General features: G+C 65.6%; 57 protein-coding genes, 3 tRNA genes and 4 pseudogenes (2 of these 64 cut by a window edge). 29 read left to right on the top strand and 35 right to left on the bottom strand.

Translation table 11 applies throughout. The features are described from left to right. From dcd to NP825_RS10005, 4 genes are all read right to left on the bottom strand, one after another. A protein-coding gene (gene dcd / locus NP825_RS10020) for a dCTP deaminase (RefSeq protein WP_257551071.1) crosses the window boundary here: on the bottom strand, positions 1–232 show its 5' portion. The gene continues 323 nt to the left of window position 1, outside the view; 232 of the gene's 555 nt are visible here — the first part of the coding sequence; the start codon lies at positions 230–232; the stop codon falls past the left edge of the window. A 163-nt stretch (positions 233–395) separates the two neighbouring features. Further along, positions 396–845: a cytidine deaminase gene (locus NP825_RS10015; RefSeq protein WP_257551069.1), complete on the bottom strand. Its 450-nt coding sequence runs from the start codon at positions 843–845 to the stop codon at positions 396–398. Then, on the bottom strand, positions 842–1597 hold the full coding sequence (locus NP825_RS10010; protein ID WP_257551067.1) for a glycoside hydrolase family 25 protein: 756 nt from the start codon (positions 1595–1597) through the stop codon (positions 842–844). The genes NP825_RS10015 and NP825_RS10010 overlap by 4 nt, the downstream gene beginning before the upstream one ends. Positions 1598–1599: 2 nt before the next feature. Further along, on the bottom strand, positions 1600–2097 hold the full coding sequence (locus tag NP825_RS10005; RefSeq protein ID WP_257551063.1) for a UPF0262 family protein: 498 nt from the start codon (positions 2095–2097) through the stop codon (positions 1600–1602). A gap of 245 nt (positions 2098–2342) precedes the next feature. Here NP825_RS10005 and NP825_RS10000 point away from each other — a divergent pair, with 245 nt between their 5' ends. Further along, complete coding sequence (locus NP825_RS10000; protein ID WP_257551061.1) at positions 2343–3854, top strand: replicative DNA helicase; 1512 nt, start codon at positions 2343–2345, stop codon at positions 3852–3854. A gap of 37 nt (positions 3855–3891) precedes the next feature. On the opposite strand, the gene NP825_RS09995 is transcribed toward NP825_RS10000, so the two are convergent. The 6 genes from NP825_RS09995 to astD form a co-directional block, all read right to left on the bottom strand. Then, positions 3892–4683 carry a phosphoadenylyl-sulfate reductase gene (locus tag NP825_RS09995; RefSeq protein WP_257551059.1) on the bottom strand — a complete coding sequence of 264 codons (792 nt, stop codon included), beginning with the start codon at positions 4681–4683 and terminating at the stop codon, positions 3892–3894. Then, on the bottom strand, positions 4676–5101 hold the full coding sequence (locus NP825_RS09990) for a DUF934 domain-containing protein (protein ID WP_257551056.1): 426 nt from the start codon (positions 5099–5101) through the stop codon (positions 4676–4678). The genes NP825_RS09995 and NP825_RS09990 overlap by 8 nt, the downstream gene beginning before the upstream one ends. Next, positions 5094–6728: a nitrite/sulfite reductase gene (locus tag NP825_RS09985; RefSeq protein WP_257551054.1), complete on the bottom strand. Its 1635-nt coding sequence runs from the start codon at positions 6726–6728 to the stop codon at positions 5094–5096. Before NP825_RS09985 ends, NP825_RS09990 begins: the two co-directional genes overlap by 8 nt. Position 6729: 1 nt before the next feature. Continuing rightward, positions 6730–7026, bottom strand: a complete 297-nt coding sequence (locus NP825_RS09980) for a DUF2849 domain-containing protein (protein ID WP_257551052.1) — start codon at positions 7024–7026, stop codon at positions 6730–6732. Continuing rightward, on the bottom strand, positions 7014–7811 hold the full coding sequence (cobA, locus tag NP825_RS09975; RefSeq protein ID WP_257551050.1) for a uroporphyrinogen-III C-methyltransferase: 798 nt from the start codon (positions 7809–7811) through the stop codon (positions 7014–7016). The genes NP825_RS09980 and cobA overlap by 13 nt, the downstream gene beginning before the upstream one ends. Positions 7812–7887: 76 nt before the next feature. Then, positions 7888–9333, bottom strand: a complete 1446-nt coding sequence (gene astD, locus NP825_RS09970; RefSeq protein WP_257551047.1) for a succinylglutamate-semialdehyde dehydrogenase — start codon at positions 9331–9333, stop codon at positions 7888–7890. Between the two features lie 176 nt (positions 9334–9509). On the opposite strand from astD, the gene NP825_RS09965 reads away from it, so the two are divergent. The 3 genes from NP825_RS09965 to NP825_RS09955 all read left to right on the top strand — a co-directional run bounded on the left by NP825_RS09965 (position 9510) and on the right by NP825_RS09955 (position 13063). Next, positions 9510–10406, top strand: coding sequence for an alpha/beta fold hydrolase (locus tag NP825_RS09965; RefSeq protein WP_257551373.1), 897 nt, complete (start codon positions 9510–9512; stop codon positions 10404–10406). Next, on the top strand, positions 10403–11575 hold the full coding sequence (locus NP825_RS09960; RefSeq protein WP_257551045.1) for a glycosyltransferase family 4 protein: 1173 nt from the start codon (positions 10403–10405) through the stop codon (positions 11573–11575). Before NP825_RS09965 ends, NP825_RS09960 begins: the two co-directional genes overlap by 4 nt. An 84-nt stretch (positions 11576–11659) precedes the next feature. After that, positions 11660–13063, top strand: coding sequence for a nitronate monooxygenase family protein (locus NP825_RS09955; protein ID WP_257551043.1), 1404 nt, complete (start codon positions 11660–11662; stop codon positions 13061–13063). Between the two features lie 115 nt (positions 13064–13178). Here the strand turns inward: NP825_RS09955 and NP825_RS09950 are convergent, their stop codons facing one another. Continuing rightward, positions 13179–14177, bottom strand: coding sequence for a D-glycerate dehydrogenase (locus NP825_RS09950; RefSeq protein WP_257551033.1), 999 nt, complete (start codon positions 14175–14177; stop codon positions 13179–13181). A gap of 124 nt (positions 14178–14301) precedes the next feature. Here NP825_RS09950 and NP825_RS09945 point away from each other — a divergent pair, with 124 nt between their 5' ends. Then, entirely contained in the window at positions 14302–14760 is a 459-nt protein-coding gene (locus NP825_RS09945; protein ID WP_257551032.1) for an SH3 domain-containing protein, read from the top strand. Positions 14761–14844: 84 nt separating this feature from the next. Next, positions 14845–15822 carry a phosphatase PAP2 family protein gene (locus NP825_RS09940; RefSeq protein WP_257551031.1) on the top strand — a complete coding sequence of 326 codons (978 nt, stop codon included), beginning with the start codon at positions 14845–14847 and terminating at the stop codon, positions 15820–15822. A gap of 73 nt (positions 15823–15895) precedes the next feature. On the opposite strand, the gene NP825_RS09935 is transcribed toward NP825_RS09940, so the two are convergent. Together NP825_RS09935 and NP825_RS09930 are read right to left on the bottom strand one after the other, a co-directional pair. Further along, positions 15896–16363, bottom strand: coding sequence for an RcnB family protein (locus tag NP825_RS09935; protein WP_257551029.1), 468 nt, complete (start codon positions 16361–16363; stop codon positions 15896–15898). A 194-nt stretch (positions 16364–16557) separates the two neighbouring features. Then, positions 16558–17745 (bottom strand): acetyl-CoA C-acyltransferase, encoded by a 1188-nt coding sequence (locus NP825_RS09930; RefSeq protein WP_257551027.1) that lies wholly within the window; start codon positions 17743–17745, stop codon positions 16558–16560. Between the two features lie 291 nt (positions 17746–18036). Here NP825_RS09930 and NP825_RS09925 point away from each other — a divergent pair, with 291 nt between their 5' ends. The 8 genes from NP825_RS09925 (at position 18037) to NP825_RS09890 (ending at position 24890) form a co-directional block, all read left to right on the top strand. After that, the gene (locus NP825_RS09925; RefSeq protein WP_257551025.1) at positions 18037–18738 is read left to right on the top strand and encodes an SHOCT domain-containing protein; all 702 of its coding nucleotides are present in this window, start codon (positions 18037–18039) and stop codon (positions 18736–18738) included. Between the two features lie 231 nt (positions 18739–18969). Further along, complete coding sequence (locus NP825_RS09920) at positions 18970–20424, top strand: coniferyl aldehyde dehydrogenase (RefSeq protein WP_257551023.1); 1455 nt, start codon at positions 18970–18972, stop codon at positions 20422–20424. 99 nt (positions 20425–20523) lie between these two features. Continuing rightward, positions 20524–20608, top strand: a tRNA-Leu gene (locus NP825_RS09915). 231 nt (positions 20609–20839) lie between these two features. After that, entirely contained in the window at positions 20840–21880 is a 1041-nt protein-coding gene (locus NP825_RS09910; RefSeq protein ID WP_257551021.1) for a rod shape-determining protein, read from the top strand. A 107-nt stretch (positions 21881–21987) separates the two neighbouring features. After that, a complete protein-coding gene (locus NP825_RS09905) occupies positions 21988–22836 on the top strand; it encodes a LysR family transcriptional regulator (protein WP_257551019.1) in 849 nt (282 codons plus the stop codon). Next, positions 22833–23336: a DUF6306 domain-containing protein gene (locus NP825_RS09900; protein ID WP_257551017.1), complete on the top strand. Its 504-nt coding sequence runs from the start codon at positions 22833–22835 to the stop codon at positions 23334–23336. The genes NP825_RS09905 and NP825_RS09900 overlap by 4 nt, the downstream gene beginning before the upstream one ends. A 102-nt stretch (positions 23337–23438) precedes the next feature. Continuing rightward, positions 23439–24602, top strand: a complete 1164-nt coding sequence (gene metB / locus NP825_RS09895; RefSeq protein ID WP_257551015.1) for a cystathionine gamma-synthase — start codon at positions 23439–23441, stop codon at positions 24600–24602. A 144-nt stretch (positions 24603–24746) separates the two neighbouring features. Next, complete coding sequence (locus NP825_RS09890; protein ID WP_257551013.1) at positions 24747–24890, top strand: hypothetical protein; 144 nt, start codon at positions 24747–24749, stop codon at positions 24888–24890. A 148-nt stretch (positions 24891–25038) separates the two neighbouring features. Here the strand turns inward: NP825_RS09890 and NP825_RS09885 are convergent, their stop codons facing one another. Both NP825_RS09885 and NP825_RS09880 read right to left on the bottom strand, forming a co-directional pair. After that, a complete protein-coding gene (locus NP825_RS09885; protein ID WP_257551011.1) occupies positions 25039–25416 on the bottom strand; it encodes a hypothetical protein in 378 nt (125 codons plus the stop codon). Positions 25417–25505: 89 nt separating this feature from the next. After that, a tRNA-Ser gene (locus NP825_RS09880) sits at positions 25506–25596 on the bottom strand. A gap of 125 nt (positions 25597–25721) precedes the next feature. Here NP825_RS09880 and NP825_RS09875 point away from each other — a divergent pair. Both NP825_RS09875 and NP825_RS09870 read left to right on the top strand, forming a co-directional pair. After that, positions 25722–26636 carry a peptidylprolyl isomerase gene (locus tag NP825_RS09875; protein ID WP_257551009.1) on the top strand — a complete coding sequence of 305 codons (915 nt, stop codon included), beginning with the start codon at positions 25722–25724 and terminating at the stop codon, positions 26634–26636. Positions 26637–26641: 5 nt separating this feature from the next. Further along, entirely contained in the window at positions 26642–26956 is a 315-nt protein-coding gene (locus tag NP825_RS09870) for a DUF1905 domain-containing protein (RefSeq protein ID WP_257551007.1), read from the top strand. On the opposite strand, the gene NP825_RS09865 is transcribed toward NP825_RS09870, so the two are convergent. Then, positions 26946–27110: a hypothetical protein gene (locus NP825_RS09865; RefSeq protein ID WP_257551004.1), complete on the bottom strand. Its 165-nt coding sequence runs from the start codon at positions 27108–27110 to the stop codon at positions 26946–26948. The genes NP825_RS09870 and NP825_RS09865 overlap by 11 nt on opposite strands. 81 nt (positions 27111–27191) lie before the next feature. Here NP825_RS09865 and NP825_RS09860 point away from each other — a divergent pair. Then, a tRNA-Thr gene (locus NP825_RS09860) sits at positions 27192–27266 on the top strand. A 55-nt stretch (positions 27267–27321) separates the two neighbouring features. Here the strand turns inward: NP825_RS09860 and NP825_RS09855 are convergent. Next, positions 27322–28200 carry a LysR substrate-binding domain-containing protein gene (locus NP825_RS09855; protein WP_257551002.1) on the bottom strand — a complete coding sequence of 293 codons (879 nt, stop codon included), beginning with the start codon at positions 28198–28200 and terminating at the stop codon, positions 27322–27324. A 161-nt stretch (positions 28201–28361) separates the two neighbouring features. Between NP825_RS09855 and NP825_RS09850 the strand changes: the two genes are divergently transcribed. Continuing rightward, positions 28362–30698 (top strand): CDC48 family AAA ATPase, encoded by a 2337-nt coding sequence (locus tag NP825_RS09850; RefSeq protein WP_257550999.1) that lies wholly within the window; start codon positions 28362–28364, stop codon positions 30696–30698. Beyond that, the gene (locus NP825_RS09845; protein WP_257550997.1) at positions 30695–30841 is read left to right on the top strand and encodes a hypothetical protein; all 147 of its coding nucleotides are present in this window, start codon (positions 30695–30697) and stop codon (positions 30839–30841) included. The genes NP825_RS09850 and NP825_RS09845 overlap by 4 nt, the downstream gene beginning before the upstream one ends. Positions 30842–30866: 25 nt before the next feature. Here the strand turns inward: NP825_RS09845 and NP825_RS09840 are convergent, their stop codons facing one another. Beyond that, a complete protein-coding gene (locus NP825_RS09840) occupies positions 30867–32141 on the bottom strand; it encodes an MFS transporter (RefSeq protein WP_257551371.1) in 1275 nt (424 codons plus the stop codon). A 178-nt stretch (positions 32142–32319) separates the two neighbouring features. Between NP825_RS09840 and NP825_RS09835 the strand changes: the two genes are divergently transcribed. Then, the gene (locus NP825_RS09835) at positions 32320–32955 is read left to right on the top strand and encodes a class I SAM-dependent methyltransferase (RefSeq protein WP_257550995.1); all 636 of its coding nucleotides are present in this window, start codon (positions 32320–32322) and stop codon (positions 32953–32955) included. On the opposite strand, the gene NP825_RS09830 is transcribed toward NP825_RS09835, so the two are convergent. Then, a complete protein-coding gene (locus tag NP825_RS09830; RefSeq protein WP_257550993.1) occupies positions 32952–34148 on the bottom strand; it encodes a phosphatidylserine/phosphatidylglycerophosphate/cardiolipin synthase family protein in 1197 nt (398 codons plus the stop codon). The genes NP825_RS09835 and NP825_RS09830 overlap by 4 nt on opposite strands. A gap of 132 nt (positions 34149–34280) precedes the next feature. Here NP825_RS09830 and rpoZ point away from each other — a divergent pair, with 132 nt between their 5' ends. Next, positions 34281–34625 carry a DNA-directed RNA polymerase subunit omega gene (rpoZ, locus tag NP825_RS09825; protein WP_257550991.1) on the top strand — a complete coding sequence of 115 codons (345 nt, stop codon included), beginning with the start codon at positions 34281–34283 and terminating at the stop codon, positions 34623–34625. Positions 34626–34681: 56 nt separating this feature from the next. Here the strand turns inward: rpoZ and NP825_RS09820 are convergent, their stop codons facing one another. The 6 genes from NP825_RS09820 to NP825_RS09795 all read right to left on the bottom strand — a co-directional run bounded on the left by NP825_RS09820 (position 34682) and on the right by NP825_RS09795 (position 40663). Then, positions 34682–35287: a DUF3800 domain-containing protein gene (locus NP825_RS09820; protein ID WP_257550989.1), complete on the bottom strand. Its 606-nt coding sequence runs from the start codon at positions 35285–35287 to the stop codon at positions 34682–34684. A gap of 32 nt (positions 35288–35319) precedes the next feature. Continuing rightward, positions 35320–35712 carry a hypothetical protein gene (locus tag NP825_RS09815; RefSeq protein WP_257550987.1) on the bottom strand — a complete coding sequence of 131 codons (393 nt, stop codon included), beginning with the start codon at positions 35710–35712 and terminating at the stop codon, positions 35320–35322. 40 nt (positions 35713–35752) lie between these two features. After that, positions 35753–37696, bottom strand: a complete 1944-nt coding sequence (ftsH, locus tag NP825_RS09810; RefSeq protein WP_257550985.1) for an ATP-dependent zinc metalloprotease FtsH — start codon at positions 37694–37696, stop codon at positions 35753–35755. 98 nt (positions 37697–37794) lie between these two features. Beyond that, the gene (gene tilS, locus NP825_RS09805; RefSeq protein ID WP_257550983.1) at positions 37795–38796 is read right to left on the bottom strand and encodes a tRNA lysidine(34) synthetase TilS; all 1002 of its coding nucleotides are present in this window, start codon (positions 38794–38796) and stop codon (positions 37795–37797) included. Beyond that, a complete protein-coding gene (locus tag NP825_RS09800) occupies positions 38750–39685 on the bottom strand; it encodes a tetratricopeptide repeat protein (protein ID WP_257550981.1) in 936 nt (311 codons plus the stop codon). The genes tilS and NP825_RS09800 overlap by 47 nt, the downstream gene beginning before the upstream one ends. A gap of 117 nt (positions 39686–39802) precedes the next feature. Further along, positions 39803–40663 (bottom strand): helix-turn-helix domain-containing protein, encoded by an 861-nt coding sequence (locus NP825_RS09795; RefSeq protein ID WP_257550979.1) that lies wholly within the window; start codon positions 40661–40663, stop codon positions 39803–39805. 329 nt (positions 40664–40992) lie between these two features. Here NP825_RS09795 and NP825_RS09790 point away from each other — a divergent pair, with 329 nt between their 5' ends. Beyond that, a complete protein-coding gene (locus NP825_RS09790) occupies positions 40993–41544 on the top strand; it encodes a hypothetical protein (RefSeq protein ID WP_257550977.1) in 552 nt (183 codons plus the stop codon). Between the two features lie 99 nt (positions 41545–41643). Here NP825_RS09790 and NP825_RS09785 read toward each other — a convergent pair whose 3' ends face one another. The 4 genes and pseudogenes from NP825_RS09785 to NP825_RS09770 all read right to left on the bottom strand — a co-directional run. Further along, on the bottom strand, positions 41644–42228 hold the full coding sequence (locus NP825_RS09785; protein WP_257550975.1) for a YdeI family protein: 585 nt from the start codon (positions 42226–42228) through the stop codon (positions 41644–41646). Positions 42229–42332: 104 nt separating this feature from the next. Beyond that, positions 42333–43634: an ATP-dependent protease ATPase subunit HslU gene (hslU, locus tag NP825_RS09780; protein WP_257550965.1), complete on the bottom strand. Its 1302-nt coding sequence runs from the start codon at positions 43632–43634 to the stop codon at positions 42333–42335. 2 nt (positions 43635–43636) lie between these two features. After that, positions 43637–44203 carry an ATP-dependent protease subunit HslV gene (gene hslV / locus NP825_RS09775; RefSeq protein ID WP_257550962.1) on the bottom strand — a complete coding sequence of 189 codons (567 nt, stop codon included), beginning with the start codon at positions 44201–44203 and terminating at the stop codon, positions 43637–43639. 72 nt (positions 44204–44275) lie between these two features. Then, positions 44276–44368, bottom strand: a pseudogene (locus NP825_RS09770) (transposase); the annotation flags it as partial. A 326-nt stretch (positions 44369–44694) separates the two neighbouring features. Between NP825_RS09770 and NP825_RS09765 the strand changes: the two are divergent. Together NP825_RS09765 and NP825_RS09760 are read left to right on the top strand one after the other, a co-directional pair. Then, positions 44695–45606, top strand: a pseudogene (locus tag NP825_RS09765) (type IV secretory system conjugative DNA transfer family protein); the annotation flags it as partial. Between the two features lie 171 nt (positions 45607–45777). Beyond that, positions 45778–46260, top strand: a pseudogene (locus tag NP825_RS09760) (TrbG/VirB9 family P-type conjugative transfer protein); the annotation flags it as partial. Between the two features lie 80 nt (positions 46261–46340). Here NP825_RS09760 and NP825_RS09755 read toward each other — a convergent pair. Continuing rightward, positions 46341–46496, bottom strand: coding sequence for a hypothetical protein (locus NP825_RS09755; protein ID WP_257550960.1), 156 nt, complete (start codon positions 46494–46496; stop codon positions 46341–46343). Between the two features lie 493 nt (positions 46497–46989). Here NP825_RS09755 and NP825_RS09750 point away from each other — a divergent pair, with 493 nt between their 5' ends. From NP825_RS09750 to NP825_RS09735, 4 genes and pseudogenes are all read left to right on the top strand, one after another. After that, entirely contained in the window at positions 46990–47229 is a 240-nt protein-coding gene (locus NP825_RS09750; protein ID WP_257550957.1) for a helix-turn-helix domain-containing protein, read from the top strand. A gap of 65 nt (positions 47230–47294) precedes the next feature. Continuing rightward, complete coding sequence (locus tag NP825_RS09745; protein WP_257550955.1) at positions 47295–47774, top strand: S26 family signal peptidase; 480 nt, start codon at positions 47295–47297, stop codon at positions 47772–47774. Then, positions 47771–48349, top strand: a complete 579-nt coding sequence (locus NP825_RS09740) for a lytic transglycosylase domain-containing protein (protein WP_257550953.1) — start codon at positions 47771–47773, stop codon at positions 48347–48349. Before NP825_RS09745 ends, NP825_RS09740 begins: the two co-directional genes overlap by 4 nt. Before the next feature lie 125 nt (positions 48350–48474). Further along, positions 48475–48699, top strand: a pseudogene (locus NP825_RS09735) (transposase domain-containing protein); the annotation flags it as partial. 670 nt (positions 48700–49369) lie between these two features. Here the strand turns inward: NP825_RS09735 and NP825_RS09730 are convergent. The 5 genes from NP825_RS09730 to NP825_RS09710 all read right to left on the bottom strand — a co-directional run bounded on the left by NP825_RS09730 (position 49370) and on the right by NP825_RS09710 (position 54180). Next, positions 49370–50422 carry a mannose-1-phosphate guanylyltransferase gene (locus tag NP825_RS09730; protein WP_257550950.1) on the bottom strand — a complete coding sequence of 351 codons (1053 nt, stop codon included), beginning with the start codon at positions 50420–50422 and terminating at the stop codon, positions 49370–49372. Continuing rightward, a complete protein-coding gene (locus NP825_RS09725; protein ID WP_257550948.1) occupies positions 50419–51222 on the bottom strand; it encodes a class I mannose-6-phosphate isomerase in 804 nt (267 codons plus the stop codon). The genes NP825_RS09730 and NP825_RS09725 overlap by 4 nt, the downstream gene beginning before the upstream one ends. A 46-nt stretch (positions 51223–51268) precedes the next feature. Beyond that, positions 51269–52567 carry a UDP-N-acetyl-D-mannosamine dehydrogenase gene (gene wecC, locus NP825_RS09720; protein WP_257550945.1) on the bottom strand — a complete coding sequence of 433 codons (1299 nt, stop codon included), beginning with the start codon at positions 52565–52567 and terminating at the stop codon, positions 51269–51271. Next, the gene (wecB, locus tag NP825_RS09715) at positions 52554–53672 is read right to left on the bottom strand and encodes a non-hydrolyzing UDP-N-acetylglucosamine 2-epimerase (RefSeq protein WP_257550943.1); all 1119 of its coding nucleotides are present in this window, start codon (positions 53670–53672) and stop codon (positions 52554–52556) included. Before wecB ends, wecC begins: the two co-directional genes overlap by 14 nt. 253 nt (positions 53673–53925) lie before the next feature. Beyond that, positions 53926–54180 carry a hypothetical protein gene (locus NP825_RS09710; protein ID WP_257551594.1) on the bottom strand — a complete coding sequence of 85 codons (255 nt, stop codon included), beginning with the start codon at positions 54178–54180 and terminating at the stop codon, positions 53926–53928. Here NP825_RS09710 and NP825_RS09705 point away from each other — a divergent pair. Continuing rightward, positions 54061–54524: the 5' portion of a metallophosphoesterase gene (locus tag NP825_RS09705; RefSeq protein ID WP_257551369.1), read on the top strand. 196 nt of this gene lie beyond the right edge of the window; only the first 464 of its 660 coding nucleotides appear in the window; its start codon is at positions 54061–54063; the stop codon falls past the right edge of the window. The genes NP825_RS09710 and NP825_RS09705 overlap by 120 nt on opposite strands.

Raw genomic sequence — 54524 nt, 5'->3', positions numbered from 1 at the left:
AGACGTCGGTTTCGCGGTCGACGAAGCTGTTCGACGCGAAATCCTTGGGGTCCACGACCGCGCTGTCGACGTTGGTGAAAATCTTGAATTCGGGCGCGACGCGGGCGTCATAGCCGTAGGAGGAGAGGCCGTAGCTGATGCAGCCGTCGCGGCGCTGGGCCTCGACGAATGGCTCGATCATCCCCTGCGTCTGGGCGGCTTCGCGAATCCATTTGTCGGAAAGAATGCTCATACGGCTGTCTTGTCGGGCCCGCGTGTTTTGCGCAAGCCGATGTTTCAAACCGCGCCCCTGCGAAGGCAGGGGCCCATCACCCGCCGCTGCGATACCAGGCAAGCGTTGGCAGGATGTCGATCGGCTCGGAGATGGGCCCCTGCCTTCGCAGGGGCACAGCCGCCTAATCGATCAACCCAAGATCCTTCGGCCCGAAGGACGCGGGGAGCAGTTCGCTGAGCCGATAGCTCTTCACCGCACCGCCGTCGCCCGAAGCGCAGTGGATGAGGATGTCGGTCTTCGACCGCTCGGCGGCTTCATTCAATATCTGGCGGCAGCGGCCGCAGGGATGCACGGGATCGCTGCCGATCAGCGCGTCGCCGTCGGGACGCCCGCCGACGATCGCGACTTCGGCGAGCTCGCCGATCCAGCCCTCGTTCGCGATCTTCGCGACCGCGCTCGTCTCGGCGCAGAGGGTGAGCCCATAGCTTGCATTCTCGACATTGGCTCCGGTGACGACGTCGCCATTTTTGAGCAAAAGCGCGGCGCCGACATGAAAGCCCGAATAAGGCGCATAGGCGCGCGTCGCGGCATCGCGCGCGGCGTCGATCAGGGCGGCTTTTCCATCGCTCATCGCATCTCTCCTTTGGGACGCAGCACATTCCATCCGACCGTCCCGTCGGCGCCCGACACTCGAAGATAATGGTTCGCCTGCCACATCGTCCAGGGATGCGCGCCATAATCGGGCTCGAAGAAGTCGCTGCGCATCGCCGCGGTGCGGAAAATCGCCCCCGTCACGCCATAGTCGGCTTCGAACCCCGCGCTGGGCGCGATCAGGCTTTCCTGCCCCATATGCGCTTCGATCTGCGCGAGGAAGGTTGCGAGTTCAGAGCGCAGCAGCGCGCGCGTCGGGCGGTCGGGGCAGTGGTCATCGAAATCGAGCCAGACGACCGACGGCATCATGTCGGCGCGGCGGGGCACGTGGCGGATGAAGTTCGCGGCCTGGTCGGTCGCGAGGCCGCAGAGGCTGTAGCGATGGATGACCCCGACCGGAATCCCCGCCGCGCGTGCGCCCGCCAGATTGCGCTGGAACATCGGATCGACGTCCTTGTCGCCTGCCGTCGCCACCACATAGGCAAAATCGGCGCCCGCGGCCTTGATCGAGCCCCAGCGCACCTCGCCGTTGCTCGCGTCGATCGTCACCCCCTGGGTCGGGAAGAGTTCGCGCGACGGTGTCCAGCGTGACGCCCACCAGAGCGCGAGACCGGCAAGCAGGAACACCAGGACCAGCGCGCCGCCGATCCGGCGGAGGACGCGCACCGCCGCGCTGCGCCAATCGCGGGGCGGCGTGGCTGCCTTGCCTCTGCTGCGTGCCCCCGTCGCCATCGTCAGCCCTTGATGTGGAGGACGCAGATCAGCGTGAACAATCGGCGAGCGGTGTCGAAATCGACCGCGATCTTGCCGTCGAGCCGGTCCATCAGCATCTCGGCCGCTTCGTTGTGCAGCCCGCGCCGCGCCATATCGACGGTCTCGATCTGCTGCGCGGTCGCGGTCTTGATGGCCTGATAATAAGAGTCGCAGATCGCGAAATAATCGCGGATCGGGCGGCGGAAACGGCCGAGGCCGAGGATGATCGCCTCCAGCGGCGAATGATCCTCGCGGCTGAGCTCGAAGATCAGCCGGCCGTCCTCGACGCGCAGCCGCAGCCGATAGGGACCGGCATAGCCGTCGGGGTGGCCGCGCTGCGGAACGAAGCGGTTTTCCTCGAGGATATCGAAAATCGCGACGCGCCGTTCCTGCTCGACGTCGGGGTTGCGCCAGATGATCGAGCCCTCGTCGAGGTCGATCGAGATGATGCGCTGTTGGGAGGGGGCGGCGTCGGACATGCTGTCCGTGCTTCTACCTGCCGCGCCGCGAAGGGCAAGGGGGGCGGATGTCACCATCCTCTTAGTCCGTTCGTGTCGAGCGAAGTCGAGACACCCATCGAGCTTGCCCCACCCCGAGGGGTGTCTCGACTTCGCTCGACACGAACGGGTTTTTTTAGACTTATGCACAGACCGCCCACAGCAATAATGCAGAATGCACGATCATCCGTTGCGCAGGCTCAAGCGGCGGCGCATGATACCGCCCCATGCCCGAACTCGCCCTCTTTCCCACCCCGGCCGCAACCGGGGAAGACCGCCAATTGCCCCGTAATATCGAGGCTGAGGCCGCGTTTCTCGGCGCGATCCTGATCGACAATCGAGTCGTCGAGGATCTGCCCGTCGCGCTGACCCCCGATCACTTCTTCGAGCCGCTCCACGGCCGCATCTTTCAGCAGACGATGGCGCTGATCGAGCGCAACAGCATCGCGACCCCGGTGACGCTCAAGCCTTTCTTCGAAGCCGACGAGGCGATGAAGGCGGTCGGCGGGGTCGGCTATCTCGCGCAGCTCACCGGCAGCGGCGCCGGGCTGATCGGCGCGCGCGATTTCGCGCGGCAGATTTTCGACCTCGCGCTGCTGCGCGAACTCGTCGGCGTCGGCCGCACCCTTGTCGATAGCGCGCTCGACACGAGCGAAAGCGTCGATCCGCAGGCGCAGATCGAGGAAGCCGAAACCGCGCTCTACCGCGTTGCGGGCGGCGAGGCCGAAATGGGGACGGTCAAGAGCTTCAACGCCGCGAGCCTCACCGCGCTGCAGGCGGCCGAGCGCGCGCTCAATTCGGGCGGGCACCTGTCGGGGATCACCACCGGCATCGGCAGCATGAACGCCAAGATCGGCGGCATGCATAACAGCGACTTGATGATCCTCGCGGGCCGTCCGGGCATGGGCAAGACCTCGCTCGCGACCAACATCGCCTATAATGCCGCCGAGCGTTTCCGCCGCGACGAAGAAGACGGCATCCCGCCCGAAAAGAATATGGGCGCGAAGGTTGCCTTCTTCAGCCTCGAAATGTCTGCCGACCAGCTCGCGACGCGTGTCCTCGCCGAGCAATCGGGGGTATCGGGCGAAGCGCTGCGCATGGGCAAGATCAGCAAGGAGCAGTTCCAGCAATTGAGCCGCGCCGCGCAGGCGCTCCAGACGCTGCCCCTGTTCATCGACGACACGCCGGGGCTGACGATCGCGGGCCTGCGCACCCGCGCGCGGCGGTTGCAGCGGCGCCACGGCATCGGCTTCATCATCGTCGATTATCTCCAGCTTCTTCAGGGCTCGTCGCGGAGCGGCGATAATCGCGTGCAGGAAATTTCCGAAATCTCGCGTGGATTGAAGACATTGGCGAAGGAACTTAATGTTCCGGTCATGGCGCTCTCGCAGCTCAGTCGTCAGGTCGAAAGCCGCGAGGACAAGCGGCCGCAGCTTTCCGACCTGCGCGAATCGGGCTCGATCGAGCAGGACGCCGACATGGTGCTCTTCGTGTTCCGTGAGGATTATTATGTCGCGGCGCGCGAGCCCAAGCGCCCGGTCGAGGGCGACGACGTCAAGATTCACGCCGCGCACGAGGAATGGGCGGCCGAGATGGAGCGCGTCTTCGGCTTGGCCGAAGTCATCGTCGCCAAATCGCGTCACGGCTCGACCGGCAAGGTGCGCCTGCACTTCGAGGCGAAGACGACGAAGTTCAGCGATCTCGCCGACGAGAGCCAGGCCTATGCGGATTATGAATAAATAACGTCGCCCCAGCGAAAGCTGGGGCGACGAATAGTCAGAACGCCGGATCGTTCGCCGGATCGTCGTCGATCGGCGTCACCGCGGTGTGGATACCGCATTCGGTCTTGTCCCAGCCGCGCCAGCGGCCCGCGCGGGGATCTTCGCCGGGCTTGACCTTCGAGGTGCAGGGCGAGCAGCCGATCGAGGGATAGCCCTCGGCCTCGAGCGGGTGGCGTGGCAGGTCGTGCGCCGCGAAATAGGCGTCGAGGTCTTCGCGCGTCCAGTTGGCGAGCGGGTTGAACTTCAGGCGTCCGGTGCCGCCGTCGAGCTCGAAGCGCGGCAGGCCGGTGCGGGTCGACGCCTGGAAACCCTTGCGGCCGGTGATCGACGTGTCGAAATCGGTCAGCGCCTTTTCGAGCGGCTTGACCTTGCGAATCTCGCAGCAGCCGTCGGGGTCGTAGGACCAGCGCAGCTCGGTCGCATCCTTCGCCGCGAGTTCGTCCGGATCGGGCGTGACAGTGACCAGATTGAGCCCGAGCTTCGCTGCCAGTTCGTCGCGATAGGCGAGCGTTTCGGGAAAATGCTTGCCGGTGTCGAGGAACAGCACCGGCATATCGGGGGCGGCGCGCGTCACGAGGTGCAGCAGCACCGCGCTCTCGGCGCCGAAGCTCGACACGATCGCGGTGTCGCCGAGCAGCCCCGCGCCGATCACGCTCGCGACCGCTTCCGCCGCATCCTGGCCGCGGAACAGATTGTTGAGGCGGATGACGTCGGCCTGCGTGAAGCGTGGCGCCACGTCGATCCGGTCGCGGGTGCGGTCTTCGGGCAGGGCCTTCACCTCAGCCATGCCTCAGCTTCCAGATCGGCACGGCGCCGTCGGCGGCGTGCTGATACACGTTCGCATAGCGGCTGAGCGATGCGTCGACGTCGGCGCGGTTCAGCCCCGCCTGCGGCGCGAAGCTGTCGAAGCCGCAGCGGCGCATGAAGAAGACGAGGTCGACGAGCACATCGCCCTCGGCGCGCAGTTCACCCTCATAGCCCGCCTCGCGCAGAATGCGCGCCGACGTGAAACAGCGGCCGTCGCGAAAGCGCGGGATGCCGATCTCGACCAGCTTGACGCGGGCGAGGTGCGGGATCAGCTGGCGCGGATCGTCGCCCGCCTCGATGCGGACGGCGCTGGCGCTATCCTGTTCGAGAAAGGCGTCGAGCGAGACCGCGGGCTCCTCGATCGGGTCGTCGTTCCGGAAACGCAGCGCATCAGCCATAAATAGCCTCCTTGAAGGCGTCGAAGCCGACGCGGCGATAGGTGTCGAGAAAGCGCTCGCCGGGATCGCGGAGCGTGCGATAACATTCGACCGCGCGCTCGACCGCGTCGACGACGCCGTCCTCGTCGAAGCCGGGGCCGGTGATCTTGGCCTGCGTCGTATCCTCCGCGCCCGAACCGCCGAGCAGGAGTTGGTAATTCTCGGTCCCCTTGCGGTCGACGCCGAGGATGCCGATGTGCCCGGCATGGTGGTGGCCGCAGGCGTTGATGCACCCCGAAATCTTGATCTTGAGCTCGCCGAGGTCGCGCTGACGGTCCATGTCCGCGAAACGCTGCTGAATCTTCTGTGCGACCGGGATCGAGCGCGCATTGGCGAGGGTGCAATAATCGAGACCGGGGCAGGCGATGACGTCGGTGACGAGGTCGAGGTTCGCGTCGGCGAGCTTCGCCTCGCGCAGCGCTTCCCATACCGCGTAGAGGTCGACCTTGCGGACATGCGGCAGGACGAGGTTCTGCGCGTGGGTCACACGGACGTCGTCGAAGCTGTAGCGCTCGGCAAGGTCGGCGACGACCTCCATCTGTTCGGCGGTGACGTCGCCTCCGATGCCGCCGATCGGCTTCAGGCTGATGTTGGCGATCGCATAGCCCGGCGCCTTGTGCGCGATGACCTGCTGATCGACCCACAGGGCGAAGTCGGGGTCCGACCGGTCGATCTCCTCGGACAGGCCCGTCTCGAACGGCGGCGGGGTGAAATAGGCCGCGATGCGGTCATATTCGGCCTGCGGGAAATCGGTGCCGAGGGTCAGGAAATGTTGGAACGCTTCCTCGACCTGGCGGCGGAATTCTTCTTCGCCCAGATCGTGGACGAGGATTTTCATCCGCTGCTTGTGGATATTGTCGCGCCGCGCATGGAGGTTCCATACACGCAGGATCGCCTGGATGTACGAGAAGATCTGCGCCGCCGGGCAGAAGTCGCGAATCTTGTAGGCGATGAAGGGGGTGCGCCCCATGCCGCCGCCGGCATAGACCTCAAAGCCTTCCTCGCCCGCTTCGTTGCGCACGATGCGCAGTGCGCAGTCGTGCCAGCGCAGCGCCGCGCGGTCGGCGGGCGACGAGATGACGCAGATCTTGAACTTGCGCGGCAAATAGCTGAATTCGGGGTGAAAGCTCGTCGCCTGCCGCAGCAACTCGGCCCAGGGACGCGGGTCGCAGATCTCGTCGGCGGCGGCGCCCGCATATTGGTCGGCGGAGATGTTGCGGATGCTCTCGCCGCTGGTCTGGATCGCGTGCATCTCGACCGTCGCCAGCTCGGCGAGGATGTCGGGTGCCTCCTCCAGCTTGATCCAGTGATATTGGAGATTCTGCCGCGTCGTGAAATGGCCGTAGCCGCGATCATATTTGCGCGCGATCTCGGCGAGCTTGCGAAGCTGGCGCGAATCGAGCGTGCCATAGGGAATGGCGACGCGCAGCATATAGGCGTGAAGCTGAAGATAGAGGCCGTTCTTGAGCCGCAGCGGCTTGAACTGGTCGTCGTTCATGTCGCCGGCGATGCGGCGGCGGACCTGGTCGCGGAAATCCTCGACGCGGGCATCGACCATCGCTTGGTCGTACTGGTCATATTTATACATGTCAGATCACCCATTCGCCGGACGCGGGGTCGGCGGGTTTCAGGGAAAGGTCGGGGCGCACGGTCGGGCCGAGCGCGCGGATGCGGTCCTTGATGTGCGCCGGGCGCGGGCCCTTCGGCGTTTCGTCGGCGTTGATGATATAACCACCGTTGACGCGGCGTGCGCCGTCCTCGGCGGTGAGGATCGCCTCGCCATGCTCGCCGACGTCGGCGGCGTCCTCGACATGGATCGACCAGCCGCGGCCGGTCCACCAGATGACGGCGCCTGTTTTCAGGTCGTTGCCGGTTATGATTCGCATGACATATCCTTCAGAGCAGTCGAAATTCCAGGGGCGCCGAGGCAGTCGAGCGCATCGGCGCGCGCCGCGACCTTGCCGACGATGATCAGCGCGGGGCTGGCCACCCGCTCGCGCGCGACGAGGTCGCCGAGGTCGGTGAGTAGGGTGCGCAGCACGCGCGCGTCGGCGCTGGTACCGCGCTCGACTACCGCCACGGGAAGCCCGGGCGAAACGCCGTCGGCGATCAGCTTGTCGGCGATGGCGGAGGCCGTCGCGAGCCCCATGTAGATGACGAGCGTGCGGCCGTGCCCCGCGAGTCCCGACCAGTCCTGATCGCTCAGATCCTTGCACTGGCCCGCGACGAAGCTCACCGCGCTCGCATCCTCGCGGTGGGTGAGGGGAAGGCCCGCCTGCGCGGCGCAGCCCGCGGCGGCGGTGATGCCGGGGACGACCTCGCAGTCGACGCCTGCGGCACGCGCCGCGTCGAGTTCCTCGCCGCCGCGCCCGAAGATAAAGGGATCGCCGCCCTTCAGCCGCACGACCTGCTTGCCGGCGCGCGCCTCGCGGACGATCAGTTCGTTGATAAGCTCCTGCTTCATCGTGTGGCGGCTGCGCTGCTTGGCGACGCTGATGCGCTCGACATGCGCCGGGATCAGCGCGAGCACGCCTTCGCCGACCAGCCCGTCATGAACGACCAGATCGGCGCTTTGGATAAGCCGCGCGGCGCGCAGCGTCAGCAGGTCGGGGTCGCCGGGACCGGCGCCGACGAGCCACAGCTTGCCCGCGGGAGGGAGAGTCTTTGCCATGCAGCGTAGATGCTGCCGCGCGGCCCGAATGGCAAAACAGGCTTTATTGACGGCGATGAAGCAAAATTTGCCGGGGTCAGAGAAAGTTTTTTCGCACCAACTGCGACCCTTCGGGATCGCGCAGGCCGACGCCGATCGAGGCGCGCATCGCGTCGCTTTCGCTGCTTGCGACCGGATAGGCGCAATAGTCGGCGGCGTAGAAGGCGCTCGGGCGGTGGTTGCCCGACAGGCCGATGCCGCCGAAGGGGGCGGCCGACGAGGCGCCGTTGGTCGGGCGGTTCCAGTTGATCACCCCGGCGCGGGCATTGGCCCAGAACTGGTCGTAAAGCTGCGGGGTGCCGCCGATCAGCGACGCGGAGAGGCCGAAGGCAGTATTATTCGCTTCGGCGATCGCGGCCTCGAAGCTGTCGACGCGGATGACCTGGAGCAGCGGGCCGAACAGCTCGATATCGGGGCGCTCGGGCATCGCGGTGACGTCGATGATGCCGGGGGTCAGGAAGGGCCGGCCGGCCACCGGGCGCGTCATGTGGCGGATTACCTGGCCGCCGTTCGACATCAGGACGAGGAAGCTCTCGGTCAGGCCGTCGGCCGCCTCATTGTCGATCACCGGCCCCATATAGGGCGCGGGGTCGGCGTGCGGATGGTCGACGATCAGCCGGTTCGCGAGCGTCTTCACTTCATCCAGCAGCCGGTCGGCCAGGCTGTCCTTGACGATCAGGCGGCGCGCATTGCTGCACCGCTGCCCGGCGCTGAGGAAGGCTGACTGGACCACCAAAATGGCGGCGGTGGCGATGTCGGCGGTGTCCCAGACGACGATCGGGTTGTTGCCGCCCATTTCGAGCGCGACGATCTTGCCCGGCTGGCTCGCGAACTGGCGGTTGATCGCGATGCCGGTGCGCGCCGAGCCGGTGAAGAGCAGGCCGTCGAGCCCGGCATGGCCCGCGAGCGCCTTGCCCGTATCGGGGCCGCCGACGACGAGCCGCAGCACCTCCTGCGGCACCCCCGCGCTGTGGAACAGCTCGACCAGCTTGGCGCCGGTCGCCGGGGTCTTTTCGGAGGGCTTGAACAGCACCGAATTGCCCGCGAGCAGCGCGGGGACGATATGGCCGTTCGGCAGGTGCGCCGGGAAATTATAGGGGCCGAGCACCGCGAGCGTGCCGTGCGGTTTGTGACGCACCGCGCTCCGCAGCCCCATCGCGCCCTCGATCCGGCGGTTGGGGGTGCGCTCGGCATAGGCCTTGATCGAGATGTCGACCTTGTTCGCGACCGATTCGACCTCGGTGCGCGCTTCCCACAGCGGCTTGCCCGTCTCGCGCGCGATGAGGTCGGCGAGGGTGTCGGCCTCGGCTTTGACCCGGTCGGAGAAGCGGCGGAGCGTTTCGGATCGGAAGGTGAGGGCCTTTGCCGCCCATTCGGGCCAGGCGCGCCGCGCGATTTCGACCTCCAGGTCGACGTCACTGACCGCGCCGCGCCACAGCTCGTTTCCGGTCGCGGGTTCAAAGGAAAGCAGCTCTTCGCTCATGGTCCTGCGCCTCTTATCGGCGAAAGCCGGTGGCGGCAACCGGCTGGCCCGCAACATCCTGATCCATTTGGGTTCGAGCGGGCAGGGAGAATGAGGGAGACGATCGAGCGCGATGGCTTGCGCCCCCGCGCCGGTTGGCGATAGACGGGGCGGACACGGAGCCAAGGGGACGGTCGATTACGGTCAGACAGGATAGCGGGCGCGAATGGGACGACCATTATTGGTGGTCGCACGACGGCGTCCGGCTGCACGCGCGCATCTATCCGGGGCCCGAAGCGGCCGCCGCTGCGCCGCCGATCCTGTGCCTGCCCGGCCTCGCCCGCAATGCCCGCGATTTCGAGGCGCTGGCGCCGCATATGGCGGCGCGGCGGCGCGTGATCGTCATCGAGTTCCGTGGTCGCGGCGAAAGCGCTTTTGCCAAGGACCCGATGACCTATGTGCCACTGACCTATGTGCAAGACGTCGTCGCGCTGCTCGACGAGCTGGCGATCGGACGCTGCGTCACCGTCGGCACTTCGCTCGGCGGGCTCGTCTCGATGCTGCTCGCGGCGACGCAGCCGGGGTGCGTCACCGGCGCGCTGCTCAACGATGTCGGGCCCGAACTCGAACAGGCTGGGCTTGAGCGCATCCGCGACTATATCGGCACCGGCGGCAGCCAGCCGACCTGGGTTCATGCGGCGCGCGCGGTGGCGGAGCTCAATGCGGCGGTCTATCCGGGCTACAGCATCCACGACTGGCTGCGCTTCACCAAGCGCACCCACCGGCTGACGCCCGAAGGGCGGATCGTCGCCGATTACGACAAGCAGATCGCGGCGCCGCTGCGCGTGCCGAACGGCGGCGATGCCGGGGTCGATCTGTGGCCCGCCTATCGCGCGTTCGGCGATGCGCCCGTGCTGGTTCTGCGCGGGCAATTGTCCGACATATTGTCGGCGGCTGCGGCGCAAAAGATGGCGAAGGACCTGCCGCACGCGCGGCTCGTCGAGGTTCGCGGGGTCGGCCATGCGCCGACGATGGACGAGGCCGAGGCGCGTGCCGCGATCGACGCGTGGATCGCCGAGCTTCCGGCGGCGTGAGCGACCCGCCGCCGCCCCAACGCGACCGGCCGGTCCGCATCCTGCACCTTCATTCGAGCTTTTCGCTCGGCGGCAAGGAAGCGCGCGCGGTGCGGCTGATGAACCTGATGGGCGGGCGGGCGCATCACACGATCCTGTCGGCCGTGCCCGAAGCGCTCGGCGCGCGCGATGCGATCGATGCCGATATCGTCGTCGATTTCCCGCAGGATGCTCCGCCGCTGCATGGCAAGCCGTCGCCGGGGCGCTACCGCGATCTGGTGCGCTATATGCGGAATTTCGATCTGGTGCTGAGCTATAATTGGGGCGCCATGGACGGGGTGATGGCGCGCCGCCTCTTGGCCTCGCGCGACATGCCCGCACTGATTCATCACGAGGATGGCTTCAACGAGGATGAAAGCGTCCGGCGCAATTGGAAACGCAATCTTTTCCGGCGCGTCGGGCTGCGCACCGCGGCGGCGGTCGTCGTGCCGTCGATGCTGCTTCAGCGGATCGCGACCGACGAATGGCACGCGGGATCGCGCGCCCGGCTGATCCGCAACGGCATCGACGTCGCCGCCTATGCCGCCGGACCGTCGATCCCGATTCCGGGCTTCGAGCGCCGCGACGGCGAGGTGGTGATCGGCACCGTCGCGGGGCTGCGCAGGGTCAAGGACCTGCCGCGGCTGGTGCGCGCGGTGGCGGCGCTGCCGCCGACCGTCCGGCTCGTGATCGTCGGCGAGGGGCCGGAACGGGGCGCGATCGCCGCCGAAGCGGCCGCCTGCGGGTTGGCCGACCGGCTGGTGATGCCGGGCTTCATGGCCGAACCCGCGCGCTGGATCGGGCAATTCGACCTGCTCGCGCTGTCGTCGCGCAGCGAACAGGCGCCGATCGCGGTGATCGAGGCGATGGCGGCGGGGCTTCCCGTCGTCAGCCCCGATGTCGGCGATGTCGCGGCGATGGTTGCGGAGGCGAACCGGCCGTACATCGCCACAGGCGAGCAGGCGTTCCGCGCGGCGCTGGCAAGGATGACGGCGGATGCGGCGCTTCGCGCGCGGGTCGGGCGGGAAAACCGCGATGTCGCGGCCGAACGCTTCGACGAATCAAGGATGGTCGGCGCCTATGAAAAGCTCTATGCTCGCGCGCTTGACGGATATGGCCTGTTCAGCGGTCGCTGGATCGGCGTCGATTGACAAAAGTCGCCGTTTTCCGCTTACGGAAACGGCATATGGGGGCCGCGGCGTGGGTGCGCCGCGGTGGAGAGAAAGAGGTTTATAGTGTTCAAAGGTTTGAAGCCCATTCTTTACGGGGGGCGTGAAGTGTGGCCGCTGGTCGAGGGGGGCAAGGGCGTCTCGGCAACCAACCATATGTCGAGCGGCGCCTGGGCGGCGGCGGGCGGGATCGGCACCGTGTCCGCGGTCAACGCCGACAGCTACGATGCCGACGGCAAGATCATTCCGCAAATCTATCGCGCGCTGACCCGCAAGGAACGCCACGAGGAACTGGTCCAATATGCGATCGACGGCGCGGTCGAGCAGGTGCGGCGCGCCTATGACATCGCGAGCGGCAAGGGCGCGATCAATATCAACGTCCTGTGGGAAATGGGCGGCGCGCAGCAGGTGCTTGAAGGCGTGCTCGAAAAGACGAAGGGGCTCGTCACCGGCGTCACCTGCGGCGCGGGGATGCCCTACAAGCTCAGCGAGATCGCGGCGCGGCACAATGTGAACTATCTGCCGATCATCTCGTCGGCGCGTGCCTTTCGCGCGCTGTGGAAGCGCGCCTATCATAAGGTCGCCGACCTGATGGCGGCGGTGGTTTACGAGGATCCCTGGCTCGCGGGCGGGCACAACGGCCTGTCGAACGCCGAAGATCCGCTGAAGCCCGAGGATCCCTATCCGCGCGTCAAGGCGCTGCGCGATACGATGCGCGCCGAGGGAATTTCCGACGATGTGCCGATCGTGATGGCGGGCGGCGTCTGGTATCTGCGCGACTGGGAGCATTGGATCGACAATCCCGAACTCGGCCAGATCGTCTTTCAATACGGCACCCGCCCGCTGCTGACCGAGGAAAGCCCGATCCCGCAGGGTTGGAAGGACCGCCTCCGCACCCTCGACGAGGGCGACGTGCTGCTCCACCGCTTTTCGCCCACCGGCTTTTATTCCAGCGCGGTGCGTAACCCCTTCCTGCGCGACCTCGAAGCGCGATCCGAACGCCAGATTCCATACTCGAAGCAGGAAGCGGGCGACCATGTCGTCCAGCTCGACGTCGGGGTGAAGGGCAAGAATTTCTGGGTTACCCCGCACGATCGCGACCGCGCGCGCGACTGGGTGGCCGAAGGCTATACCGAAGCGCTCAAGACCCCCGACAACACCGTCGTTTTCGTCACCGAGGCCGACAAGGGCATAATCCGCAAGGACCAGGCCGATTGCATGGGCTGCCTGTCGCACTGCGGTTTCTCGTCGTGGAAAGACCATGACGATTATTCGACCGGCTATCTCGCCGACCCGCGCAGCTTCTGCATCCAGAAGACGCTGCAGGACATTGCGCACGATGGGGACGTCGAACAGAATTTGATGTTCGCCGGCCACGCCGCGTTCAACTTCAAGACCGATCCCTTTTATTCGAACAACTTCACCCCGACGGTGAAGCAGCTCGTCGACCGGATTCTGACGGGGGATTAAATACACGCCGTCATTGCTTCGCTGCGCTCGCAATGACGGTGCCTCATGAAGCTTCGTCATTGCGAGGAGCGCAGCGACGAAGCAATCCAGAGCGGCCGAGCGCAACGCTGGCGATTCAGACCCACCCCTCCAGCACCTGATCGGGCGGCCTGTGCCCGTCGCACCATGCGCGGATGTTGGCGATCACCTTCTCGCCCGATGCTTCGCGTCCCTCGATGGTCGCCGAGGCGAGGTGCGGGAGGAGCACGGCATTGTCGAGCGCGAGCAGGTCGGGATCGACCACGGGTTCCTGCGCATACACGTCGAGCCCGGCGCCCGCGATACGGCGGGTTTTGAGCGCCGCGATCAGCGCCTTTTCGTCGATGATCTCGCCGCGCGCGGTGTTGATGAGGTAAGCGGTCGGCTTCATCGCCGCGATGCGCGCGGCGTTGATCATCTCGTGTGTCTCGCTCGTGTGCGGGCAATGGATTGTCACCACGTCGCTGATCCGGAGCAGCGTGTCGACGCTCGCATGATAGCTCGCGCCCAGTTCCTCCTCGATCGCTTGCGGAAGGCGGCGGCGGTTGTGGTAGTGGATCGACAGGCCGAAGGCGCGCGCGCGCTGCGCCACGGCAAGTCCGATACGCCCCATGCCGATGATGCCGAGGAGCTTGCCGCCGACGCGGTGGCCCAGCATCGTGCTTGGCGCCCAGCCCTCCCATTTGCCCGATCGCATCAATTTCTCGCCCTCGGCGAGGCGTCGCGGAACCGACAGGATCAGCGCCATCGTCATGTCGGCGGTATCCTCGGTGAACACGCCCGGCGTGTTCGCGACCATGATCCCCTTCGCGCGCGCGGCTGACAGGTCGATATGATCGACCCCGGCGCCGAAATTGGCGATCAGCTTCAGCCGCTCGCCCGCCGCGGCCAGGATTTCGGCGTCGATCTCGTCGGTCACCGTCGGTACCAGCACGTCGCAATCGGCGACCGCGGCCTTCAATTCCTCGCGGGTGAAGGCACGGTCGAACGCCGACAGCGCGACGTCGAAAAGCTCGGCCATGCGCGCCTCGACATGCGGCATCAACTGGCGGGTGACGATGACGCGCGGGCGTTTCGGACGGGATGAATCGGGCATGGCGCCGATAGAGCGCGGCGCGGCTGCGGGGTCAAGGGGCGCGGCGCGGGGAGGCTGTGGACGAACGCTGCTCCGATCGCGGCGAGCGGTTGAAATGATGCGCCGATTTTGACAAGGCTGAAGCATGACCATCCGCCAGATTCTCGCCGCAGCCGCGCTGCTTGCCGTCGTGGGACCGGCAACCGCGCAATCCGATGTCGAACTGCCCTATTGGGCCTCGATCAGCGTCGACGAGGCGCGGATGCGCAAGGGGCCGTCGCCCGACGTTCCGGTGCTCTGGGAATATCGGCGCAAGGATCTGCCGGTGCGGGTGATCGCGCGCTTCGAGACCTGGCGCAAGATCGAGGATCCCGACGGCACGCAGGGCTGGATGGCGGCGCGATTGCTCAGCCGGACGCGCACCGCGATCGTCACCGGCGGCATCCGCCCGATGCGCGATGAGCCCAATGTTTCGGCCGCGGTCGCCTATCGCGCCGAGCCGGGCGTCGTCGGCCGCATCACCGATTGCAAGAACGGCTGGTGCCGGTTCGACGTCGGCGGCCGCAAGGGCTGGATCGAAACCGACCATATCTGGGGCGACTGAATTCCAGAGCGATTGAACAGTCGGCGGCTCATGGTCACCGGTCATTAATCAAATTTTATGGGCGTCGGGCTATGGGCTCGAAACATGGCTGACGCGGCGTCCCAGGAAACGGTATCGCAAGGTTTCGATGACGCCTCCTGGCTGCTTATCGGCCTTTGCTTCGCGCTCGTGGTCGGCTTCCAGATACGTGCTCCCTTCGCCTTTTCCATGAACGGGGTCGCCAGTTCGGCGGCAATGATCGCGATGCTGGGGGCGGCTAATCTTTTCTACACACGCTATCGCGTTCGCCCGGCGTTCGCGGCGCTCATCACCTGCGTCCTGCAAATCATTCTCTTTTCCATGGCGGGCGCAGTCCTCAGCTACATGGTCGCGGCGCATGGCGGGCCGTTGTGGGACGAAAGCTTTCGGCGCTGGGATCTGTCGTTGGGGCTCGACTGGTTGGCCTATGTGCGCTGGGTGAACGATCATCCGTCGATCGGCGGGCTCTATCGCTACGCTTATATGACCATGGTGCCGCAATTGCTGGTTCTGGTCCTGGCACTTTCCATTGCCGGCAGATGGCGGGCCATGCGGATCGTGATCTGCGCCGCGATCCTGTCGGGGGCCTGTGCGGTACTGATTTCGGGGCTGACGCCGGCGATCAGCAATTATGTCCACCTTGGTCTTACTCCCGACGATCTGCCGAACCTCCACCCCGCGGCGGCCTATCTGCACCAGGCCGATTTCATCGGGCTGCGCGACGGCAGCCTGCGCCGGATCGATATCGCCACCCTTCAGGGCATCATCACCTTTCCCAGCTATCATGCCGCACTCGGTACGATCTTTATCTGGGGTTTTACGCGCCTCGGGCCTGTCGGCTGGATAGGGGCGGGGTGGGCCGGATTGATGCTGCTTGCGACGCCGGTCGACGGGGCTCATTATTTCGTCGACGTGTTCGCGGGGATTGCTCTGGCGGCGGCGGCCATGGCATTGGCCCGCATATTGGTGAGTCGGCCGTGGATATCGTCGATCGCCCGGGCGCTGCGCCGGCCTGCCGCCATGCCTTCGGCGCTGCCGGCCTGAGGGACGTCATTCCGGCACGCGAAAAGGCCGGACGGTCGCCCATCCGGCCTTTCCCTCGATTTCCGGTCGGGATTTACCGCCAGCGGAACTCGTTGCGATAGACCTTCACCACCTTGCCGGTCCGCACGTTGACGAGCAGCAGGTCGTTATAGTGGCGGACATAGGTCAGCCCGCGACCCGCACGCGGCACGCCCCAGCGGCTGTCCCAGGTCGGGCGATAGGCCGGCGCATAGTAGGTAGAGCGGAGCGTCTGACCGACGCGGAACTGCTGATATTTGAACGGCGCGCGATAATTCTGGTAGCGTGCGTCGCGGCGCCAGTCACGGGCGTCCTGGCGATATTCGCGCTTGGAATCGCGCACGTCCTTGCGCGCGTCGCGCACATCGCGGTGGTCGCCGTAACGCTGCGCGTTGCGGAGGTCGCGCTGGTCCTGACGGATGTCCTGCCGGTCGCGGCGGAGTTCGCCGGTCTGGGCCTGCGCGGCGGCCGGAATCATCATCGCGGCGATCAGGCCGGCGGTGAGAAAGTTCATCTTCTTCATGGTGCCATTCCTTTGCATCGTCAGGGGGAGGGGGATCTGCCCGATGACTGGGAACGGTCTATGCGATTCGATTTGAACCGAAGCGGAATGCGGCGTTTATTTTGAGGTCATGAGTGTCGCAATCTGTCGCGCCCATAACGACGAAAGGGCGCCGTCTTGCGACGGCGCCCCGGAACTTTTGTCGGTAAGCGGATTTAGACCAGCTCGACCGCGACCGCCGTCGCTTCGCCGCCGCCGATGCACAGGCTCGCGATGCCGCGCGTCTTGCCGTGGCGCTGGAGCGCGGCGATCAGCGTCGTGATGATGCGCGTGCCGCTGGCACCGATCGGGTGGCCGAGCGCGGTCGCGCCGCCGTGAACGTTGATCCTGTCGTGCGGGATGCCGAGGTCGTGCATCGCGAACATCGCGACGCAGGCGAAGGCTTCGTTGACCTCGAACAGGTCGACGTCGCCGATCGACCAGCCGGCCTTCGCCAGCACCTTGTTGATCGCGCCGACCGGGGCGATGGTGAAATCCTTGGGCTCCTGCGCGTGCGCGGCGTGGGCGACGAGCTTCGCGACCGGCTTTGCCCCTTTCGCTTCCGCGACCGACTGACGCGTCAGCACCACGGCGGCGGCGCCGTCGGAGATCGACGAGCTGGTCGCGGCAGTGATTGTGCCGTCCTTGGCGAAGGCGGGGCGCAGCGTCGGGATCTTGTCGGGGTTGCCCTTGCCGGGCTGTTCGTCGGTGTCGATGACGACCTCGCCCTTGCGCGTGGTCAGCGTCACCGGCGTGATCTCCGCGGCAAAGGCGCCGTCGGCGATCGCCGCCTGCGCGCGCTTCAGCGATTCGATCGCATAATCGTCCTGTGCCTCGCGGCCGAGCTGGTAGGCGTCGGCGGTATCCTGCGCGAAGGTGCCCATCGCGCGGCCCGCCTCATAGGCGTCCTCCAGCCCGTCGAGGAACATATGGTCATAGGCGGTGTCGTGCCCGATGCGAGCGCCGGACCGGTGCTTCTTGAGCAGATAGGGCGCATTGGTCATCGATTCCATGCCGCCCGCGACGGCCAGATCGATGCTGCCCGCGGCGAGCGCTTCGGCGGTCATGATGACGGTCTGCATCCCCGAACCGCACACCTTGTTGACGGTCGTCGCCTGCACCGATTTGGGCAGCCCGGCCTTGATCGCGGCCTGCCGCGCCGGCGCCTGACCGAGCCCCGCGGGCAGCACGCAGCCCATATAGATACGCTCGATATCGTCGCCCTTGACGCCCGCGCGTTCGACCGCGGCCTTGACCGCGGTGGCGCCGAGATCGGTCGCGCTCGCGTCCGACAGCACGCCCTGCATACCGCCCATCGGGGTGCGGGCATAGGACAGGAAAACGACGGGATCGGTGGCGGTCATGGCGGGAGACTCCGTAAGGGAAAGAGAGGTCGGGAGTCGGATTAGCCGAAATGCTGCACCTGCGAAAGGGGGCAGCGGCTTTCGTTGCAGGCCCCTGGGCTACGGGAAGGAGATTATGTCGTCAGCTGGGCTCTGCGCCCGTTTCAACCATAACCTCCGCCAAAATCCGCAGCCCGATGCATATCCTCCAATATACCGGGGTATCGGACTTGTTGCCAATGGACCGCATTTAACAGGTCTTAACTATCCTATGCTTACGGGAACTGAACGCAATATTCTGAAAGAGCCATGATGCTGGACGATCTCGAGCGTATTACGAAGCTGTGGAAAGACGGTGCGCTTACCGACGCCGAGTTTGACGCTCAGAAAGCCAGGCTATTGGCTTCCTCGTCGGCGCCGGCCGTCGCAAGCGACGATGCCGACTGGGATCAGGGGGGCGAGCCCAAGGCGAGCAGGATGATGTCGTACGCCGCCTATGCCCTCATCGTGGCGGCTGCCGGTGGCGCTGCGGTTCTGGCCTATGACTACACTAGTAACGACAAGCAGATGATCGCGTCGATCGCGAAGGACGGTGCGGCGGCAGACAGCGAAAAGGCCGCAACGGGCGCCGAAGAGATTTCGGACGAACCACCGGCGGACGAGGTCGAGCAGGCGAAGCCCGAGGCTCCCGCCAAACCGTTCGTCGGCCATCTTACCTGCACGATGAATGGTCAGAGGTATCTCGTCTACACCTGCCTGGTCGGGAAAAACGGGATGCCGGGTGGATCGCTGAAGATCAGAACGCGAAATGGGGTCAAGCAATATACCGAGAACGACATAATCTCGACCATGCAGAGGGACGAGATGATCTTCGACCTGACGAATATGTTCGAAGTCAACATACAGGCAGGCGGCGATGAATATATGACCCTCAGGTTCGACGTGAAGCAAGGCGGGAACGCGGTATATTCGGATGAAACCACGGGATATGGTGTTATCAACATATCGGGTTGATGCGGGGGGCTTCGATCCCGCCCACGCCGGGCTTTCGCGCCCCTGATCGTCTCCGCGCGCCCCAAAGGTCCGCGTGTCCCAAAGGAAAGCGCTCACGGTCGCCATTCTGGTAGGGAGGCGCCCGCTTTTCTGCCCGTTCTTTTGCTGATGCGCGCGCGAAGCGGGTTTCATCTTGCAACGTGCTCACGGCCATGATCAAACAGCGCCCGCAAACCATAGGGGAGACGGGTCATGGCCACCGCCATCAAGCAGGACATCGCCGGCGAAACGGCGCGCATGGATGAAGTGCTCGCGGCGCAGAGGGCGAGCTTCACCGCCGCCATGCCCGAAAGCCTGGGGGTGCGGACCGACCGGCTCGACCGCGCGATTGCGCTGCTTGTCGATCATGCCGAGGATTTCGCCAAGGCGGTGAGCGAGGATTTCGGGCATCGCAGCCGCGACCAGACGCTGATGACCGACATCATGCCTTCGGTCAGCGCGCTCAAACATGCGAAGAAGCATCTGGCGGCCTGGTCGCGGGGCGAGAAGCGCAAGCCCACCTTTCCGCTCGGCCTGCTCGGGGCGAAGGCCGAGGTCGTCTATCAGCCGAAGGGCGTCGTCGGGGTCGTCGCGCCGTGGAACTTCCCCGTCGGCATGGTCTTCGTGCCGATGGCGGGCATTCTCGCCGCGGGTAACCGCGCGATGATCAAGCCCAGCGAGTTCACCGAAAATGTGTCGGCGCTGATGGCGCGCCTCGTCCCCGACTATTTCGACGAGAGCGAAATGGCGGTGTTCACCGGCGACGCCGAGGTCGGAATTGCCTTCTCGAAGCTCGCCTTCGACCATCTGATCTTCACCGGCGCGACGGGCGTCGGTCGGCATATCATGCGCGCCGCCGCCGATAATCTCGTTCCGGTGACGCTGGAGCTGGGGGGCAAGTCGCCGACCTTCATCGGGCGCAGCGCGAACAAGGATCTCGTCGGCCAGCGCGTCGCGCTCGGCAAGATGATGAATGCGGGGCAGATCTGCCTCGCGCCCGATTACCTTCTCGTTGCCGAGGATCAGGAAGGCGAGGTGATCGACAGCGTCAGCAAGGGCGTCGCGGCGCTCTATCCGACGCTGCTCAAGAACGACGATTATACGTCGGTCGTGAACGGGCGGAATTTCGACCGGCTGCAGGGCTATCTCGCCGACGCGCGCGAAAAGGGCGCCGAGGTGATCGAGGTCAATCCGGCGGGCGAGGATTTCGCGAGCGCCAACGGTCACAAGATGCCGCTCCATATTGTCCGCGGCGCCACCGACGAGATGAAGGTGATGCAGGAGGAGATTTTCGGCCCGATCCTGCCGGTGAAGACCTACAAGTCGATCGACGAGGCGATCGACTATGTGAACGGCCACGACCGCCCGCTCGGCCTCTATTATTTCGGGCAGGACAAGAGCGAGGAGGAGCGCGTGCTGACGCGCACCATCTCGGGCGGCGTGACCGTCAACGACGTGCTGTTTCACAACGCGATGGAGGATTTGCCCTTCGGCGGAGTCGGGCCGTCGGGGATGGGCAATTACCATGGGATCGACGGCTTCCGCACCTTCAGCCACGCACGCGCCGTCTATCGCCAGCCCAAGATCGACGTCGCGGGGCTCGCGGGTTTCAAGCCGCCCTATGGCAAGGCGACGGCGAAGACGCTGGCGAAGGAACTCAAGAAATAGCTTGGCAAGGGCAGGGGCGGCGCATTAGGGCACGCTCCGTCTTGATTGCGACCACCGGTCGCATAAAGATGCCTAGCGCCTGATGGATCAGGCGCGGGGGCCCCTGTGGTGAAATTGGTAGACGCGCTCGACTCAAAATCGAGTTCCGCAAGGAGTGCTGGTTCGAGTCCGGCCAGGGGCACCATTTCCCTTATATTTCGGTCGCCCCGGCGGCCTTTTGGGTAAAGCGCGCGCCGTGTGGCGTCAGCGGGCTGCGCAAACATCGGTCAGGCGCGGGAAACCCACGGCCTGCCTCACGGCGCGATTGACGCTGCGCCCGGCTTTCCACATGCCCGGCGGATGGAGAGGGCGGGAGGCCGGGGGGCGGGACCGTTGGCTCCAGGTCCATATTCTTTTCCAAGGTGCCGCCCCTTCAATGAATTTTCTCCAGCGCTTTTCGCCCCACGCCCATGATGTCGCCATCGACCTCGGGACCGTGAACACCGTCATCTATGTTCGCGGGCAGGGGATCGTCCTCAACGAACCGTCGGTCATCGCGCTCGAAACGCGCGACGGCGTCCGCAGCGTCAAGGTCGTCGGCAACGACGCCAAGCTGATGATGGGCAAGACGCCCTCGAACATCGAGGCGCTGCGCCCGCTGCGCGACGGCGTCATCGCCGACATCGAAGTCGCCGAGCAGATGATCAAGCATTTCATCGACAAGGCGCTCGGCGGGCCGAGCCGGCTGCGCCGCCGCAGCAACGTCGTCGTCTGCGTGCCGACCGCCTCGACGATCGTCGAGCGCCGCGCGATCCGCGACGCGGCGTCGAACGCGGGGGCGGTGAGCGTGCAACTGCTCGAGGAGCCGCTCGCCGCCGCGATCGGCGCCGGGCTGCCCGTCACCGAGCCGCTTGGCACGATGGTGGTCGACATCGGCGGCGGCACGACCGAGGTCGCGGTGCTGTCGCTTGGAGGGGTCGCCTACAGCAATTCGGTGCGCGTCGGCGGCGACAAGATGGACGACATGATCGCCTCGTCGATCCGCCGGAAGCATAATATGATGATCGGCGAAATGACCGCCGAACGGGTCAAGCTCACCATCGGATCGGCGGTCGCGCCCGGCGGCGCGGGGCTGTCGATGGCGGTCAAGGGGCGCGACCTGGTCAACGGCCGTCCGTCCGAGGTGACGGTGACCGAGGCCGAGATCGCCGACGCGCTCGCCGAACCCGTGTCGCAGATCGTCAGCGCGGTGCGCGCCGCGCTCGAGGGAACGCCGCCCGAACTCGCCGCCGACATCATCGACGAAGGCATCACGCTGACCGGCGGCGGCGCGCTGCTGCGGCGGCTGGACCAGGCGATCGCCGAGTCCACTGGGCTGCCCGTCCGCGTCGCCGACAATGCGCTGACCTGCGTCGCGACGGGCGCGGGCCATGCATTCGAGGAAAGCGCCTATCGCCATGTGTTGCTCGCCGCCTGATCGGCCTCGTCATTGCAGGGCGCCAAGCCGCCTTGCCAGACGGTCGTGGCGCGCTTAGGATGTAGCAAGAAATTGATTGCTATGGGCGGTTCAGAAACAAAATCGATATGGATGTCGCTGTCGCGCGCACCTTTCTGGAAATCGTGAAAACCGGCAGCTTCGTCGGCGCGGCCGCCAATCTGAACCTCACCCAGACCGCGGTCAGCGCGCGCATTCGCGGGCTGGAGGCGCAGCTCGACCGCCCGCTTTTCGTCCGCAACAAGGCGGGGGCGCGGCTCACCCCGGCGGGCGAGCAATTCCTGCGCTTCGCGACGACGATGGTCCAGGTATGGGATCGCGCGCGGCGCGCGATCGCGCTGCCGCCCGGACGCGACACGGTGGTGACGATCGGCGCCGAGCTCAGCCTGTGGAGCCCGCTGCTGCGCCACTGGCTGCTCTGGATGCGCCGCGAATGCCCCGACATCGCGGTCAGCACGTCGATCGACACGTCGGACCGGCTGATGGAGCGCGTGCAGGAGGGGTCGCTCGACGTGGCGGTCGTCTATGCGGCGCCGCCCCTGCCGGGGGGCGTCGCCGAACTGCTGTTCGAGGAGAAGCTGGTGCTCGTCCGCACGACCCCGACCGACCGGCCGCTGACGGCGGAGGATCATGTCGCGATCGACTGGGGCGCGGATTTCGCCGCGGGCTATCGCTCGGCGTTCCCGGAGCAGCCCAATGCCGTGGTTTCGATCGATTATGGGCCGCTCGCGCTCGACTATATCCTCGCCACCGGCGGCAGCGGCTATTTCCGCGAAGGCTTCATCCGGCCGCATCTCGCCGAGGGGCGGCTGGCGATCGTCGCCGACAGCCCCGCCTTTTCCTATTCGGCGCATGTCGTCCATTCGGCGACGGCGGACGCGGGGGTGATGGAGCGCATCCGGCGCGGGCTGCGCGCGGCGGCGACGGGGGCGGCATGACGGGCGACCGCGCCTCGCCGGTCTGTTACGGCGCCGAAGCCGACGACGTCTATATGGGCTATGCGCCGCGCGACGAGATATTGGCCGCGCTCAACGAACTGCTCGAGGCCGAGCGCGCCGGCGCGCGCGTCGCGCTGGCGAGCGTCGGCGATGCGGTGAGCGCCGACCATGCCGCGATGATGCGCCTCGTCCGCGCCGACGAAGCGCGCTGGTGCGCGATGCTGTCGCGCCAGATCCGGCGGCTCGGCGGCACCCCGTCGCGCAAGTGCGGCGCGTTTCGCGGCAAGGCGATGGCGATTGCCGACCCGATCGAGCGCCTCGCTTTCCTCAATCGCGGCCAGGCGTGGGTGGTGCGGAGGCTCGCCGAACTGATGCGCCGGGTGCGCGACGATGCGCTCCACGCCGACCTGCGCGATATGCTGGAAAGCCACCGGGTCAATATCGACAGCGCCGCCGCCTTTCTGGACGCGAACGGGCCTTCGCCGGACGGGGCGGCTTGACGGCAAAATTTCGCGCCTCAGCCATGAAGAATATGCATTTGTCGAACCCCGGCGGGCTGCGCAACAGGCCCGCGACACCCCATCGAGACAGGAAAGACGCCCATGGACAAGCCGAACCCTTCGCCGCGGCCCGAGACGATCGCGGCGGCGCACGGCGTCGCGGGCGACACGGCCTTCGGCGCCGTCGCGCCGCCGCTCTATCTGTCGAGCACTTATGAATTTGCGGGGTTCGAGGCGCCGCGCGCTTATGATTACGGCCGCGCCGGCAATCCGACCCGCGACCTGCTGGCGAGCGCGCTCGCGAAGCTGGAGGGGGGCGCCGGGGCGGTCGTCACGTCGAGCGGGATGGCGGCGCTCGACCTGATCGTGTCGCAGCTTCCTGCCGGCGCGCGCGTGGTCGCGCCGCACGATTGCTATGGCGGGTCGATGCGGCTGCTCAAGGCGCGCGAGGCGCTGGGGCAGGTGTCGCCGCGTTTCGTCGACCAGCGCGACGACGCTGCGGTCGCGGCGGCGCTGGCGGAAGCGCCCGCGCTGCTGCTGATCGAGACGCCGAGCAATCCGCTGCTCCGCGTCGTCGACATCGCTTCGCTCGCGGCGCGCGCGAAGGCGGCGGGGGCCATGGTCGCGGTCGACAATACCTTTCTGTCGCCGGCCTTGCAGCGGCCGATCGCGCTCGGTGCCGACTATGTCGTCCATTCGACGACCAAATATCTGAACGGCCATTCCGACGTGATCGGGGGCGCAGTGATCGCCGCTGACGCCGGAGGGCTGGAGCGTATTGCGCATTGGGCCAATGTCGTCGGCTGCGGCGGGTCGCCGTTCGACGCCTGGCTGACGCTGCGCGGTCTGCGCACCCTGTTCGCGCGAATGCGCGGGCAGCAGAGCAATGCGATGGCGATCGCCGAGATGCTGAGCCGTCATCCCGCGGTCGCGGCGGTCCATTATCCGGGCCTGCCGGGCCATCCCGATCATGCGCTTGCGGCGCGCCAGCAATCGGGTTTCGGCGCGATGCTGAGCTTCGAACTCGCGGGCGGCGTCGAAGCGGCGAAGCGGCTGATCGGCGCACTCGGCGTCTTCACTTTCGCCGAATCGCTGGGCGGGGTCGAAAGCCTGATCGTCCATCCGGCCACGATGACTCATGCCGACATGGGCGACGAAGCACGGGCGCTGGCGGGGATCGGCCCCGGCCTGCTCCGGGTCTCGGTCGGTCTCGAGGCCGAGGAGGATCTGCTGGGCGATCTGGAGGCGGCGCTGGCGGCCTGCTGACACGGCCGCGCTTCATCCGCTCGGGGACATAGCCCGGTTATTCCGCCAGCCCGGTATAGGAATCGGGCCGACAGATTCGCGATCCTGAAACATAATTGATATAGGCGTTCGCGCACGGGGGGGAAAGTTCGTGGAGCTTACCCGGTGGAACACAGATATCTTTATGCAGCGATCGTGGCCGCGTTTCTGATCGCGCTGATCGCTTATGGCGTGATGGGCGCCGTCAAAAAGGCGCGCCACCGCCGTCGTCTGCGAGGCGAATATTGGCGGCACGGCCCCGCCGAATGACGGCGATCCGGAACATGATCGTTTCGGACAGAATCGTCATCCCGGCGAAGACCGGGATCTCACCCTGTCGTTCTGGTGCGCCGGCGAGATCCCGGCTTTCGGGGGGATGACGGGATAGCTGGTGTTTCGCCCCTAGCCCGATCACGCTCTAGATTTCCGCCGCCGCTTCGGCCGGGCCGTCTGCCCTCGCGCTTCGCTTCAGGACCGATCGGATGATCCGGTGAAGATGGGCGGTTGCATAGATGGCGAGCGGCCATGCAATCGTGTTGATCAGGTCGGATTTCGTGTCCGGCCAATTCCAATTGCCGAGATGGATGCGATCCAGGCACTCATTTCCCCCGGCCAGCAGAATGACCGTCAGCAACGGAAGGAGGCGATCGAAGGATCGCCCCGTCAGCAGGCTTGCCGCCAGAAAAATGAACATCCCGGCATGGATGTGCAGGATGGCGTCGGGCAATCCGGTGGTCGTGCCGATCCAGATGATCCGCTCGTGATATTGTGCCGCAGCTTCCTGGAGGAATAGCATGGCAGGTTCCTTCTGGGGGAGAATGAAGGGGGAGGGACTTCGATCGTTCGGGCAGGGCACCGATCGATACGATACGGACATCAAAATCTTGGCGGAGCGGGAGGGATTCGAACCCTCGATACGGTTTTGCCGTATACTCACTTTCCAGGCGAGCGCCTTCGACCACTCGGCCACCGCTCCGCTGCACCCGGTCGTTTCGTGCGGAGCACGAAGCGTGAATCGGATGCTCCAATTCGCTCTGGAAGGGGCGCCCTAATCGCTTGCCGGGTCTTTCGCAAGTCGGATGGGCGTGGCAGACAGGCGCGATGAGACATCTGCTCCTGGCCGCCGCCCTGCTCGCTCTTCCGGTTCATGCCGGAGAGCCTGCCCCGATCCCGTCGCCCGGCGAGATTGCCGCCGCGGCACCCGCGAGCGACTGGATTGCGATCGCGCCGTCCGACCTGCTCGTCATGGACCTCGCGCCCGATGCGAAGGGCAAGCCGCGCCGCGTTGTCATCCAGTTGATGCCGCCGCCTTTCAGCCAGGGCTGGATCGGCAACATCCGCAAGCTCGCCGCCGCGCATTGGTGGGACGGCACTGCCGTCACCCGCGTGCAGGACAATTATGTCGCGCAATGGGGCGATCCGACCGAGAAGAAGCCGTTACCCGAGGGGTTGGCGACGGTGCCGGAGAGTGAGTATGTCCAGCGCGTGCCTGCCGCCGAAGAGGAACAGCTCGGCCGGCTTGAACTGGTCGATTCCTATGCCGAGGCGGCCGATATCAGGGATGGCTGGCCGCTTGCCCAGAGCGGTGATTATTGGTGGCCGGTCCATTGCTACGGCGCGGTCGGCGTCGGTCGCAACATGTCGCCCGATACGGGCTCGGGCGCCGAACTCTATGCCGTGATCGGCCACGCGCCGCGCCATCTCGACCGCAATATCGCGGTCGTCGGCCGCGTGATCAGCGGGATCGAGCATCTGTCGAGCCTGCCGCGCGGCACGGGCGACCTCGGTGTCTATGAGCGCGCGGAGGAGCAGGTGCCGATCCTTGCGATCCGGCTCGCGACCGACTTGCCCGCGGCCGAGCAGCCGAAATTCGAATATCTGTCGACCGACAGTGCGAGCTTTGCGCGCTACGCCGACGCGCGGAAGAACCGCCGCGATCCCTTTTTCATCACGCCCGCGGGTGGCGCCGACATCTGCAATATCGCGGTGCCGATCCGGCCCGTCGCCGCGAAATAGGCGCGGTGGAGGATTTTACCGTCACGACACCGCTCTGGCGCTGGCAGTCGGCGACCGCGCCCGCGGCGTGGTTCTTCCTGACCATCGCGGGCGAGGCCGCCGACGGGATTCGTCTCGCCGCGATCGGCGGCCAGTGGCTCGACGGCCGCAAGGGATTCGGCTCGGCCCGTGTGCGCGCGACGATCGGCGACACGCGCTGGAACACCTCGGTCTTTCCGCACCGCGAAAGCGGCGGCTGGCTGCTTCCGGTCAAGGCCGCGGTCCGCAAGGCCGAAGACCTTGCCGAGGGTGACGCGGTGACGGTGACCGTCAGTCTTTAGGCGGGTTTTCCGCTTTCGCCTCGCGCGCCTGCGTCTTGCGCTTGCGCAGGTTGGCGCGCAGCGCCTCGGCCAGGCGGCGCTCGCGTTCGAGGTCGGCGGGGGAGGGCGGTTTGCTCACAAGGGGGGCGATGCGGCGAAATCGGCGCAGCGTCAAGCCTCGCACCTTGACAGCGGCAAGGCGCCCCGCCATAGGCCGCGCCTGCCCAGCGAGCATCTGTTCGCGGGCGTCCCGGATGCTGCTGTAGCTCAGTGGTAGAGCGCACCCTTGGTAAGGGTGAGGTCGAGAGTTCAATCCTCTCCAGCAGCACCATTTTCCGGATTATTCGGCCAATGGCTCGGCCTAACCCGGCAAGACGGGGCCGGCCCTAGATACGCGCCGACAGCAGCCAGTCGTGGAACAGCTTGACCGACGGCTGGCGCAGCGCGCGCGGGCGGCAGACGAACCAGTAGCTGTAGGGACTGTCGACATCGAAATCGAACAGGCGGACGAGCCGCGGATCTTGCGCGTCGTCGAAATGATGCCCGTGCATGAAGGCGACCCCGATACCCTGCGCCGCCGCTTCGAGCATCAGCGGACCCGAATCGAAGAAATCGATCCCTGCCGGCTCAAGATAGGGCATACCGACCGCCTTCCGCCACTCCGCGAAGGTCTCGGGCATTTCGCGGTGGAGCAGGACGGTCAGGCGCTGCAATTGTTCGGGGACGGTGATCGCGCGGCCGTCGTCGGTCAGTGTCTTGGCCGCGATGGGGAACACCTTGTCCTGGTCCAGCCGTGCCGCATAAAGCGCCGGATCGATCGTTCGTGCGAGCGCGATCGCGGCGTCGATCCCTTCGCCGAGCCGCGCCTCGGCGTGCGACAGCGTGTCGAGATCGATATGCAGTTCGGGGTGCAGGCGGCGCAATTCGGGAAGGCGCGGAAAGAGCCGCTGCTGCGCAAAGAGCGGCAGGACATTGAGGTGCAGGCGCAGCGATGCGTCGGGACTGCCGACACGGCCGAGCACCCCGCGCAGATCGTCGATGATCGGCGACAATTGTTCCTGAAGCTCGCGCCCCGTCTCGGTCAGGCTGAGGCCGTGGTGGTGACGGTTGAAGAGCGGCCGTCCGACCGCGTGTTCGAGCGTCTGGATGCGCCGCGACAGCGCCGGCATCGACAGGCCAAGCTCGCTCGCGGCCGCCTTTACCGTGCCGTGGCGCGCGACCTCGAGAAAGGCTTCCATGCTGCTGAGGGGGGGAAGGCGTTGCATGATCGTCTCGGCGGCGGTGATGGCATGGCGCTTACTGACATGCCAGAAAATTTGTGCGGTGCGGCGTAATTGGCGTCTGCTCGTTCCGAGCGAACGGGGGTCGAAAATCGGGAACGACCATCCTATCTTCCGCATATTGACCTCTTTGCGGGAGAAAGAATTTGGCCGACGCCGCGGTAAAAGAGAAAAGCGTCAAACTGCAAGTCGCCAATGCGCGCGCCGAGGAAAGCGGGGGCGGCATTGCCCGTATCCCGCGATCGGCGATGGCTCAGCTTGGCGTGACCGAAGGCGACGTCATCCAGATCAGCGGCAAGCGCGAGACCGCTTCGCGCGTCGTCGCACCCTATGCCGAGGACGAGGGGCTGGAGGTCATCCGCCTCGACGGCCTGCAGCGCGCCAACGCGGGGGCCGGGGCCGGGGACATGGTGCAGTTGAGCCGCGCCGAAACGCGCCCCGCGACGCGCGTCGTCTTTGCGCCCGCGCAGGAAAATCTGCGGCTTCAGGGTTCGGCGAATGCCTTGAAGCGCAGCTTCTTCGGCCGCCCGCTCGTCGCGGGCGACACCGTTGCGACCGCTGGGCAGCAGCGGCTGCCGTCGGGCGACATGCCGCCACAATTGCGCCAGATGCTCAACGCACCGGCCTATGCGCTCGCCGAAGTGCGCCTGCTCGTCGTCTCCGCGAGCCCCAAGGGGATCGTGACGATCGACGAGAATACCGAAGTCGAACTGCTTCCCGAATATCAGGAGCCGCAGGATACGCGGCGCACCGACGTCACCTACGACGATCTCGGCGGGCTTGGCGATACGATCGACCAGCTTCGCGAGATGGTCGAGCTGCCGCTCCGCTATCCCGAACTGTTCCGCCGGTTGGGCGTCGATCCGCCGCGCGGCGTGCTGCTCCACGGCCCGCCGGGAACGGGCAAGACGCGTCTCGCACGCGCGGTCGCAAACGAGAGCGAGGCGCAATTCTTCCTGATCAACGGACCCGAGATCATGGGCAGCGCCTATGGCGAATCCGAAAAGCGGCTGCGCGATGTGTTCGAGGCCGCGACGAAGGCCGCGCCGTCGATCCTGTTCATCGACGAGATCGATTCGATCGCGCCGAAGCGCGGGCAGGTGACGGGCGAGGCGGAGAAGCGCATCGTCGCGCAGCTCCTGACCCTGATGGACGGGCTGGAACCGCGGACGAACCTGGTGGTCATCGCGGCAACCAACCGTCCCGATGCGATCGACGAGGCGCTGCGCCGTCCGGGCCGGTTCGACCGCGAGATCGTGATCGGCGTTCCCGACGAGAGCGGGCGGCGCGAGATATTGGGCATCCACACGCGCGGTATGCCGCTTGGTGAGGATGTCGACCTGGCCGAACTCGCACGCACGACTTTCGGCTTCGTCGGCGCCGATATGGCGGCGCTGACGCGCGAGGCCGCAATCGAGGCGGTGCGGCGGATCATGCCGAAGCTCGACCTGGCGGCTGGGACGATCCCGCCCGAGGTGCTGGAGGAATTGCGCGTCACGCGCGATGACTTCAACAACGCGCTGAAACGCGTGCAGCCCTCGGCGATGCGCGAGGTGATGGTGCAGGCGCCGAAGACGCGCTGGAGCGACATCGGCGGCCTCGATGCCGCGCGCGACAAATTGATCGAAGGGATCGAACTGCCGCTCAAAAATCCCGAAGCGTTCCGCCGTCTCGGCATTCGCCCGGCGAAAGGCTTCCTGCTCTATGGCCCGCCCGGAACCGGCAAGACGCTGCTGGCGAAGGCGGCGGCGCGCGAATCCGACGCGAACTTCATCTCGATCAAATCGTCGGACCTGCTGTCCAAATGGTATGGCGAGAGCGAGCAGCAGATCGCGCGGCTGTTCGCGCGAGCCCGGGCGGTCGCGCCGACGATCGTCTTCATCGATGAGCTCGACAGCCTCGTCCCCGCGCGCGGTAGCGGGACATCCGGCGAGCCGCAGGTGACCGAGCGCGTCGTCAACACGATCCTCGCCGAGATGGACGGGATCGAGGAGATGCAGTCGGTTGTGGTTATTGGCGCCACCAATCGCCCGAACCTGATCGATCCGGCGCTGCTGCGTCCGGGGCGGCTCGACGAGCTCATCTATGTGTCGGTGCCGAATGCCGAGGGGCGGAAGCGCATCCTCGAGATTCACACCGGCAGGATGCCGCTTGCGGAGGATGTGTCGCTCGACACGTTGGCCGAGCGCAGCGAGCGCTTCACGGGCGCCGATCTGGAAGATCTCGTCCGCCGCGCAGGTCTTGCGGCGCTCAAGCGGTCGCTGAGCAGCGATGTCGTCACCATGGCGGATTTCGAGGCGGCGCTGAAGGATACGCGGGCGTCGGTGACCGAAGCCATGGAAAGGGATTATGAAAAGATCCAGGGCGAGATCAAGCAGGCGGCGATGAGCGTCGATCCGATCGGCTTCTTCGCGCCGGGGATGCTCAAGCCGATGCGCGAGCGGAAGCATCCCGACGATCCGCCCGAAGAGACGAAGGATTGAACCTGCTCGTCCCGGCGAAGGCCGGAATGGCGCGGGAGCTTGATGACTTTGGTTTCCTCGCTCGTCATTGCGAGCGAAGCGAAGCAATCCAGGGCGGTTTACGCACGCTCTGGATTGCCGCGTCGCTTCGCTCCTCGCAATGACGAGTGAAGGCAATGCGATCTTGCTCTAAATATGTATGTCCGGAACAGTCTGGTCCTGCCGTAGCGCGGACCAGCCCCACACCACCAGCCAGACACAGAAGGCGGCCATCAGGCCATAGGCGGCCATCGCGTGCCAGTTGTAGAGCAGCACACCGATCGCGGGCGAGATGATATAGGCGGACCCATTGATCGACGCGGTCATGCCCGCGACGCTGCCTTGATCACGGCGCGGGACCGATAGCGACGCACCCGCGGTGAAACCGGGACGAAAGAGACCGAAGCCGAGCGACGCGAACGCAAAGCCGATGACGATGGCGTGCATATCCTGCGCCAGTCCCGTCATGATGATTCCCGTCCCGCCAAAGGCGGCGCCATAGAGCACGGTCGTGCGCGGCGTCATCTTGAGTAGCGGGATCAGCCCCCATTGTGCGAGCAGCGTCGCGAAGGCGCCGCCCATCAGCACGATGCCGGTGATCGCGGCGCCCTCGTCGGGTTTCAGCCGCAGATGCAGCCGGTCGAGGATCAGAAAGCCGATGACGCCGAGCATCATTGCTTGCGCCTGGCCACCGAAAAAGCCCGCGTAGAGCCAGGGACGAACGCGCTCGTCGCGCCAGCCGAGCGACTCCTGCGTCGCAGGGTCGCGGTCATTCTCGTCCTCGGCGGTCGGCTCGGCAGGGCCGGCGGAAAGCGGATAGGAGGCGATCGCGCCGCGGGCGGCAAAGCGCGGCGTGTCGTTCGGAAGCCGCCAGCGCAACATCACCAGCACGATCATGCCGATGATCGCGAAGACGAGAAGCGGGCCGGCGAGGCCGAAGATCGGCAGGATGAAGAAGGGGGCGACGGCGGGGCCGATGACGGTGCCGAGGCCGAAGGATGAGGAGACGAGCGACAGGGCCTGGGTGCGCTCCTCTGCGTCGGTGCGCGCCGCGACATAGGCCTGCACCGCCGGCGGCGATGCCGACCCGAAACCGCCGTAGAGGCTGCGGAACAGCGCGAAGAGGATGAAGGTCGTGCTGGCCGCGAGCCAGCCCGACAGGCCCGCCCACAGCGCGAGGCCGCATAGCGCCATCGACAGGAAAAAGCCGATGATCCCGCGCGCCATCAGCACCTTGCGGCCGCGCTTGTCGGACTGGCGCGCCCAGTAGGGCGCGGTCAGCACCCAGAGCAGCGCCGACCAGCTGAACGCCAGGCTGACCCAGACGTCCGGAATGCGAAGTTTGGCGCCGATCGCGGGCAGGATCGACTGCATCGCGGTGTTGCCGGCGGCGGCAACGAGCATGACCGCGAACAGCACCGCCATGCGGTCGGCAGGAATCGATTTGGCCGTCACCTCGTCCCCTTTCGGTCGCCCTGCGCCGCGGTCAGCGTCTTCCTACACGCGAAAGGGGGGCTGTCCAGTGTCAAGACCGACTCTTTCCTTGCGCTGGCGGGCCGATTTTGCCACGCACTTATTCAGCCGCAACAATGCGAAAGCCGTCATGACCAATCCTCGGGCGCAGGCCCAATCGACCGTCTCGCCGATCCGCCGGGTCCGCGAGAAGCTGAAGCGCTTTTTCGGACCGTGGGGGATGTTCGTGAAGGGCTTTATCAAGCATCCGGTCATGGTCGGATCGATCGTCCCGTCCTCGCCGACCCTGATCCGCCACATGCTGCGCCCGGTCGACTGGAAGAATACGAAATTGTTCGTCGAATATGGCCCCGGCGTCGGCACCTTCTGCCGCCCGGTGCTCGAACGCATGGCGGGCGATGCGACGCTGATCGCGATCGATACCAACCCCGATTTCATCGAATATCTGCGGGGGGACATCCGCGACAGCCGCTTCATCGCGGTCCACGGCTCGGCCGCCGATGTCGAGGAGATCGTCCGCGCGCACGGCTTCGAGCAGGCCGATTATGTGCTGTCGGGCCTGCCTTTCTCGACGCTGCCGGCGGGGGTCGGCCCCGCGATCGCCGCGGCGACGCACCGCGTGCTGCGTCCGGGCGGCGCCTTCCTCGTCTATCAGTTTCGCGCCCGCGCCCGCGATTTCCTCGCCGCCCATTTCCGGCGCATCGACAATGCGTTCGAATGGGTGAACGTCCCGCCCTGCTTCCTCTTCTGGGGCTGGAAGGACTAGATTTCGCTCTCGGGATCGATCTCCCCCAGCCCGAAATTCAGCCGCCGCGTCACCGTATAATCGGCGACGCCGACGACGAACCAGGCGAGCGTCCAGCGCAGCCGCGTCAGCCAGCTCGCCCGTGCCTTGTGGCTCGCGGCCGTGACGATCTCGCAATCGCCTTTCAGCCCGTCCAGAAAGTCGCGCATCTGCTGCGCGAAGCCCGCATCCTCGATGCGCAGCATCCCCTCGACGTTCAGGAACAGGCTGCGCATGTCGAAATTGGCCGTGCCGACGTGGACGATGTCGTCGATCACGATCAGCTTCATGTGCAGCCGGCACGGCTGATACTCCCATATCGCCGCTTTCTGGCGGAGCAGATAGCCGTAGAGCAGCCGCGATGCGCCGATCGTGGCGGGGTTGTCCGACTTCGCCGCCATCACGAAGCGCGCTTTCCCCGCCCGCGCGACCCGGCCGAGCCGCCGGAGCATCCCCTGACCGGGCGAGAAATAGGCCATCGCCATGTCGAGCCGCCGTGCCCCGACCAGATCGCCGCGCACCATTCGCGCCCAGGGCGACAGGCGCTGGGTCGGACCGCCGACCAGCCAGGACAGCGGCTTGCCATCGACCGGCCATTCGCGGATCAGCCGGCGCAGCACCAGCAGCTTGCCGTCGTCGTGGACGGTATAATTGTGCAGCGCCTCGAACCAAGCGGTCATGTCCGCGACGACGGGGCCGCGGATGACGATGCCGAGGTCGAACCAGCAATGCGTCCGCCGGTCGCTGAGATAGGGATTCGCGATGTTGAAACCGCCGGTTACGCCGGCTTCGCCGTCGATCAGCAGCAATTTCTGGTGGTTGCGGACGAGATAGCTCGACCGCCAGCGTCGTGAGAAGAAGATGACGCTGCCCCCCGCGGCGCGGAGCGGCGCGAAGAGGCTGTCGGATATGTCGCCCGACCCGAAGCTGTCGATCACCGCGCGCACACGCACGCCGCGCCGCGCCGCCGCGGTCATCGCGCCGAGAATTTGCTGCCCGGCATCATCGTCCTCGAAAATATACATGATCAGGTCGACGCTGCGGATCGCGCCACCGATCAGCGCGAGCAGCCGTTCGAGCCTCCGTTGGCCGTCGAAGATGACCTCCAGCCGATGGCCCGCCACGTCTGCCTTCAACGTATCAAGGGGGCCGGCGGCGGCATCGGGCTCGGTCATGTCTTGCTCATAGGCTTGGGGGCGTGGAGCCCGCAAGGGCAGGGGTTTTATTGACATCGGCGGCGCTCGCTGCTAGCGCGCAGCGCTTGCCGCCATGCCTTTGGCTGGCCTCTCCGCTTCTAAGGAAACACAATGGCCCGCGTTACCGTCGAAGATTGCGTCGACAAGGTTCCCAACCGCTTTGATCTGGTGCTGCTTTCCGCGCATCGCGCCCGCGAAATTTCGGGCGGCTCCGAACTGACGGTCGATCGCGACCGCGACAAGAATCCGGTCGTCGCGCTGCGCGAAATCGCCGAGCAGACGGTGCGTCCCACCGACCTCGGCGATGCGCTCGTCGGTTCGCTCCAGAAGGTGGTCGTTGACGATGACGATACGCCCGACGAAATCAGCTCGATCGCGCGTTCGGCCGAAGCGCTTCGCCTGACCGCGGCGGCGCCGCCGCGCAGCCCGGCCGGTGGTGGCGGCGACTTCGAATAAGCGCCGACGACAGTCGATAACCAAGGGGGCCGCGGGAAACTGCGGCCCTTTTTGATTCAGAGGAGCTTCGTGAGTTCGGCGATGCGGATCGCGCGCGAGGCGAGCATGGGTTCGAGGATGACGCCGATGCGGTGCGCGCGCGGCGAGGCGATTTCGACGTTGAACAGGCTGTTCGCGATCACGTCGGCGATCTGCACGCCGTCCGAGCGCCGGCTGTCGGCGAGCGACGCCTGACCCCAGCCCGCGAGCCCCGCCTGGATCGTTTCGCGCACCCCGGCCAGGATCACCGGGTCGTAGCGGCCGTCGTCGATCACGACGTCGGTGCAGACGCCGCCGGTTTCGGGAAGCCAGTTGCTCACCGCGAGATCGAGCAGCGCGGTATAGAGCGCAAGATCGGTCGCGAGCCGGCCATCGGCGGGCGGCGCAAGATTGTCGCGCTTCGCCACCGCGACCCACGCCCGTCCGCCCGCGCGATCGAAGAGTTCGAGCAGATAGGCGCGCTCGGTCAGGCTGATCCGGCTGCCCTTGAGCTCGCCGCGCAGCCCGGTGACGGCGCGGAAGCGGGCATGGATTGCGGCAGCGGCATCGGGGGAGAGCATCACGGCCGCGAAGGTCATCGCGCCCGTATTGAGTCCGCCCGATTCATCGCAATAGATCGTCATGCCGCACCCTTCTTCGCCTCATGCACGCCGCATCAGGCGGGGCAGGGATAGCGTTTCCGCATCAGTCCGTCGAACGCCGAGTAGATGGAAATCGATTTGCGCGACTGCGGCGGATAGCTGCGCAGATGGGCCAGCCATTGTTCGGGGGTGAGCGTGCCGCTTTCGGGCGGGCAACTCGTGGTCCGGCGCCCGGCCTTGCGTTCGGCGTCGATCCGCGCCTTGTAGCGCTTGCCCGCGGCGATCACTTCGCCTTTCAGATAATGGGCCTCGGGGGTCGCGATCGCCAGCGGCCCCAGCCGTTCGATCGAACCGGCGCGTGCGAGAAAGGTCGCGACGCTCATATCGCCGGGCGCCATGCCGCACAGCAAAGCGCCGGCGCCGAGTGCGGCAAAAGCCGATCCGATCCGCATTTCCCCGTTGGTCATGCGGACCGGAATCGTGCCAAATCAATGAACAAGGTCTGAATCAGACGCCCTGCGGGTTGGCGTCGCCGAACGGGCGCGGCTTGCGCTTGATCTGCGGCAGGCCGCCCGCATGACCCTGAACCGGGTTGCCGTTCTTGCCCTGATCATTGTCGCGGCCGATGTCTTCGCCCTTGATCGCGCGCTTCGACTCCTCGCCCGACAGCGTTTCATATTCGAGCAGCGCACCGGCAAGCAGGTGAAGCTCGTCGAGATTGTCGGTCAGCACCTTGCGCGCGACATTCTCGCCTTCCTCGACGAGGCGACGGACTTCGGCATCGATCAGCTTGGCCGTCTCCTCGGACATATTCTGCGCGCGCGAGACACTGTGGCCTAGAAAAACCTCGTCCTGATTGTCGCGATAGCGCAGCCAGCCGAGCTTTTCGGACATGCCATATTCCATCACCATAGCCCGCGCCATGTCGGTCGCCTGCTGGATGTCGTTCGAGGCGCCGGTGTTGAGTTCGTCCTTGCCGTAGATGAGCTGCTCGGCGATGCGGCCGCCGAAGCAGAGCGCGAGCCGCGCCTTCATCTGCTTCATATTCTGCGAATAGCGGTCGCGCTCGGGCAGGTTCCACGTCACGCCCAGCGCGCGCCCGCGCGGGATGATGGTGACCTTGTGCAGCGGGTCATTGCCCTCGACGTGAAGCGAGACGAGCGCGTGGCCGGCCTCGTGATAGGCGGTCGCCTTCTTCTCGTCCTCGGTCATCACCATCGAACGGCGTTCGGCACCCATCATCACCTTGTCCTTGGCCTCTTCGAACTCGTTCGAGGCGATCAGGCGCTTGCCCTTGCGCGCCGCCAGCAGCGCCGCTTCGTTCGCGAGGTTGGCGAGATCGGCACCCGAGAAGCCGGGCGTGCCGCGCGCGATCCGGCGGAGGTCGACGTCGGGCGCGAGCGGCTTCTTGCGCGTGTGGACTTCCAGAATCTTCTGGCGGCCCTCGATGTCGGGACGCGGCACGACGACCTGACGGTCGAAGCGGCCCGGACGTAGCAGCGCGGGGTCGAGGACGTCGGGACGGTTGGTTGCCGCAACGATGATGATGCCTTCATTCGCTTCGAAACCGTCCATTTCGACGAGCAACTGGTTGAGCGTCTGCTCGCGTTCGTCATTGCCGTTGCCGAGCCCGGCGCCGCGATGGCGGCCGACCGCGTCGATTTCGTCGATGAAGACGATGCACGGCGCGTTGCGCTTCGCCTGCTCGAACATGTCGCGGACGCGCGACGCGCCGACACCGACGAACATCTCGACGAAGTCCGAACCCGAAATGGTGAAGAAGGGCACGCCCGCCTCACCCGCAATCGCGCGGGCAAGCAAGGTCTTGCCGGTGCCGGGCGAGCCGACGAGCAGCGCGCCCTTCGGAATCTGGCCGCCGAGCTTCGAGAATTTGGTCGGGTCTTTCAGGAACTCGACGATTTCTTCCAGCTCCTCGCGGGCTTCGTCGATCCCCGCGACATCGTCGAAGGTCACGCGGCCCTGCTTTTCGGTCAGCATCTTGGCGCGCGACTTGCCGAAGCCCATCGCGCCCGAGCCGTTGTTCTTCTGCACCTGGCGGAAGACGAAGAAGGCGATGCCGAGGATCAGCAGGAAGGGCAGCGACTGGATGAGCAGATAGACCCAGATATTGCCCGTTTCGGTCGGCTTTCCGTCATATTTGACATTATTGTCGTTGAGCATCTTCAGCAGCTCGGGGTCGCGCACGATATTGGCGGTGAAGCGGTCGCCGTTGGTCAGCTCGCCGGTGACGCGATCTTCGGACAGCACGACCTGCTTGACCGCGCCTTCCTGCACCTTTTGCCGGAACTCGGAATAGGCGAGCGTGTTGCCGGTCGGCTGCGCCGCGCCCCCGAAGATCGAGGCGACAAGGAGCATGGCAAGCAGGATGCCGCTCCAGATCATCACGCTCTTCATCCAGGGGTTGCCCTGCGGTTCCTTATCGTCCTGCATCGGAATCTTTCCCAAATTCGCGCCAAAATTCGCGCACGCGGCGCTTCTCTCCCGATAATGTAGGATAATCGGGTTAAATGACAATGAGCCAATTCGCCCTAGGCGCGCGCTTTCCGTCGCGGCGCGGCGGAAATGCGCCAGATCGTGCCGGCGAGGCCGGGAACCGCATCGATCAGCAGCGCGCCGACCATCGCGCGCCGGCCCGCCTTCATCGCGGCAATGACGCCGTCGAGCGAGGCGCCGCGCAGCGCCAGCCCCGGATCGTTGGCGCGCAGCCGCTGGGTGACGACGCGGCGGAAGATCTCGGGTGGATAGCCTTCGTCGCGGATCACCGCGATATCGGACGCATCGGGCCAGGAGGCGATCAGCCGCTCGACCGCCCAGTCGATCGCTTCGTCGGCCTCGGCCAGCCAGCGCGCCGAGCGCGCCGCCGCCTCGACATCGAGCGTCGTCTGCGCGCGCAGCGCGTGGCGCAGCCGCGCGCGGTCGAAGCGGTCGTCGGCGTTCGACGGATCATCGACGAAGGGGATGTCGTTGTCGAACGCGATCCGCATCAGATCGTCGCGCCGCCAGTGCAGCAGCGGCCGCAGCACCGATCCGTTGCGTGCGCGGATCGCGGCCAGGCCGCCGACCCCGCTCGCGCGGTTGAGCCGCATGACGATCGTCTCGAGCTGGTCGTCGGCGTGATGCGCGGTCAGGATATGCGCGATGCCATGATCCTGCCGCCATCCGTCGAGCAGGCGATAGCGCTCGGCGCGCGCCGCCGCCTGCGTCGATCCCCGGATCGGCGCCGGCGGAAGCAGCGTGTCGTGCGGAATATGCTCGCGCGCGCAGAAGCCCGCGACCATGCGCGCTTCCTCGTCCGAGCCCTTGCGCAGACCGTGATCGACCGTCGCCGCGCGGACCTGACCGGGCAGCAGCGTCGCCATCAGCCAGAGCAGCGCCATGCTGTCGGGACCGCCCGAGACCGCGACGCCATAATGCAACCGCTGCCAGTCGGCACCGGCGAGCGCGGCGAGGTCGCGCCCGAGCCGTTCGACGGCCTCGCTGCTGTCAGCAGCCTGCTTTTGCTTTTGCGGCGGCTGCATCGGTGCGGACATCCTGCGGCGCCTTGTCGCCGTACACATCGTCGAGCTCGCGGAACGCCTTGCAGGCGTCGGCCTTGCGGCCGAGCTTTTCGAGCGCGACGCCCATATACATCAGGCTGTGCGGGGCGCGGGGACCGCTCGGCCGATCCTTGTAATTATTATAGAAAGCGACCGCGGCGAGGCTGGGCTTGCCCTCGTCGAGATAGGCGCGGCCGAGCAGATTCTGCGCGAAGCTCGCCTGGTTGCTCTTCGGCCATTTGGTCACGACGGTCTTGAGCTGGGTTTCCGCCTCGGGATAGAGTTTCGCGTCCCAGAGGCGGAAGCCATAATTATAGGCATCTTGCTGTTCGTTGCCGGTCGAGGGGATTTCGACCTTCTTGACCAGGGCGAGGCGCGCGGCATCGGGCGACGCTGCCTTGGCGGGCGTTGCGGCGGGCTTCTTCGCGGGCGCTGCCGCCGTCGTGGCGGCGGGCGTCGGCTTCACCGTCGGCACCACCGGCAGGCTGGCAGGCGTTGCCTCTGCCGCCGCTTCGGCGGGGAAGCGCCTGTCCATCTCGGCCTTGTAGGCGGTGAACTGCTTTTCGAGCTCGCGGAGCTGATAGGCGTTCTGCTCGGTCTGGCCGGTCAGCGTCTGAAGCTGCGATTCGAGGGCATCGACCCGTGCGGTCAGGTCCGCGACCGGGGTCGCGGCCTTGGCGCGCTCGCCCGGCGTATTGTCGGGCGCGATCTCGCCTTCGAAGAAAGTCGGAGCGCCGCCGGGAAAAACCTGGCGCTGGACCGCGCGCATTTCCTTTTCGAGCCGGTCGACGCGCTTGGTGACGGTCTGGTCCTGCGCCTGAGCAGGCGCGGCCGCCGCGATCGCGACCGCCGCCACGCCCATGAGAGTGACATGCTTCATCATTTGCCGATAGGCCCCCACAGATTAACCAATTTTATCCCGGCCTTCATAACGCCCGAAACGGCGGACGCGCAAACCTATTTCGGCGCGCCGCGGCTTCGCTTCATCGGGATGACGGCCTCAACGCGTGGTTTTCGGCGCGGGCGTCGATGCCGGGGTAGCCGCTCCGGTGCCGCCGCCGGCGCGTGCGACGAGGTCGGCGGGTTTCAGCGAAATGCCCTTGATCAGCGTGTCGGCGGGGCCGATCGGGCCGACGTCGCGGCCGCCCACGGTGACCTTCAGCGCCTGCGGGATGCTGGTGCGAAGCGTGAATTGTTCGATATAGGCCGCGGGCACCTCATAGGTTTCGCCGGGGTCGAGCGTCCGCCAATTCTCGGTCTTGCCCTTGGCGTCGTCGAAGCCGATCCACACTTCGGAGAGGCCGGTCAGCACGACCGGCGCATTCGCGGCGACGGAGGCGCCGGCCTTCGCCGGGGCGGTTGCGGGCGCGGCCTGGGTGGCGGGGGCCTCCGAATCTTCGGCGGCCTGGTTCTGCGCCGCGATCAGCGCCTCGTCGGGTTCGACCGACAGGAAACGCCAGACGCCATAGGCCGACACCAGCAGCAGCGCGACGATGACGAGCGTCCAGGTCAGCCGCGCGGTCGGCAGGCGCGCCGGGTCGGTCGGCTCATAGGCTTCGTAGACCGGCCGCGCGCCATATTGATCCTCTTCGAGCTCGCGGCGGATCGAGGCCGCGATCTCGGCCTCGGGCAGGTCGACTGCGCGGGCATAGGCGCGCGCGAAGCCGGTGACGTAGGTCCGGCCCGGCAGTTCGGAGAAATCGGATTTTTCAATGGCGTCGAGGTGCCTTTGGGTGATCCGCGTGCGCGTCGCCACGTCGGCGAGCGACAGGCCGGCGGCCTCGCGCGCCAACCGCAGCTTGTCGCCGGTGCGCGTGATCGCCAACTCGCCCTGCTCGGGGGCGGTTTCCTCGTCTGCCATCGCTGTCTCCTTGCCGGTCGTTGCAACCCGGTTCGACCGTGCGGGCCGTTCATCGCATTGACGGCGCGCGAAAGTCAAATGGAGTTCGGCAAACGAACGGCTGAAAAGAAGCGGTTACGCGTTTCGGCCGAAGGCAGATGCCGAAGGACTGTTCCATAGGACTGATCGATCGATAATCTTGCTACGGGACGGCAGCGATCTTTCTCCTGTTCGTCCGGGCGGCCTTTCGTCGGCTCGCCGTATCCGCAGCACGGCCGGGCAGCTAAGTATTTGGTGTGACCGCGTGCGATGCGTCACGGACGGGCCATTACCGTTCGACAGGAGCCTTCATGTTCAAACCCTCCGGTGCGCTCATCGCGCTGTGTCTTGCCGGCCTTGCGCCACTTGCCGCTTCCCCTGCGTGCGCGCAGGGCGCGGCGGCGGCCGCTTCGTTGACGCCCGGCACGAAGGTCTATGACCAGAATGGCGAAGAGGTCGGGCAGATCGTCAAGGTGGCGGGCGACAAGGTCGCTGTGGCGATCGACGGCAACGGTCTGGTCGTGCCGAAGGATGCGTTCGTGAAGTCGGCGAAGGGGCCGGCCCTCAAGGCGCCCAAGGCGAAGATCCTCGCGGTGCTGAAGGAGGCTGAGGCCGATGCAGCGGCGGTCGATGGGGCGTTGAAGCCGGGGGTGGCGGTGCGCAGCGCCGACGGTGCGGCGGTGCTGGGCAAGGTCAAGGAAATCGTGGCGCAGGGCGCGGTGCTGACCACCAGCGAAGGCAATATCACGATGCCGCGCGCCGCTTTTTTCCTGTCGGATAAGGGGCTGGCCGTGAAAGTGAACGAAAAACAGTTCATCGAAGGCGTCCGCGCGGCGCGGGCGCAGAAGAAGAAAAGGGGTTAGCGCTTCCTCATTCATGGCCATTGTCCGAAGGCGACATCAATGTCGGTCACCAGAGCCAGATAGAGAGCCAGATAGAGTGGGCACCCGAAAGCGGTCGTTTCAGCCGTGAACGGTCTCTCCGCGTTCTAGCATGCCTATGAAATCCCCGATCTTTCGGGCTCTGGTCTCAGCTTTCTTCACCGCGCCAATCCGGTACAAAATCGCATATCGATTAGCGCCCTTGAGCGTAGCGAAGAAAGCTGCGGCCTTCGGATTCGCATCGAGCGCGTTCTGCAAATCCGGTGGAATCTCAGCCTTGCTGGCCGATGCATACGCGGCTTCCCATCTGCCATCTGCCTTCGCTTTATCAATTTCCAATTGTCCAGATGGCTGCATGCGCCCTGCCGAAATCAGCTCCAGCGCGCGTTTGCGATTGACCTTCGACCACTTGCTGCGCGGCCGGCGTGGGGTAAAGCGTACCAGCCAGCTTTCAGCGTCATACTTGTCAAGTTGGCCGTCGATCCAGCCAAAGCAAAGGGCACTGTCTATCGCCTGGGCTTTGGTGACGCTGACGGTGCTCGAACTCTTCTTAGGAAATCTAACCCATGCACCGTTTGAATCGCTCGGTTGCTCCGCCAACCAGTCCTCCAGTGCAATTTGATCAGCAAATGAAGCTATCGGAAGGCCGGAGCGATATTCAGTCATCCTCTAAATTTGCCCCAATTCGGCGATTCGATAAAGGTCCGCTTCTGTTAACCTGCGTCTGATAGTTGCCGGACCGGAAACCACCCCAAAGCAGACGTTATACCCTACAGCACATATTTGCTGAGGTCGGTGTCACCCACCACATTGGCGAGCTGCTTGTCGACATAGGCGGCGTCGATGGCGAGCGTCGTGTCGGGGACGTCCTCGGCGGTGAAGCTGATTTCCTCGACCAGCCGTTCCATGATCGTCTGGAGGCGGCGCGCGCCGATATTCTCGACCCTTTCGTTGACCTCGGCGGCGAGCTTCGCGACGCGGGCGATCGCGTCGGGCGTGAAGGTCAGCGTCACGCCCTCGGTTCCGAGCAGCGCGGCATATTGTTCGGGAAGCCCGGCCTTGGTCTCGCTGAGAATGCGGACGAAATCCTCCTCGGTCAGCGCGCCGAGCTCGACGCGGATCGGCAGACGGCCCTGCAATTCGGGGAGCAGATCGCTCGGCTTGGCGACATGGAAGGCGCCCGACGCGATGAAGAGGATATGGTCGGTCTTCATCGGACCATATTTGGTCGCGACCGTGGTGCCCTCGATCAACGGCAGCAGGTCGCGCTGGACGCCCTCGCGGCTCACCGAGCCGCCGCGCACGTCGCTAACGGCGATCTTGTCGATCTCGTCGAGGAAGACGATCCCGTTCGCCTCGGCATCGGCGAGCGCGACGCGCGCGACATCGTCCTGGTCGAGGCGCTTGTCCTGTTCTTCCTCGATCAACCGGGTCGCGGCCTCGATCACCTTCAGCTTGCGGCGCTTCTTGGGCAATCCGCCCATGGCCTTGCCGAGCATGTCCGACAGGTTGATCATGCTCATCTGCCCCGGCTGTCCGGGCAGGTCGAACGACATGCTCGGCGCCTCGGAAACCTCTATCTCGACCTCGCTGTCGTCGAGATGGCCTTCGCGGATGCGCTGGCGGAAACTCTGGCGCGTCGCCTCGCTCGCGCCCTTGCCGGTGAGGGCGTCGAGCAATCGCTCCATTGCGGCTTCCTCGGCCGCGGCGCGCACCGCGTCCCGGCGACGATCGCGTTCCAGCCGTACGGCCTCCTCGACGAGATCGCGCGCGATCTGCTCGACGTCGCGGCCGACATAGCCGACCTCGGTGAATTTGGTCGCCTCGACCTTGATGAAGGGCGCGTCGGCGAGCTTGGCGAGGCGGCGCGAAATCTCGGTCTTGCCGCAGCCCGTCGGGCCGATCATCAGGATATTTTTCGGGCTCACCTCGTCGCGCAGATCGGGCGCGAGCTGCTGGCGGCGCCAGCGGTTGCGCAGCGCGACGGCGACCGCGCGTTTTGCGGCGTTCTGACCGATGATATGCGTGTCGAGGGCGGCGACGATCGCCTTCGGAGTCAGGTCCTTGTTCATGCTTATTTCCGGATTTCGATGGTTTCGGAGGTGAACTGGTCGTTGGTGTAGACGCAGATGTCGGCGGCGACGTCCATCGCCTTGCGTGCCAGCACCTCGGGGTCTTTTTCATAGTCGGCGAGGGCCCGCGCCGCTGAGAGCGCGAAATTGCCGCCCGATCCGATCGCGGCGATCCCGCCCTTGGGTTCGAGCACGTCGCCGTTGCCCGTAATCACCAGCGTCACCTCCTTGTCGGCGACGATCATCATCGCCTCCAGATTGCGGAGATATTTGTCGGTGCGCCAGTCCTTGGCGAGTTCGACCGCGGCGCGGAGCAATTGACCGTTGTGCCGCTCAAGCTTGGCTTCGAGGCGCTCGAACAGGGTGAAGGCATCGGCGGTGGCGCCCGCGAAGCCGCCGATCACACCACCGTCGTGGAGGCGGCGCACCTTCTTCGCATTGGGCTTCATCACCGTCTGGCCCATCGATACCTGACCGTCGCCGATGACGACGACCTTGTCTGCATTGCGGGCGGAAAGAATGGTGGTTCCGTGCCAGGGCGCGGCACTATGCGCATGAGGATTGGTCATGGGCGGGGATATGGGAGATGGCTTCCCGCCCCGCAAGGGATGTCGGGGAAAGGTGTCGCGCAAAAAGTGGGGCAATCTCCCGAGTTCAGGCATTTCAGCGATCAGCATCGCGGCCGAGACAGGACCGATTCCCGGAACGGAGCGCAGAAGTTGCGCCTTCGTCGCGAGGCTCTCATCTTGCGCGATAGGCCGACTCGATGCAGCGATGGAGGGCCACGTTTTCGAGGCGATGTGACTATTGGTTTTCCTGTGGCCGGTCTCACGACGAAACGGGGCGGGATCGTCGGAAATACTCGGCCGATTGGGGGCAAGCTATCAGCTAAGCGAGATCGATGTGATCAGCATTCCGGCTGAGATTGGGCTCTAATTCGGAAGAAACTCCCAACGCTGGCGTAATGTGGCGGGTGATGGCGTAAACGTGATTCCGCACAGCCATCGATTTGCGCGATCTTCTTCGAATTGGGACGCCCCCGTCCCTCCGGAGCGGAATCGTGACCCCTACCAAGCTGCTGATCGGTCAAATTCTTGTCGTTTTCGCGATCGTCATCGCGGGTGTGTGGGCCGCGACGCAATGGTGCGCGGCGCAGCTTGGCTATCAGCCGCAACTTGGCCCAGCCTGGTTCATTCTGTTCGACACGCCGATCTATCGGCCGTGGTCCATCTTCCCGTGGTGGTATCACTACGACGCCTACGCGCCGCACATCTTCGACAAGGCGGGGATGATCGCCGGGGCAAGCGGATTGTTTGGCTGCGGCGCCGCCATCGTCGGGTCGCTCTGGCGCGCGCGGCAATCGCGCCATGTCACCACCTATGGGTCCGCCCGCTGGGCCACCACGCGAGAGATCGACCGCGCCGGACTGTTCCTCGATGCGGGCGTGTTCCTCGGCCGCAAGCGCGGACGCTATCTGCGCCATGACGGCCCGGAGCATGTCATGGCCTTTGCGCCGACGCGCAGCGGCAAGGGCGTTGGGCTCGTCATCCCGACGCTGCTGAGCTGGACCGGTTCGGCGGTCATCCACGACATCAAAGGCGAGAACTGGCAGCTTACAGCAGGCTGGCGCGCGCAGTTTAGTCATGTGCTGCTCTTCAACCCCACTGATCCCCGGTCCGCCAAATATAATCCGCTGCTTGAGGTTAGGAAGGGCGCGAACGAGGTTCGCGATGTCCAGAATATCGCCGATATTTTGGTCGACCCCGAAGGGGCGCTGGAGCGTCGAAATCACTGGGAAAAGACATCGCATTCGCTGCTGGTCGGCGCGATCCTCCATGTCCTCTATGCGGAGGAAGACAAGACGCTCGCGCGCGTTGCGACCTTCCTGTCCGATCCACAACGACCCTTCGTCACGACGCTCCGCCGTATGATGACCACTAATCACCTCGGCACCAAGGAGGCGCCGCAGGTTCGGCGCCGGCATCGGCGGCATGGCGCGCGCCGCCAAAGGGGCTGCCGCCAACCGGATGCACAATGCTCTCGGATTTCGCGCCGCCGCCGAGCGCGGTCAGCAAGCCGCCTGGGCCGCAGGGACCAGCGGCGCATCGAGCGCGGTCGGCGGTAGCGCAGCAAGCGGCGACGCATCGCCGCCCGCATGGTCATCACGACTGACAGGCGGGTGTATCACATCGAATTGGCGAGCCGGACGACCGGCGCGATGGCTGCCTTGTCGTGGACCTACCCGCAGGATGAGTTGATCGCGCTGCGCCGTGAGCACGATGCAGCCGCCGCGGCAGCGCCGGTCGCATCTGGCCTCGCCATCGAACGACTCAATTTCCATTATGAGATTAGCGGCGACAAGCCGGCATGGCGGCCTGTTCGCGCGTTCGACGATGGGCGGCAGACCTTCATCGAGTTTCCGCCGCCGATCGCCGTGGGCGAAGCGCCCCCGCTGTTCGTCATCGGCGCCGACGGCGAGGCTCAGCTCGTCAATTATCGCATGGTCGGGCGCTATTATGTCGTCGATCGCCTGTTCGGCGCCGCCGAACTACGCCTTGGCGGCAAGAAGCAGCAGATCGTGCGGATCGAGACGGCGCAGCCGAAGCGGAGGCGCGGTCGTGACTGAACCTGTCGAGCGGTCCGCAAAGGCCGCACCGCCCAAGGCCGATCCTGAAACTCTCGTGCTGCGCGCCGCGCCGGGGCGTGTCACCCGCTACCGATCTGGCTGACCGTTGCCGGCACGCCGCGGAAATCGGCCCGTCGTCGCAATATCTCCCACGCGAATGTTCGCAGGTCATCGAGACTGTTGGTCGGGGGCAGGTCGCGTGCGATGAGCGTGAAGCTCTCGGTCTTTTTTCTCATTGGCTTGGTCATCCTTTCCGTCCTAGGGACAAGGACGGATTGGGCACCGGGACCCCTAAACGAAGTTCTGAATATCCTCGCTGGCCGCAAATTATCGGGCCTTTACAGAGCATTTCGCGATGCCGCTGCGGCTCAGCGCAACCATGATGGGGCTGTCGCGCAAAGGCGTGCGGGGAATTCCGCTGCGTCAGTCATAGCCGCTGAGGGAAAAGGGGCGGGCGTTGGAACCTTTATGCAAAGGCCCGCTACTTCGGTCCGCGCCGGTCACCGATTACCCTCGGTCGCTGGCACGCACCTGTCTTACGGCGCCCGCGCTCGCGGCGTAGCCGCACTCGGCAGCCGTATCAAGGCAGGGGGCCGTGGGCCTTTACCGCCGCGCGAGGGCGGTTGATTTTGTCAGGGGCCATTTTCGACCATCCTGCGCAGCCTGTCTTGATGCTTTCATCCTGCCGGAAGGCCGCCGTCACGCGGTCATGATCCGGGAAGAAGGTCTGTGGACGATTACGATGCCAATGCGCGGGCCGAGCGGGCGCGACACGGCCATCCCTTTCTCAACACCGCACAGGCCGCGCACTATGTCGGTTTGCACTACCGCACACTCGAAGTCATGCGACGGCAGGGGCGTGGACCCCGCTTCCGGCGGCACGGCCGCCACATCCGATATCATATCGACGATCTCGAACAATGGTCGTTGACGAACGGGCAGGATCTCAGCTCGGGCGAGGCCGATTGATGGCCGGATTTCCGCGCCGATCGTCCCGCCCGCGATGCCCGGTGCATGCGAGACGGGTGCTCCTCATGGCGGGCGCGGGCCTGGCGTTGCTCGGCGCGGCGGCCGTGCTCGATGCGATCGTACGGCCATCGCCGCGGTTCGTATGGAATCTCTCGGCCAGCGCGCCGCTCGGCCTCTATGTCGTCAGCAGCAAGGGCGAGATCGCCGCCGGCGATACGGTCATTGCACGCGTTCCGGCGCTCTGGCGTCTCTGGGCCGGCCGACGGCGCTACATTCCGATCAACGTGCCGCTCGTCAAACGAGTGGCCGCGATACCCGGTGATAGCGTCTGTGCGATCGGGACGCTCGTCCAGATCAACGGCCGCGGCGTCGCTATCCGCCGCCTTTCCGACGGGCGCGGGCGCGACATGCCGGACTGGCACGGCTGCACGACGCTCGGCCAGCGCGAGTATCTGCTGCTGGGCGATGGCCCCGATTCTTTCGATGGGCGCTATTTCGGTCCAACCGGCCGTAACGACATCATCGGCAAGGCGCATCGATTATGAAGTCGGTGAGACTCTGGATGGTCTTGGTCGGCGTGGCGCTCGCGACGCCGGCCGAGGCCCGGTCGGTCGAGGCGTGGCGACCCTATATTGAAGAGGCGTCGACACGCTTCGGCGTTCCCGTCGACTGGATCGAGCGCGTCATGCGCGCCGAGAGCGGCGGCCGCACGACGCTGGACGGCCGCCCGATCACCAGCCGTGCGGGGGCGATGGGCCTCATGCAGCTCATGCCAGGGACATGGGCCGACATGCGCGCGCGGCTTGGGCTGGGCAGCGATCCCCACGCGCCGCGCGACAATATCCTGGCAGGAACCTATTATCTGCGCCTGATGTATGACCGCTTCGGCTATCCCGGCTTGTTCGGCGCCTATAATGCGGGACCGGCGCGCTATTCGGCGTTTCTGGCCGGGCGGTCAGGACTTCCTCGGGAAACGCGCGTCTATATGGCCGCAGTCGCGGATCGCGCGGTGTTGCCGGGTGCTAAGCTGTGCGCCGATACCTTCGCTTCTGCGCCGGATCGAGCCGGCATTGTCGATGGCCGCGAGGATGTCCTGCAAATTTTCTTCATCCGTCGATAAGGCGGAAGGCGTGGAATTTCTCGGGACGGCGTGCGTGGTTGTGGCGCTCCCATGACGAACTTGTCCATAATGCTTCCTTCCAATCCAACGAAAGGATCGCACCATCAAACCATGGGATCAAACAACTAGGTCGTAAAAACTGGCTGTTTGCTGGCTCAAAGACAGGCGGCGATCGCGCCGCTGCTGTCTACTCCGTCATCGAGAGCGCCAAACTCAATGGCCTCGAACCGCAGGCCTATATTGCCGACGTCATCGCCAAGATCGCTGGCGAATGGCCTGCTGCCAGTTGGGATGAACTCATGCCGTGGAACTGGCAGCCCGATCAGCAACCGGTCGCCGCAGTCGCCTGATCTGCGGCCTCCAGCCCACGCTCACTTTGCTGCGTCTGAGTGCCGATCCCCGCCAAGATATCGGCTCTGGCGGCGAAATTTCGCAACTCCTTCCGATCCTCGCAATGATTCCGGTTCGACCGAGACATCGAATAGCCGTTATTTTCGTTAGGGCTTGCTGATCGAGAGACTGATCCGCGATTGCAACCCGCGTCGACATATCGATGTGGGCCGCGGCCTATAATGTGTCGTGGTGGGCAGCGCACAGGATGCCTCGTCAACTCGCGTCTTGTTTCTCAATTGTCGGGCGGTCATGTCTGATCCATGGAACATCTGTTGCAATATTATGGTCAATTGAGTTTCGTGATCGGAGACAGCACCGGCGCAACCGATAGCCTCCTGCATGTGCATGGCGGGCTGGCAGTAATGTTGTCCGGATTGTAACGCGACGATAGCTGGCTACTTGGACGCCGTTTCTTTTCGTATTGGCTGCGGCTTTACTCAAAGAGACGTCCGATCGTGTCGTGCATGGATCGTGGAGGATGCTCGACACCGCATTCGACATTATCAACACGATTTTCTGGTCATTGGTGTTGATGGTCGGACTTCGCTGGCGTCGTGTGCATCCGCGAAAATAGGAGGTCGCCATCGTCGACCCGCGATGCCGGTCTGCGCACGCTGGGCCGGTCGATCAGTCAGGTGAAGTCGCTGCCAGATATTCGACGATCGACTTGACCTCCTGCGCGCGCGCGCGCGGAATGATCAGCACATCGTTGCCGAGCGTGACCACGATCAGGTTGGAGACACCGACGACCGCAAGACGCTTGCCGCCGTCGGCGCGTAAATAATTGCCGCGCGCGTCGAGCGCGACGACCTCGCCCATGCGGACGTTGCCCGCGTCGTCCTTGTCGGCGAGTTCGTAGAGCGCCGCCCAGCCGCCGACGTCGGACCAACCGGGGTCGACCGGCACGACGACGAGTTGCTTCGCACCCTCCATCACCGCATAGTCGACCGATTGCGACGGGCTGGACAGGAACGCGTCTTCATCAGGGTGGATCAGCGCTCCGTCGCGGCGCGCCGTCGCCATCGCGCCGGCGCAGGCGCGCCCGATCGGCGGTTGTTGCCGGTCGAGTTCGGCGAGGAAACGGTCGGCGCGCATCAGGAAGATGCCGGCGTTCCAATAATGGCCGCCTTCTGCGAGCATCGCTTCGGCCTTGTCGCGCGGTGGTTTCTCGACGAAGCGGCGGACGTGGCAGACGCCGGGCGCAATAATGTCGCCTGACGCAATATAGCCATAACCCGTTTCGGGGTGCGACGGCGCAATCCCGAAGGTCGCGAGCGCGCCCGCCTCGACCGCGGGAAGCGCGGCATTGATCGCGCGATGAAAGGCAGCGACATCCGTCATCAAATGATCGGCGGGCATTACAAGCAGCGTCGCGTCGGGATCGCCTGCGAGAGCGGCGAGGGTGATGGCCGGTGCGGTGTTGCGCGCGGCGGGCTCGACGATGATCGTCGCATCAGCGATACCGGCGGCGGCGATATCGGCCTCGACATGGGCGACGTGCGCGGGGCCACATACGATCAGCGGCGGTGCGAAGCGCGCGCGGTCGATGACGCGCGCCAGCGTTTGGCGGAACATGTCGCCGTCACCGATTAGCGGCTGGAACTGCTTGGGCGTCTCGCTCGTCGATATGGGCCAGAGGCGCGTGCCGGCGCCGCCCGACAGGATGACGGGAACGATCAATGTGCGGGCCAACTCAGCAGCGCGCGCGCGCCGGCGGCGAGGCGGATCGTGTCGGCGCGGGCGGTTGCGATGCACTCGCCGAGCCGTACCGCCTCGTCGCCAATCTGGCACCCCGCAGACAGGGGGACGAAGGTGAAATCGTCGCTCCAGCCCGGCAGCAAGCCGGCGGTATCAGCGCCGGCCAGGTGGAGCAGGCTGAAATGCGGGCCGTCGACGAGCAGTCGGCCGCGCGTCGGGTTGACGTGCGCGTCGCGTGGGTCGGGGCAGGGCTCCAGCGCCGCGACCGCAAGCCCCGCGTCGAGGTGCAACGCGCGCGGACGGCCATAATCGTAAAGGCGATAGGTGCAGTCGACATTCTGCTGCACCTCGACGATCGTCAGGCCGGCACCGATCGCGTGGATCGTCCCGGCGCGATTGTAGAGGAAATCATCGGCCTTTGCCGCGCGCCAGTCGATCAGGCCGGTGATCGACCCGTCGAGCGCGGCATCGCGGAGCGCTTCGCGTGTCGTCGGCACGGCGAGGCCGGCGCCGAGTTCGGCGCCCGGTTCGGCATCGAGCACCAGCCAGCATTCCTCTTTGCCGTGCGGATAGCCCGCAGCCTGTGCGGCGGCATCGTCGGGGTGAACCTGGATCGACAGCCGCTCGGATGTGAAGAGGAATTTGACCAGCGGCGCGACATCACCGTCAGGCCGCGTGAACCATATTTCGCCGATGCGGCGCCCGCCGAAATCGCCGAAATCGGCTGGGATGTCGGTGCGGCCCCATGGCTTTTCGACGATGATCGGTTCGAGCCGGGTCATCGCGCGAGAATGCGGCCAGCGGGCGTGATAGGTCAAGCGCGCCGCCTCAGGCGGCCCGATGGAAACGGTTGCCGTTTCCGCTGCCACCGGGCTGGTCGAGCCAGAGCCCGCGCGTGTCGTAGACGATCTTGTCGCCGCGTTCCTCAAGCGGGATCGACTTGAAGAGATCATGGTCGACGAGAATGATCAGCAGGTCGCAGGAGGCGAGCGCGCTGTCGAGATCGATAAGTTCGGCGCCGGTGCCCGCAAATTCCATGGGTAGCCCGCGCGCATAGGGTTCGACGATCTGGATCTGCTGGCCGAAGCGGCGCGCGAGCGCAGCGGCGACCTCGACTGCGGGACTTTCACGGAAATCGTCGATGTTCGGTTTGAAGGCGAGGCCAAGGCAGGCGACGCGTGCCTCCGGATGCTGCGAGACGAGCATTTCGGCGGCGCCGATAACATGCGCGGTCTTGGCGAGATTGACCTCGCGCGCGGTGCGGATCAGGCGGCTGTGCTCGGGCGCGCCGTGGACGAGGAACCAGGGGTCGACCGCGATGCAGTGACCGCCGACGCCGGGTCCAGGCTGGAGGATGTTGACGCGCGGATGGCGGTTGGCGAGGCGGATCACTTCCCACACGTCGACGCCCAGATGCTCGGCCATCATCGACAGTTCGTTGGCGAAGGCGATATTGACGTCGCGGTAGCTGTTCTCGACCAGCTTCACCATTTCGGCGGCGCGTGCCGAGGTGGTGACGCAGGCGCCGCGGACGAACTGGCGGTAAAAGGTCATCGCGCGGCGGGCGCAGCGCGGGGTGATGCCGCCGATGCATCGGTCGTTGTCGACGAGCTCGACGAGGATGCGGCCGGGCAGCACACGCTCGGGGCAATAAGCGACGAAGATGTCGGCGGCGCCCGTGCAGGCGCCGGGGACCTTGAGGTCGGGGCGAAGCTCGGCGAGCAGCGCGGCCACCTTTTCGGTGGTGCCGACGGGCGAGGTGGATTCGAGGATGACGAGATTGCCGACCTCGAGCTTCGGAGCGATCGCGCGCGCGGCCGATAGGACGTGGGTGATGTCGGGGCGATGTTCTTCATCGTGCGGGGTCGGCACCGCGATGACGAAGACGTCGGCGGGCGCGACTTCGGTCGAAGCAACGAGTGCGCCGCGCGACACGACGCCCTGGACGAGACCGTCGAGATCGACTTCCTCGATATGCACCTTGCCGCTGTTGACGGTATCGACGACGTGTCGGCTGACATCGATACCGATGACGCGGCTGCCCGAGCGCGCGATCAGCGCGGCGGTCGGTAGGCCTATATAGCCGAGGCCGAGGACGGTAACCTGCTGGTCGTTATCGATGAGCACGCGCAACAATCTCCGCTATTCGTGTCGCAGCGCGACCATCCCCGAAGGGATTATGCGCGCGCGCCATGGCATTATAGGCGCCTTCATCGTCCAAAAGGCTGAAAATTTCCGAAACGATCCGATTTTTGTCGGTGCCGACGAGCCGCGCTGTACCCGCCTCGATGCCCTCTGGCCGCTCGGTTGTCTCGCGCATCACGAGCACCGGCTTGCCGAGCGACGGCGCCTCCTCCTGCACCCCGCCGCTGTCGGTGAGCACCAGGTGGCTGAGGCCGAGCAGGCGAACGAAGTGGGGATAGTCGAGCGGATCGATCAATGCGACGTTCGCGAGATTGCCGAGGATCGGTTCCATCGCGCTGCGCACATGCGGGTTCGGGTGGACGGGGAAAATCACCGCGACATCGTCGCGCGCCGCGACGCCGGCGATGGCCTCGGCGATCGCCTTCATCCCGTCGCCGAAATTCTCGCGGCGATGCGAGGTAACGGCCACGATGCGCTTGTCCGCGAAGCGCGCGGCGAGCGGGTCGAGACCGGCGGCCAGAGATGGTTCTTCGCCAAGGCGTGTTTGCGTCGCAAGCAGCGCGTCGATCACCGTATTGCCGGTGACGTGAATGCGGTCGGCCGGCACATTCTCGGCGCGGAGCGCGGCGGCGGCCGTTTCGGTCGGCGCGAAATGCAGGTCGGCGATCGCGCCGGTGACCTTGCGGTTCACCTCTTCGGGCCAGGGGTGATAGATATTGCCGCTGCGCAGGCCCGCCTCGACATGGCCGACTGGAATCTTGCGGAAATAGGCGGCAAGCGTCGCCGCCATCGTCGTCAGCGTATCGCCGTGGACAAGGATACGCTCTGGCTTTTCGGCATCGAACGCCACGCCGAGGCCGGTGACCAGTCGCGCAAGCAGGGCGTCGAGCGTCTGGTTCGCCTGCATGAGGTCGAGGTCGATGTCGGGGGTGATCTGCGCGATTTGGAGTACCTGATCGAGCATTTCGCGGTGCTGGGCGGTGACGCAAACGCGAGCCTCGATACCCGGCTGGCCGCGAAGGGCGTGCACGACGGGAAACATTTTGATCGCTTCCGGCCGCGTGCCGAAAACCGCCACTATCTTCATCTGTCGTTCCCTGAATCGCGCGGCTCGATGGTTCGCGCCAGGATATCATGATTCTTCATTGCTTTAGCTTGCAAATGCTTTCGGCTCTCTTAAGCATGAAGATACGCCTGCCCGAAAAATTGGAAGATGAGGCGCAACTTTTCGCACCGGGCGGTGTATGTTGTCATCCACGGGGTGGAGGGCTAGGGGGAATGGTGCGGTCGTCGCGCCGCCTTAGCCCCGTTATACGATATTTTGAGGTTGGATCGGTTCGCTAGTCATGTTCTGGAAGCGCAGCAAAAACCCGGCCTCGTCCGCGCCCCGGGGACCTGAGATACCGGCGGGAAGGCGTATCTACGCCATCGGCGACATCCACGGGCGCGACGATCTGTTTGCCGAGATGCTTGATCTGATCCGTGCCGATCATGCCGCGCGTGGGTCGGCCGACATGACCCTGATTCTGCTGGGCGATCTGGTTGACCGTGGCCCGTCGTCTGCTGAGGTGGTGGAGCGCGCGATGCGGCTTCATGACGAGTTTCCCGACGTCCGGCTGCTGATTGGCAATCACGAGGAATGTTTTCTCGCGGCGCTGACTGGCGATGTGCGCCGCGTCCGCTATTTCATGCGGATCGGCGGCGACGCCACGATCCGCAGCTATTGGCGCGACGATCAGGATTTCGAAAAGGCGAGTTTCGAGGAAGTGGCCGAGCGGCTGCCCGCATTGGTGCCGCCGGATCATGTCGCGTTCCTCGGCGGCGGCGAGGATATGGTCGAAATCGGCGACTATGCTTTCGTCCACGCAGGGGTGCGCCCCGGCGTTCCGCTCGAAAAGCAGGCGCTTTCCGATCTGCGCTGGATCCGCGACGAATTTCT

Origin of the sequence: Sphingopyxis sp. DBS4 (genome assembly GCF_024628865.1) — a bacterium.
Taxonomy (GTDB): domain Bacteria; phylum Pseudomonadota; class Alphaproteobacteria; order Sphingomonadales; family Sphingomonadaceae; genus Sphingopyxis.
This window is presented reverse-complemented; position numbering and strand designations above follow the sequence as displayed.

What these genes read in the sequence shown, in the direction of transcription:
- NP825_RS10015 (WP_257551069.1), bottom strand. Translation starts at nt 845, where the DNA reads ATGAGCGATGGAAAAGCCGCCCTGATCGACGCCGCGCGCGATGCCGCG.
- NP825_RS10010 (WP_257551067.1), bottom strand. Translation starts at nt 1,597, where the DNA reads ATGGCGACGGGGGCACGCAGCAGAGGCAAGGCAGCCACGCCGCCCCGC.
- NP825_RS10005 (WP_257551063.1), bottom strand. Translation starts at nt 2,097, where the DNA reads ATGTCCGACGCCGCCCCCTCCCAACAGCGCATCATCTCGATCGACCTC.
- NP825_RS10000 (WP_257551061.1), top strand. Translation starts at nt 2,343, where the DNA reads ATGCCCGAACTCGCCCTCTTTCCCACCCCGGCCGCAACCGGGGAAGAC.
- NP825_RS09995 (WP_257551059.1), bottom strand. Translation starts at nt 4,683, where the DNA reads ATGGCTGAGGTGAAGGCCCTGCCCGAAGACCGCACCCGCGACCGGATC.
- NP825_RS09990 (WP_257551056.1), bottom strand. Translation starts at nt 5,101, where the DNA reads ATGGCTGATGCGCTGCGTTTCCGGAACGACGACCCGATCGAGGAGCCC.
- NP825_RS09985 (WP_257551054.1), bottom strand. Translation starts at nt 6,728, where the DNA reads ATGTATAAATATGACCAGTACGACCAAGCGATGGTCGATGCCCGCGTC.
- NP825_RS09980 (WP_257551052.1), bottom strand. Translation starts at nt 7,026, where the DNA reads ATGCGAATCATAACCGGCAACGACCTGAAAACAGGCGCCGTCATCTGG.
- cobA (WP_257551050.1), bottom strand. Translation starts at nt 7,811, where the DNA reads ATGGCAAAGACTCTCCCTCCCGCGGGCAAGCTGTGGCTCGTCGGCGCC.
- astD (WP_257551047.1), bottom strand. Translation starts at nt 9,333, where the DNA reads ATGAGCGAAGAGCTGCTTTCCTTTGAACCCGCGACCGGAAACGAGCTG.
- NP825_RS09950 (WP_257551033.1), bottom strand. Translation starts at nt 14,177, where the DNA reads ATGCCCGATTCATCCCGTCCGAAACGCCCGCGCGTCATCGTCACCCGC.
- NP825_RS09945 (WP_257551032.1), top strand. Translation starts at nt 14,302, where the DNA reads ATGACCATCCGCCAGATTCTCGCCGCAGCCGCGCTGCTTGCCGTCGTG.
- NP825_RS09940 (WP_257551031.1), top strand. Translation starts at nt 14,845, where the DNA reads ATGGCTGACGCGGCGTCCCAGGAAACGGTATCGCAAGGTTTCGATGAC.
- NP825_RS09935 (WP_257551029.1), bottom strand. Translation starts at nt 16,363, where the DNA reads ATGAAGAAGATGAACTTTCTCACCGCCGGCCTGATCGCCGCGATGATG.
- NP825_RS09930 (WP_257551027.1), bottom strand. Translation starts at nt 17,745, where the DNA reads ATGACCGCCACCGATCCCGTCGTTTTCCTGTCCTATGCCCGCACCCCG.
- NP825_RS09925 (WP_257551025.1), top strand. Translation starts at nt 18,037, where the DNA reads ATGCTGGACGATCTCGAGCGTATTACGAAGCTGTGGAAAGACGGTGCG.
- NP825_RS09920 (WP_257551023.1), top strand. Translation starts at nt 18,970, where the DNA reads ATGGCCACCGCCATCAAGCAGGACATCGCCGGCGAAACGGCGCGCATG.
- NP825_RS09910 (WP_257551021.1), top strand. Translation starts at nt 20,840, where the DNA reads ATGAATTTTCTCCAGCGCTTTTCGCCCCACGCCCATGATGTCGCCATC.
- NP825_RS09905 (WP_257551019.1), top strand. Translation starts at nt 21,988, where the DNA reads ATGGATGTCGCTGTCGCGCGCACCTTTCTGGAAATCGTGAAAACCGGC.
- NP825_RS09900 (WP_257551017.1), top strand. Translation starts at nt 22,833, where the DNA reads ATGACGGGCGACCGCGCCTCGCCGGTCTGTTACGGCGCCGAAGCCGAC.
- metB (WP_257551015.1), top strand. Translation starts at nt 23,439, where the DNA reads ATGGACAAGCCGAACCCTTCGCCGCGGCCCGAGACGATCGCGGCGGCG.
- NP825_RS09885 (WP_257551011.1), bottom strand. Translation starts at nt 25,416, where the DNA reads ATGCTATTCCTCCAGGAAGCTGCGGCACAATATCACGAGCGGATCATC.
- NP825_RS09875 (WP_257551009.1), top strand. Translation starts at nt 25,722, where the DNA reads ATGAGACATCTGCTCCTGGCCGCCGCCCTGCTCGCTCTTCCGGTTCAT.
- NP825_RS09855 (WP_257551002.1), bottom strand. Translation starts at nt 28,200, where the DNA reads ATGCAACGCCTTCCCCCCCTCAGCAGCATGGAAGCCTTTCTCGAGGTC.
- NP825_RS09840 (WP_257551371.1), bottom strand. Translation starts at nt 32,141, where the DNA reads ATGGCGGTGCTGTTCGCGGTCATGCTCGTTGCCGCCGCCGGCAACACC.
- NP825_RS09835 (WP_257550995.1), top strand. Translation starts at nt 32,320, where the DNA reads ATGACCAATCCTCGGGCGCAGGCCCAATCGACCGTCTCGCCGATCCGC.
- NP825_RS09830 (WP_257550993.1), bottom strand. Translation starts at nt 34,148, where the DNA reads ATGACCGAGCCCGATGCCGCCGCCGGCCCCCTTGATACGTTGAAGGCA.
- rpoZ (WP_257550991.1), top strand. Translation starts at nt 34,281, where the DNA reads ATGGCCCGCGTTACCGTCGAAGATTGCGTCGACAAGGTTCCCAACCGC.
- NP825_RS09820 (WP_257550989.1), bottom strand. Translation starts at nt 35,287, where the DNA reads ATGACGATCTATTGCGATGAATCGGGCGGACTCAATACGGGCGCGATG.
- NP825_RS09815 (WP_257550987.1), bottom strand. Translation starts at nt 35,712, where the DNA reads ATGACCAACGGGGAAATGCGGATCGGATCGGCTTTTGCCGCACTCGGC.
- ftsH (WP_257550985.1), bottom strand. Translation starts at nt 37,696, where the DNA reads ATGCAGGACGATAAGGAACCGCAGGGCAACCCCTGGATGAAGAGCGTG.
- tilS (WP_257550983.1), bottom strand. Translation starts at nt 38,796, where the DNA reads ATGTCCGCACCGATGCAGCCGCCGCAAAAGCAAAAGCAGGCTGCTGAC.
- NP825_RS09800 (WP_257550981.1), bottom strand. Translation starts at nt 39,685, where the DNA reads ATGATGAAGCATGTCACTCTCATGGGCGTGGCGGCGGTCGCGATCGCG.
- NP825_RS09795 (WP_257550979.1), bottom strand. Translation starts at nt 40,663, where the DNA reads ATGGCAGACGAGGAAACCGCCCCCGAGCAGGGCGAGTTGGCGATCACG.
- NP825_RS09790 (WP_257550977.1), top strand. Translation starts at nt 40,993, where the DNA reads ATGTTCAAACCCTCCGGTGCGCTCATCGCGCTGTGTCTTGCCGGCCTT.
- NP825_RS09785 (WP_257550975.1), bottom strand. Translation starts at nt 42,228, where the DNA reads ATGACTGAATATCGCTCCGGCCTTCCGATAGCTTCATTTGCTGATCAA.
- hslU (WP_257550965.1), bottom strand. Translation starts at nt 43,634, where the DNA reads ATGAACAAGGACCTGACTCCGAAGGCGATCGTCGCCGCCCTCGACACG.
- hslV (WP_257550962.1), bottom strand. Translation starts at nt 44,203, where the DNA reads ATGACCAATCCTCATGCGCATAGTGCCGCGCCCTGGCACGGAACCACC.
- NP825_RS09755 (WP_257550960.1), bottom strand. Translation starts at nt 46,496, where the DNA reads ATGAGAAAAAAGACCGAGAGCTTCACGCTCATCGCACGCGACCTGCCC.
- NP825_RS09745 (WP_257550955.1), top strand. Translation starts at nt 47,295, where the DNA reads ATGGCGGGCGCGGGCCTGGCGTTGCTCGGCGCGGCGGCCGTGCTCGAT.
- NP825_RS09740 (WP_257550953.1), top strand. Translation starts at nt 47,771, where the DNA reads ATGAAGTCGGTGAGACTCTGGATGGTCTTGGTCGGCGTGGCGCTCGCG.
- NP825_RS09725 (WP_257550948.1), bottom strand. Translation starts at nt 51,222, where the DNA reads ATGACCCGGCTCGAACCGATCATCGTCGAAAAGCCATGGGGCCGCACC.
- wecB (WP_257550943.1), bottom strand. Translation starts at nt 53,672, where the DNA reads ATGAAGATAGTGGCGGTTTTCGGCACGCGGCCGGAAGCGATCAAAATG.
- NP825_RS09710 (WP_257551594.1), bottom strand. Translation starts at nt 54,180, where the DNA reads ATGAAGCCGCATCGCGCGCTCCACCACCTCAGCAGACGACGGGCCACG.